Annotated in this window: 50 protein-coding genes and 1 tRNA gene (2 of these 51 cut by a window edge); 22 read left to right on the top strand and 29 right to left on the bottom strand. The window is 42.1% G+C overall.

Annotated elements, in window-relative coordinates:
• From J6578_RS00800 to J6578_RS00785, 4 genes are all read left to right on the top strand, one after another.
• Positions 1–24: the final stretch of a PhnD/SsuA/transferrin family substrate-binding protein gene (locus J6578_RS00800; protein ID WP_093090565.1), read on the top strand. Its footprint begins 726 nt before the window's first position; 24 of the gene's 750 nt are visible here — the last part of the coding sequence; the start codon falls outside the window, past its left edge; the stop codon is at positions 22–24.
• Between the two features lie 124 nt (positions 25–148).
• Complete coding sequence (locus J6578_RS00795) at positions 149–1,117, top strand: tRNA dihydrouridine synthase (protein WP_287952190.1); 969 nt, start codon at positions 149–151, stop codon at positions 1,115–1,117.
• Positions 1,118–1,818: 701 nt separating this feature from the next.
• A complete protein-coding gene (locus tag J6578_RS00790) occupies positions 1,819–2,625 on the top strand; it encodes a TrmH family RNA methyltransferase (RefSeq protein ID WP_287953654.1) in 807 nt (268 codons plus the stop codon).
• Positions 2,626–2,763: 138 nt separating this feature from the next.
• Positions 2,764–4,350, top strand: a complete 1,587-nt coding sequence (locus J6578_RS00785) for a YdgA family protein (RefSeq protein WP_239364904.1) — start codon at positions 2,764–2,766, stop codon at positions 4,348–4,350.
• 467 nt (positions 4,351–4,817) lie between these two features.
• Here the strand turns inward: J6578_RS00785 and J6578_RS00780 are convergent, their stop codons facing one another.
• The 6 genes from J6578_RS00780 to yjgA form a co-directional block, all read right to left on the bottom strand.
• Positions 4,818–6,416 carry a peptide chain release factor 3 gene (locus J6578_RS00780; RefSeq protein ID WP_093090557.1) on the bottom strand — a complete coding sequence of 533 codons (1,599 nt, stop codon included), beginning with the start codon at positions 6,414–6,416 and terminating at the stop codon, positions 4,818–4,820.
• Positions 6,417–6,727: 311 nt separating this feature from the next.
• Positions 6,728–7,606, bottom strand: a complete 879-nt coding sequence (gene ygfZ, locus J6578_RS00775; RefSeq protein ID WP_287953652.1) for a CAF17-like 4Fe-4S cluster assembly/insertion protein YgfZ — start codon at positions 7,604–7,606, stop codon at positions 6,728–6,730.
• A gap of 116 nt (positions 7,607–7,722) precedes the next feature.
• A complete protein-coding gene (locus tag J6578_RS00770) occupies positions 7,723–8,007 on the bottom strand; it encodes a helix-turn-helix domain-containing protein (RefSeq protein ID WP_037405617.1) in 285 nt (94 codons plus the stop codon).
• Positions 8,008–8,324: 317 nt separating this feature from the next.
• Positions 8,325–9,104 carry a type I methionyl aminopeptidase gene (map, locus tag J6578_RS00765; RefSeq protein WP_093090553.1) on the bottom strand — a complete coding sequence of 260 codons (780 nt, stop codon included), beginning with the start codon at positions 9,102–9,104 and terminating at the stop codon, positions 8,325–8,327.
• A gap of 49 nt (positions 9,105–9,153) precedes the next feature.
• Entirely contained in the window at positions 9,154–9,942 is a 789-nt protein-coding gene (gene trpC, locus J6578_RS00760; RefSeq protein WP_093090551.1) for an indole-3-glycerol phosphate synthase TrpC, read from the bottom strand.
• A gap of 87 nt (positions 9,943–10,029) precedes the next feature.
• Positions 10,030–10,554, bottom strand: coding sequence for a ribosome biogenesis factor YjgA (gene yjgA / locus J6578_RS00755; protein ID WP_093090549.1), 525 nt, complete (start codon positions 10,552–10,554; stop codon positions 10,030–10,032).
• 141 nt (positions 10,555–10,695) lie between these two features.
• Here yjgA and pmbA point away from each other — a divergent pair, with 141 nt between their 5' ends.
• From pmbA to J6578_RS00740, 3 genes are all read left to right on the top strand, one after another.
• The gene (gene pmbA, locus J6578_RS00750; RefSeq protein ID WP_287953854.1) at positions 10,696–12,027 is read left to right on the top strand and encodes a metalloprotease PmbA; all 1,332 of its coding nucleotides are present in this window, start codon (positions 10,696–10,698) and stop codon (positions 12,025–12,027) included.
• Positions 12,028–12,117: 90 nt separating this feature from the next.
• Positions 12,118–12,612, top strand: a complete 495-nt coding sequence (locus J6578_RS00745; protein ID WP_093090545.1) for a disulfide bond formation protein B — start codon at positions 12,118–12,120, stop codon at positions 12,610–12,612.
• 52 nt (positions 12,613–12,664) lie between these two features.
• A complete protein-coding gene (locus tag J6578_RS00740) occupies positions 12,665–13,909 on the top strand; it encodes a DUF1615 domain-containing protein (RefSeq protein WP_218060180.1) in 1,245 nt (414 codons plus the stop codon).
• A 60-nt stretch (positions 13,910–13,969) separates the two neighbouring features.
• Here the strand turns inward: J6578_RS00740 and J6578_RS00735 are convergent, their stop codons facing one another.
• From J6578_RS00735 to J6578_RS00725, 3 genes are all read right to left on the bottom strand, one after another.
• Positions 13,970–15,874: an ATP-binding cassette domain-containing protein gene (locus J6578_RS00735; protein ID WP_093090541.1), complete on the bottom strand. Its 1,905-nt coding sequence runs from the start codon at positions 15,872–15,874 to the stop codon at positions 13,970–13,972.
• 92 nt (positions 15,875–15,966) lie between these two features.
• Positions 15,967–16,356: a type IV pilin protein gene (locus J6578_RS00730; RefSeq protein WP_239364894.1), complete on the bottom strand. Its 390-nt coding sequence runs from the start codon at positions 16,354–16,356 to the stop codon at positions 15,967–15,969.
• A gap of 641 nt (positions 16,357–16,997) precedes the next feature.
• On the bottom strand, positions 16,998–18,311 hold the full coding sequence (locus tag J6578_RS00725) for a homoserine dehydrogenase (RefSeq protein WP_093090537.1): 1,314 nt from the start codon (positions 18,309–18,311) through the stop codon (positions 16,998–17,000).
• Positions 18,312–18,460: 149 nt separating this feature from the next.
• Here J6578_RS00725 and J6578_RS00720 point away from each other — a divergent pair, with 149 nt between their 5' ends.
• Positions 18,461–18,841 (top strand): Mth938-like domain-containing protein, encoded by a 381-nt coding sequence (locus J6578_RS00720; protein WP_093090535.1) that lies wholly within the window; start codon positions 18,461–18,463, stop codon positions 18,839–18,841.
• Positions 18,842–18,981: 140 nt separating this feature from the next.
• Here J6578_RS00720 and J6578_RS00715 read toward each other — a convergent pair whose 3' ends face one another.
• From J6578_RS00715 to rlmB, 3 genes are read right to left on the bottom strand one after another with little or no spacing between them, the layout of a single operon-like run.
• Entirely contained in the window at positions 18,982–19,935 is a 954-nt protein-coding gene (locus J6578_RS00715; RefSeq protein WP_037405604.1) for an SPFH domain-containing protein, read from the bottom strand.
• A 2-nt stretch (positions 19,936–19,937) separates the two neighbouring features.
• On the bottom strand, positions 19,938–20,372 hold the full coding sequence (locus tag J6578_RS00710) for an NfeD family protein (protein WP_287953649.1): 435 nt from the start codon (positions 20,370–20,372) through the stop codon (positions 19,938–19,940).
• A 53-nt stretch (positions 20,373–20,425) separates the two neighbouring features.
• A complete protein-coding gene (rlmB, locus tag J6578_RS00705) occupies positions 20,426–21,175 on the bottom strand; it encodes a 23S rRNA (guanosine(2251)-2'-O)-methyltransferase RlmB (protein WP_037405602.1) in 750 nt (249 codons plus the stop codon).
• Between the two features lie 411 nt (positions 21,176–21,586).
• Here rlmB and J6578_RS00700 point away from each other — a divergent pair, with 411 nt between their 5' ends.
• The 6 genes from J6578_RS00700 to J6578_RS00675 all read left to right on the top strand — a co-directional run bounded on the left by J6578_RS00700 (position 21,587) and on the right by J6578_RS00675 (position 26,910).
• Positions 21,587–22,252 (top strand): DUF421 domain-containing protein, encoded by a 666-nt coding sequence (locus tag J6578_RS00700; RefSeq protein WP_093090531.1) that lies wholly within the window; start codon positions 21,587–21,589, stop codon positions 22,250–22,252.
• A gap of 129 nt (positions 22,253–22,381) precedes the next feature.
• Positions 22,382–23,185, top strand: coding sequence for a squalene/phytoene synthase family protein (locus J6578_RS00695; RefSeq protein ID WP_287953648.1), 804 nt, complete (start codon positions 22,382–22,384; stop codon positions 23,183–23,185).
• 291 nt (positions 23,186–23,476) lie between these two features.
• On the top strand, positions 23,477–24,475 hold the full coding sequence (locus tag J6578_RS00690; RefSeq protein ID WP_239364888.1) for an ABC transporter substrate-binding protein: 999 nt from the start codon (positions 23,477–23,479) through the stop codon (positions 24,473–24,475).
• Positions 24,476–24,575: 100 nt separating this feature from the next.
• Positions 24,576–25,478: an ABC transporter permease gene (locus J6578_RS00685; protein ID WP_037490821.1), complete on the top strand. Its 903-nt coding sequence runs from the start codon at positions 24,576–24,578 to the stop codon at positions 25,476–25,478.
• Positions 25,475–26,269 carry an ABC transporter ATP-binding protein gene (locus J6578_RS00680; protein ID WP_093090524.1) on the top strand — a complete coding sequence of 265 codons (795 nt, stop codon included), beginning with the start codon at positions 25,475–25,477 and terminating at the stop codon, positions 26,267–26,269. Before J6578_RS00685 ends, J6578_RS00680 begins: the two co-directional genes overlap by 4 nt.
• 71 nt (positions 26,270–26,340) lie before the next feature.
• Positions 26,341–26,910, top strand: coding sequence for a pseudouridine synthase (locus J6578_RS00675; RefSeq protein WP_287953645.1), 570 nt, complete (start codon positions 26,341–26,343; stop codon positions 26,908–26,910).
• A 90-nt stretch (positions 26,911–27,000) separates the two neighbouring features.
• On the opposite strand, the gene J6578_RS00670 is transcribed toward J6578_RS00675, so the two are convergent.
• From J6578_RS00670 to J6578_RS00650, 5 genes are all read right to left on the bottom strand, one after another.
• On the bottom strand, positions 27,001–27,843 hold the full coding sequence (locus J6578_RS00670; protein ID WP_287953643.1) for a MetQ/NlpA family ABC transporter substrate-binding protein: 843 nt from the start codon (positions 27,841–27,843) through the stop codon (positions 27,001–27,003).
• Between the two features lie 161 nt (positions 27,844–28,004).
• A complete protein-coding gene (uvrA, locus tag J6578_RS00665; protein WP_287952176.1) occupies positions 28,005–30,833 on the bottom strand; it encodes an excinuclease ABC subunit UvrA in 2,829 nt (942 codons plus the stop codon).
• Positions 30,834–30,952: 119 nt separating this feature from the next.
• A complete protein-coding gene (locus J6578_RS00660) occupies positions 30,953–32,281 on the bottom strand; it encodes an MFS transporter (protein ID WP_287950984.1) in 1,329 nt (442 codons plus the stop codon).
• A 29-nt stretch (positions 32,282–32,310) separates the two neighbouring features.
• Positions 32,311–32,637 carry an HLGFF motif protein gene (locus J6578_RS00655; RefSeq protein ID WP_093090516.1) on the bottom strand — a complete coding sequence of 109 codons (327 nt, stop codon included), beginning with the start codon at positions 32,635–32,637 and terminating at the stop codon, positions 32,311–32,313.
• 821 nt (positions 32,638–33,458) lie between these two features.
• Positions 33,459–35,399 (bottom strand): lytic transglycosylase, encoded by a 1,941-nt coding sequence (locus tag J6578_RS00650; RefSeq protein WP_287953641.1) that lies wholly within the window; start codon positions 35,397–35,399, stop codon positions 33,459–33,461.
• Between the two features lie 160 nt (positions 35,400–35,559).
• Between J6578_RS00650 and J6578_RS00645 the strand changes: the two genes are divergently transcribed.
• Entirely contained in the window at positions 35,560–36,264 is a 705-nt protein-coding gene (locus J6578_RS00645; RefSeq protein WP_287953639.1) for a class I SAM-dependent methyltransferase, read from the top strand.
• A 72-nt stretch (positions 36,265–36,336) separates the two neighbouring features.
• Here the strand turns inward: J6578_RS00645 and J6578_RS00640 are convergent, their stop codons facing one another.
• The 4 genes from J6578_RS00640 to ppsR form a co-directional block, all read right to left on the bottom strand.
• Entirely contained in the window at positions 36,337–37,725 is a 1,389-nt protein-coding gene (locus J6578_RS00640; RefSeq protein WP_100151073.1) for an aspartate aminotransferase family protein, read from the bottom strand.
• 89 nt (positions 37,726–37,814) lie between these two features.
• Positions 37,815–39,149: a glutamine synthetase family protein gene (locus J6578_RS00635; protein WP_287953637.1), complete on the bottom strand. Its 1,335-nt coding sequence runs from the start codon at positions 39,147–39,149 to the stop codon at positions 37,815–37,817.
• Positions 39,150–39,157: 8 nt separating this feature from the next.
• Positions 39,158–39,928, bottom strand: a complete 771-nt coding sequence (locus J6578_RS00630) for a gamma-glutamyl-gamma-aminobutyrate hydrolase family protein (RefSeq protein ID WP_287953636.1) — start codon at positions 39,926–39,928, stop codon at positions 39,158–39,160.
• A 262-nt stretch (positions 39,929–40,190) separates the two neighbouring features.
• A complete protein-coding gene (gene ppsR, locus J6578_RS00625; protein ID WP_287953634.1) occupies positions 40,191–41,012 on the bottom strand; it encodes a posphoenolpyruvate synthetase regulatory kinase/phosphorylase PpsR in 822 nt (273 codons plus the stop codon).
• Positions 41,013–41,416: 404 nt separating this feature from the next.
• Between ppsR and ppsA the strand changes: the two genes are divergently transcribed.
• Positions 41,417–43,804, top strand: a complete 2,388-nt coding sequence (ppsA, locus tag J6578_RS00620) for a phosphoenolpyruvate synthase (protein ID WP_239427786.1) — start codon at positions 41,417–41,419, stop codon at positions 43,802–43,804.
• A gap of 453 nt (positions 43,805–44,257) precedes the next feature.
• On the opposite strand, the gene J6578_RS00615 is transcribed toward ppsA, so the two are convergent.
• The 3 genes from J6578_RS00615 to gpmI all read right to left on the bottom strand — a co-directional run bounded on the left by J6578_RS00615 (position 44,258) and on the right by gpmI (position 48,745).
• On the bottom strand, positions 44,258–45,784 hold the full coding sequence (locus J6578_RS00615) for a S41 family peptidase (RefSeq protein ID WP_287953633.1): 1,527 nt from the start codon (positions 45,782–45,784) through the stop codon (positions 44,258–44,260).
• 142 nt (positions 45,785–45,926) lie between these two features.
• Positions 45,927–47,222, bottom strand: a complete 1,296-nt coding sequence (locus J6578_RS00610) for a murein hydrolase activator EnvC family protein (protein WP_287953631.1) — start codon at positions 47,220–47,222, stop codon at positions 45,927–45,929.
• Positions 47,222–48,745, bottom strand: coding sequence for a 2,3-bisphosphoglycerate-independent phosphoglycerate mutase (gene gpmI, locus J6578_RS00605; RefSeq protein ID WP_287953629.1), 1,524 nt, complete (start codon positions 48,743–48,745; stop codon positions 47,222–47,224). The genes J6578_RS00610 and gpmI overlap by 1 nt, the downstream gene beginning before the upstream one ends.
• Before the next feature lie 214 nt (positions 48,746–48,959).
• Here gpmI and J6578_RS00600 point away from each other — a divergent pair, with 214 nt between their 5' ends.
• The 4 genes from J6578_RS00600 to J6578_RS00585 all read left to right on the top strand — a co-directional run bounded on the left by J6578_RS00600 (position 48,960) and on the right by J6578_RS00585 (position 51,343).
• Positions 48,960–49,538: a YqgE/AlgH family protein gene (locus J6578_RS00600; protein ID WP_037405581.1), complete on the top strand. Its 579-nt coding sequence runs from the start codon at positions 48,960–48,962 to the stop codon at positions 49,536–49,538.
• A 7-nt stretch (positions 49,539–49,545) separates the two neighbouring features.
• Complete coding sequence (ruvX, locus tag J6578_RS00595; RefSeq protein WP_371807115.1) at positions 49,546–49,992, top strand: Holliday junction resolvase RuvX; 447 nt, start codon at positions 49,546–49,548, stop codon at positions 49,990–49,992.
• 238 nt (positions 49,993–50,230) lie between these two features.
• Positions 50,231–51,145, top strand: a complete 915-nt coding sequence (argB, locus tag J6578_RS00590) for an acetylglutamate kinase (RefSeq protein WP_037405577.1) — start codon at positions 50,231–50,233, stop codon at positions 51,143–51,145.
• A gap of 122 nt (positions 51,146–51,267) precedes the next feature.
• Positions 51,268–51,343 (top strand) — tRNA-Asn (locus J6578_RS00585).
• 58 nt (positions 51,344–51,401) lie between these two features.
• Here J6578_RS00585 and bamJ read toward each other — a convergent pair.
• A complete protein-coding gene (bamJ, locus tag J6578_RS00580) occupies positions 51,402–51,923 on the bottom strand; it encodes a BamJ family beta-barrel-assembly machinery protein (RefSeq protein ID WP_287953627.1) in 522 nt (173 codons plus the stop codon).
• 731 nt (positions 51,924–52,654) lie between these two features.
• On the opposite strand from bamJ, the gene rho reads away from it, so the two are divergent.
• Complete coding sequence (rho, locus tag J6578_RS00575) at positions 52,655–53,917, top strand: transcription termination factor Rho (RefSeq protein ID WP_037405575.1); 1,263 nt, start codon at positions 52,655–52,657, stop codon at positions 53,915–53,917.
• Between the two features lie 424 nt (positions 53,918–54,341).
• Here the strand turns inward: rho and J6578_RS00570 are convergent, their stop codons facing one another.
• Positions 54,342–55,079 carry a UDP-2,3-diacylglucosamine diphosphatase gene (locus tag J6578_RS00570; protein WP_287953626.1) on the bottom strand — a complete coding sequence of 246 codons (738 nt, stop codon included), beginning with the start codon at positions 55,077–55,079 and terminating at the stop codon, positions 54,342–54,344.
• A gap of 20 nt (positions 55,080–55,099) precedes the next feature.
• A complete protein-coding gene (locus J6578_RS00565; RefSeq protein ID WP_037405570.1) occupies positions 55,100–55,453 on the bottom strand; it encodes a Spx/MgsR family RNA polymerase-binding regulatory protein in 354 nt (117 codons plus the stop codon).
• A 196-nt stretch (positions 55,454–55,649) separates the two neighbouring features.
• Here J6578_RS00565 and J6578_RS00560 point away from each other — a divergent pair, with 196 nt between their 5' ends.
• On the top strand, positions 55,650–56,291 hold the full coding sequence (locus J6578_RS00560; RefSeq protein WP_093090486.1) for an SEN1982 family lipoprotein: 642 nt from the start codon (positions 55,650–55,652) through the stop codon (positions 56,289–56,291).
• Positions 56,292–56,466: 175 nt separating this feature from the next.
• Here J6578_RS00560 and secF read toward each other — a convergent pair whose 3' ends face one another.
• Together secF and secD are read right to left on the bottom strand one after the other, a co-directional pair.
• Positions 56,467–57,402 (bottom strand): protein translocase subunit SecF, encoded by a 936-nt coding sequence (gene secF, locus J6578_RS00555; RefSeq protein WP_037405567.1) that lies wholly within the window; start codon positions 57,400–57,402, stop codon positions 56,467–56,469.
• A 6-nt stretch (positions 57,403–57,408) separates the two neighbouring features.
• Positions 57,409–57,671: the 3' portion of a protein translocase subunit SecD gene (gene secD / locus J6578_RS00550; protein ID WP_093090482.1), read on the bottom strand. Its footprint extends 1,591 nt past the window's final position; the window shows 263 of its 1,854 coding nt (coding positions 1,592–1,854); its start codon lies beyond the right edge, outside the window — the gene reads right to left on this strand; it ends in the stop codon at positions 57,409–57,411.

The following is a 57,671-nucleotide window of genomic DNA, read 5'->3' as shown; positions in this document are numbered from 1 at the left end:
CTGATTGAAACATTACGCGATTAAACCCCATCGTTACTTTTTTATCTTATAATTAGCAACGCAACTTGTTGATGAAAACAGGTTGCGTCGTTTTTTTATAGTTCAAGCACCGGTTATTCGTGTGAATCAAGTTAGTTTGCAAACAAAAATGAATTCGCCCAGATTACATCTTGCGCCCATGCAAGGGTTGATTGATGCGCCCATGCGTGATCTGTTAACCCGCATTGGTGGCTTTGATGTCTGTGTCACTGAATTTGTACGTATTACTCATACCGTACATGGACGTTCTATATGGCTAAAATACATGCCAGAACTGGCACATAGCAATCTGACACAAGCTGGTACAGCCGTAGTAGTACAGTTATTGGGCAGCCATGCTGAAAATATGGCTTTGAACGCACAAAAAGTGGTCGAACTGGGGGCTACTCATATTGATTTGAATTTTGGTTGTCCCGCACCCACAGTGAATCAGCATCAGGGTGGGGCTGTCCTTTTGCAATATCCGGACAAAATAGAAGAAATAGTGGCAACTGTGCGCCGGAGTTTACCGGCTAAAATCATGCTCAGCGCCAAAATGCGCCTAGGCTATGAGAATAAGAATCTGGCACTGGCCTGCGCACAGGCAATAGAACAAGGCGGAGCCGGCGAGCTTACCGTACACGCGCGCACAAAAACCGAAGGCTATCGGCCACCAGCACACTGGGAATGGATTGCCCGCATCAGGCAGTCTGTTAGTATTCCGGTTATTGCTAATGGTGACGTATTTACGCTGGCCGATTATCAGCAAATTCGCTCTGTTAGTGGCTGTAAGGATGTCATGTTAGGGCGAGGTGCCGTTCAACGGCCGGATCTGGCAAGACAAATTGCAGCTTATAATCAAGGTGAAATAATTCCTTCTTTATCATGGCTAGAAATTTTGCCATGGATTAACGATTTTTTTAATTGTTGCTGTAATAAAGATGCAGCCAATCACAATTATCCAGTAGCAAGATTAAAACAGTGGTTGGCGCAGCTAAAACTGGTCTATCCACAAGCCGAACAATTATTTGCACAGCTGCGTACCCTTACCAAAATTGCCGATATTCGCCATATTCTTCTTACACAATTAAAATATTAGTTGTGAGAATTGTATAAAATGGCTTTTATGGCATATTACTAACTAGTAGGCTATTTTTAACTTATTTTTGTTGGTTATGCTTGCTGAGAAATATATCTTGGATGATAATACCCAAAATAATAATGTTTTTTAAATGAAAATTAAATCATTTAATGAAAAAATTTTAATAATTTGTTGTCAGCGAATTTTTAAATAGATGTTGATAATAAATTTTTTTTATTAAAATAGGCAACAGTACTGAAATAGCTGGGAACAGTCAGACAGCTATTAGAACTAGGAACTCATGTTAATGTGGCATTTAAAGATAGTTATATTAATATAATGCACAATATACTCTTTATCAGAAATCACTTGATAATAAGACTAATAGAAAACAGCTAATTTATTGCTTAATATTTACATGTATGCAAAATACTGCTGCAATTGCTGAATATTGCGTTTTACGCTATCGTTTCTAATGGTGTAGGTATTTGCAGCGGAATATATACGATTATTGACTAACAGGCGTTGCCAGAAATAATAACAAAGATAATATAAAATTATTTACTGGTATATTAAGAGCCATTCATAAGTAAAAATGAAAGTCATGAGGCAGTATTAGATTATGCTATAAATAAGCAAAATGAGAAATAATAGAATTCTTATCGCATATATTATCAATTATAATATAATCAGCTATTAACAGAAAGCCCGATAACTGGATGAGCCATAAAATTATTCAATCTGCTAGCAATAGTGAACTTAAGCATCTGTCTCGTTTGATTGCGCAATCGCATTATCGTTTTCAACATAAGCAGGCGGTGCTGGAGGGAATACATCTTATTCAGACATTTATGCAGGCGGGGCATTCAATTCAAACATTGTATGTGCCACAACTGCGCGTGTTTGATAATGAAATCGCTGCCCTAATAGCCCAATTACCAGAACAGAAGGTGGTATTTGTTGCTGATTATTTATTAGATAAAATCAGTGATTTAGTCAATTCAAAAGAACCAGTTGCAATTGTACAGTTATTAGCAGATCCCGATACAGCAAACATTGGTGATGTGGTACTGTTAGAACGCGTTCAGGATCCGGGTAATGTGGGTACTATTTTACGCAGTGCACTGGCTGCCGGTATTGATAATATTGTGCTGAGTAAAGACAGTGTTGACGTTTGGTCACCTAAAGTATTGCGTGCAGCAATGGGCGCGCACGCTTATCTGAAGATTCAGACTGTGACAGATTTAGCTGCATGGTGCGCAGATTACACCTGTCCATTATATGCTACTGCACTAAGCACATCAGCTAAAAGTATTTATTCATTAAATTTGGCTCAACCAGCGGGCTGGCTTTTCGGTAATGAAGGTAGTGGTTTGAGTGCAAAAATACTACAAACAGTGTCCAGACATGTGATTATCCCAATGAGCGGACAAACAGAATCGCTCAATGTAGCCATGGCTGCAACTATCTGTTTATTTGAGCAACAACGACAGCGGCTACAAACTAGGGGGATACTGGATAATTGATATCTTTATTAATTTGGTAGGGATAATTATCTTAAATCTTAAAATAAGATGTTATCAGGGGCAAACACGGCGGACAAACGGCTAGTTTGATGTTATCCTGAAATCTTCCAGAATGTGGATATTTAAGACATTTCGAGCATGAATAAACGAATTCTAACGACTATTGTCGCAATTGTGGCAGTTATATTGCTTATTGCGCTGGCATTACCTTATTATTTAGGGGTCAAAGCCCAGCAAAGTCTGGACGACCAACGCGCCTTACTGGCTAAAAGCCCTTTTCTTGTTATTGATAAACAGAGCTATCGGCGCGGCTGGTTTACTTCTACAGAAACCATACAAATACATTTTAAGCCGAGTTTTTTTGCTGGTGTGCAGCAGCAATTGCCTGATAATGTTCGCACGGTGCTGCAACAACCAGTTACTTTGGTTAATCATGTTCAGCATGGTTTATTTGCTGGCAGTATTCGTCCTGTTCGCGCGCATGTAACAACTGAATTGCGCTTCACTCCACAGGCGCAGCAGATTTTAGCGCGCTTTTTTGGGCAGGAAGCTCCTGTTAAGTTAGAAAATACAATTAATTTAAGTGGCAGTGGCCAGATGCATGTGGTAATACCAAAATTCAATTATGAAGAATTGTCTGGTATCAAAATCAGCTGGCAAGGGCTGGAATCAACGATAGATTACGCTAAAGATTTTAATAGTTATGATAGTCATACTGTCAGCCCCGGGCTGGATATGATTCTTGCTACCAAAGGGCGTGCTTCTTATCAGGATTTGCAGCTTAACAGTCATACTGAATATGGTAAAACTTCACTGGCTTTAGGTAATAGTAATCTGGGTATCAAGACTATTACCTTTAATTGGAACGATACTACAGACAATACTATCCGTTTGGATCAGTTGGTTAATCTGGTTACTAACTTGCAGATTGGTGCCTTTATCAGCCCGGCTGGCAATAGTATGCCTACCAAAATTATGATTCAGGATTTGAAACTGGCCACTTCTACTGAGGAAAAGGATCAGTGGATTAATAGTAATGGTAAGTTTGGTTTTGCCAAGTTGCAGTATGGGAATGATATCTATGGCCCGCTGAATATTGATGCTTCGGCTGAGCATCTGGATGCAGCCAGTCTGGTAGCAATCAATAATAAAATTACCCAATTATCAACTCAGAATTTGAATAATGAGCAGTTACGTGCTGCAATTGTAGAGGCAGTACGCAATGAGGGATTGGGCTTGTTTACTCATGACCCACTTCTTAAACTCAATACTTTTAAACTGCAAATGCCGCAGGGGCTGATTGATATACATGGTAATCTGGGATTCAAAAGTTTGCTTGCTTCGGATATGCAACAACTGGGTCTGATGCTGAATAAGATGGATGCGGAAATGGATTTTGCTATTCCTCAGGCCATTATGGAAAATTTTGCCATCAGTCAGGCACGGGCGTTGTTTACTGTAGATGCGAGTGCCGGCGGTGCTGAAGCTCTGGAAGATATTGATCAGACTATACGTCTGATGATCGATAGTGCAATTAAATCTATGCAGGCACGTGGTTATATACAGGTGACTAATGGTATTGTGAAAACACACTTGAAACTAATCAATGGTAAAGTTTATCTGAATGGCAAAATATGGAATATTGAGCCTGAACCAGAGAATGAACCAGATTATGCTGAATTGCCGGCAGCCTCTGCACCAGAAGTTGCTAATACTGATAAGTAATAATGAAATGATCAAACCCTCTTAATTAATTGATTAAGAGGGTTTTAAAATAAGTGTCTGTTTGGTGAATATCACTGGTTAGGTAATTTAACTTCGAAATAGTGGGTACTTAAGTAAAACTAGAGTTTTGTCTCCATTAATCTACTAGGGCTTTAATGAAAAATAAATAACAGTGTATGAGTTGGCAATTTTTTTGATTAAGCTCGGCAAATATTTGCTTAAGGTTTAGATTTTCTGTCTCCAGTTTATTTAAATATTTGATATTTTATTATTTTGTATTTTCTGTCATATATCAAACTGGATTATCGATGTGATATTTATGGCAAAGTATATTTTATATAATATGGTTATTGCATTTTAAATTTGTAATTTATATATGATCAGGTTAATTTGATTTTGAGGGGGTAAAAATAAAAGCAGCCTATTCTTTGTTAGATAAGCTGCTTTGTTGAGATGAATAAGTGCGTTTAGTTGTTAATCTGGGCTGTTAATTCCCGTGTTTCGTGGAAACTGATATCTGGCCAACGTTCTTCGGTAAGTGAAAGGTTAACGCGGTTGGGGGCAAGGTAGGTGAGGTTGCCGCCAGCATCAGTAGCTAGGTTGAGTATATTGGCTTTTTCAAATTCGGCCAGTTTTTTCCGGTCGGGACAGGATACCCAGCGTGCTGACCAGATGCTGACTGATTCAAATACGGCATCAACGCCATATTCATTGGCCAGACGGGCAGTAACTACTTCAAACTGTAATACGCCTACAGCGCCAAGTATTAGGTCGCCACCATTGTGTGGTCTGAATACTTGTACGGCACCTTCTTCACCCAGTTGCTGTAATCCTTTTTGTAGCTGTTTCATTTTTAGCGGGTTTTTAATTCGCACGGCACGGAACAATTCGGGTGCAAAAAAAGGAATACCGGTAAAGGTAAGGCGTTCTCCTTCGGTGAAGCTGTCGCCAATCTGGATATTGCCGTGGTTGGGAATGCCAATAATGTCTCCGGCGAAAGCTTCTTCAACCAGTTCACGCGTGTGAGACATGAAAGTTACGACGCTGGAGGCTGCTATATCGCGGTTTAAACGCAGGTGTTTGATTTTCATGCCTCGGGTGAATTCGCCGGAGCATACGCGCAAAAATGCAATGCGATCGCGGTGTTTGGCATCCATGTTCGCCTGAATTTTGAATACAAAACCGGAGAATTTGTTTTCAGTAGGCTCAACCACTCGCTCGAGGGTTTCGCGTGGTTGTGGCGCCGGCGCCCAGTCGATCAGGGCATTAAGAATTTCTTGAATGCCAAAGTTATTGATGGCCGAACCGAAGAAGACGGGGGTAAGTTCGCCGCGCAGAAAGGCATCTAAATCGAATTCATTTGAAGCTGCCTGTACCAGCTCAATTTCTTCACGCAGTTGCTGTATTTCTATGGGAAAAAGTTCGTCCAGACGGGCGTTGTTAATGCCTTTGATTACGTCAAATTGGTGTGGTAATTTTTCGCCACCGGCTTCAAATAGGTAAATCTCATCATTGAGGATATGGTATACACCTTTGAAGTTTTTGCCCATGCCAATTGGCCAGGTAATAGGGGCGCAGCGTATATGCAGGATATTTTCAACTTCATCAAGCAATTCGAGTGAGTCTCGCACTTCTCGATCGTATTTATTCATGAAGGTGACAATGGGGGTGTCACGTAATCGGCAGACGTTTAAAAGTTTGATGGTTTGTGCTTCTACGCCTTTGGCTGCATCTATTACCATCAGGGCACTGTCTACGGCGGTGAGTACGCGATAGGTGTCTTCGGAAAAGTCTTCATGGCCGGGTGTATCGAGCAGGTTGACGACATGCTGACGATAGTCGAACTGCATGACAGAAGAGGCAACGGAAATGCCGCGTTGTTTTTCGATTTCCATCCAGTCTGAGGTGGCAAATTTTCCAGACTTTTTACCTTTTACGGTACCGGCAGACAGAATGGCTCCGGAAAACAATAATAGTTTCTCGGTAAGGGTAGTTTTACCGGCGTCTGGGTGGGAAATAATCGCAAATGTGCGGCGGCGTGCCGCTTCTTGGGCAATCTGACTCATGTTTTTGTATTCTGCTGACAATAAAAACAAGACGGCTATGGCCGTCTTGTAGAAGTATGTATTGTAGCACAGGTTGATATGAAATCTGCTAGTTGTGTGATTTATCGGTGCTAATAGCGGATTTTAATGGTTGGAATTGAGTTTCTGGTGAGTCTGTTGGGGTACAACCAGCGTTTGGAAAAAACCGGAATCAGCTAATGTTTATTTTATATAGGCACTTTCTTTTTTTTATTTGAATATCAAAAATCTATTAAATATACTTGGCGGCAGTTTGTATGAAAAATATCTGCTACGGATGATTATTTGCTGTTTCAGGTATTTCCGGTAATAACTGTGGTAAAAAAGCATTTTTTTATGGTTAGGGGATGATTATTACATTGTAGTTGTGTTTCGGCTGCGCTATGTTTGATTACGGCCAGAGCTAAGGTGGCTGTTTCTTGTTGTACTTGATTGATTATGAGTCCGACTTCTTCGTTGTTGCTGTCTGTGATGGTATCGCCGGCAGTGAGTATAGCGGTTGTTTCAAGCAGAGCCAGCCCGCGTTTAACCTGACCACGATATTGAGCACGGGCAATGATTTCCTGACCGGGATAACAGCCTTTTTTGAAGTGGACAGCGCCAATCAGTTGCTGGTTGAGCATTTGTGCCACACAAGTTTCTGTGGTGGCTGCGCTGATCCATGAAATGCCACTATTGATTTGCTGTACCTGCCATGCTTTAGCTGTTTCTGTATTTAATGGTGGCAGCTGGTTGATTTTACCAATCTGTATAGTGGTGTTGTCTGGCAGGGTTATTTGCCAGATTTGGTTTATCTGGGTAGCTGATAATACATATTGGGGCACGGGTTCTGCCTGTACGGTTGTAATGGCCGGTATGCTGACAGCGACACTCCATTCATCCATACTTTGCAGTTTTACTTTGCTGCGCATGATGTAAATCTGTAGCTTTTTCTGTAATGTCTCACACAGGTCGGCTGCGGCAATGAGAATGATATCTTCGTCTCTTTTTAATACTACTATGTTGGCTATTACGCGGCCTTTGGCTGTGTTATAGGTAGCTAAACAGGCCTGACCTGCCGATAGATGGTTAATGTCGTTGGAGAGCTGATTATGCAGAAATGAGGCGCGGTCTTCGCCGCTTACCCGAATCAGTCCGAAAAAAGGCATCAAGGTAGATGCTGAGTGTGTCATGGCTACTTCCTGGTTCATTTGTTGAGTCTTATTATAAGGTTGAAATTTTAATAAACAAGATAAAAGCTCCGTCCAAATTCTGGTACGGAGCTTTGATGAGAAAGCTGGTAAGAGTGTTATTTACCTTCTGCTTTTGCTTTCAGTTGTTGATACATTTCAGGATGCTCGTTTTTAAGCAGTTCAGCTACTTCCATATTTGTGCGATTGAGTTTGCTTAATTCCAGCTGTTCTACGTGTACGAGACGTACCAGTTCACGAACAGGTTTCGGAATGTTACGACCAGCTTCATAACGGGAGCCACCAGATTGAGTAACGCCAACCTGACTCCAGAACTCAATTTGGTTTAGTCCGAGTTTTTTACGGATTTCGCGCACATTGCTGATAGGTTTAAAAGCTTTCATATTGTTATACCTTAAAAACAAGTTGTCTATGTGTTAGTAGAATTAATTAATATGATCATTCATAAACATTTAATTATTTTGGTAAGTTTAGTCATTAAAGTAATGACTAATGTTATACCAATATGCATAATTATCTATGGACTTCAATATTATCACAATAGTTTTTACATTCAACATAATATTGCAGTTGGTTTATAAAAAATATGGTGCTTTAGAATAATATTGAGTAATTCTAATCTAACCAGAATTAAAACTTTTTACCTTGAATAAGATGTTAATGCTCTTTTTTGTGTTAAGTTTTGCAATTTTTGGTCGCTTTAAGGTTTGCCTGTCAGTGGGCTGATGGTGAGAATTTCGTAACCATTTTCGGTCACCAATACTTCATGTTCCCATTGTGCAGAAAGTTTGTGGTCTTTAGTAACGACTGTCCAGCCGTCGTTAAGGATGCGCAGTTGACGTTTACCTTGGTTAACCATTGGTTCGATGGTGAATATCATGCCGGGTTGCAATTTTAAGCCGGTATGGCGACGACCATAATGCAACACTTGTGGTTCTTCGTGAAAACCTCGGCCGACACCATGTCCGCAGAATTCCTGCACCATGGAATATCCGGCATTTTCGACAACTTGCTGGCATGCATAGCCAATGTCTCCTAATGTAGCTCCCGGTTTGACTACTGAAATACCTGCCATCATGCTTTCATGGGTGATGTTGATCAGGCGGCGTGCCTGCGGACTAATTTCACCGACTGCATACATGCGGCTGGAATCGCCATGAAAACCGTCTTTGATAATGGTGACGTCGATGTTGAGGATGTCGCCATTTTTTAATGGTTTGTCATCGGGAATGCCGTGACAGATGACATGGTTAACTGAGGTACAGCAGGATTTGGGAAATGGTGGGTTACCATAACCCAGTGGTGCGGGATAGCCACCTTGAACGTTAATGTGGTAATCATGAATCAGTTTGTCGATTTCGTTGGTGGTTATACCTGGCTTGATGAACTGGCCTATGTAGTCAAGTGCTTCTGCTGCAAGCCGGCCAGCGACGCGCATCGCTGCAATTTCTTCTGCATTTTTAATAATCACGGCCATGATTTTTTCCTTTTATGATGATTAAAGTAGTTAGTTGATGTGTATGAATGCTTTAGGCATTGACGAGTATGCTCAATTCATCAGCAATGTTCTGCTTGCGCATCAGGCTTTCACCAATGAGAAAAGTGTTTACTTGATGTTGCTGCATTAGGTGAATGTCGTCTGTGGTAAAGATGCCACTTTCAGTAACCACGGTTTTGCCCGTCAGTAACGGTAGAAGTTTAATGGTTTGTTGTAAATCCACTTCGAAGTTACGCAGGTTACGGTTGTTTACGCCCCATAATTGGGTGCGCATGTTAATGCATTTTTCCAACTCTTCTTCATTGTGAATCTCAAGCAGTACTGTCATGCCCAGTTCGTGGGCAATAGCTTCATACTCATTTAGCTGGGTTTGGCTGAGTGCTGCTGCAATAAGTAAGATTGCATCCGCATTGTGCGCCCGGGATTGATAAACCTGATAGATGTCGATGATGAAATCTTTGCGTAATACAGGTAGGTTACAGGCGTTGCGGGCTGTATTCAGGTAGGCAAGGCTGCCCTGAAAATAGCTGACATCGGTGAGAACAGACATACATGCGGCACCACCTTTCTGATAGGAGCGGGCGATGTCTGCCGGTGAGAAATCGGGGCGAATCAGCCCTTTAGATGGGCTGGCCTTTTTGATTTCGGCAATGATGGCTGCTTTTCCTTGCTGATGTTTGGTATGAATGGCATCAAGAAAAGGGCGTACCGGTACTTGGTTGTAAGCCCGTGCACGTACTTCAGCTATGGATTCAGTGTTTTTGGCTGCCGCTACTTCTTTTTTTTTGGTAGCAATGATTTTATTTAAAATATCGCTCATGATGTTTCTCCAGACTCGGGCGTTGAAATTGGCTTAATCAAACAGGAGGAATGGCCGTTGTTAATTTCGGCGATAGATTCTGTTGTTTCAGGAGGGGGTATCTTCGTTGATTTCGGTTTTCAGTAATTGAAAAATTGCTCTGAATGCTTTGGGTGGTTTACCAGCTTCCTGTTCCTTACGAGCATTACGAATTAAAGTGCGCAGGGCACTAATGTCGATATGCGGATACTGGCTGATGACTTCAGTAAGGCTGCTATCATCGGCAATCAGGCGCTGGCGCAGGTTTTCTAGCCTTTGCAGGTAGGCGTTATGTGCGCTGTTCTCGCCTTTGAGGCGTGCCAGATAATCGCTGATTGGTGCGGTGTCGGTTTCACGCATCAGGCGACCGATATATTGTGCCTGTCGTTTAAGGGCACTGTTGGAGCTGATTTTTTGATAGTTTACTACTGCCTGTAATAAATCTTCGGGCAGATTCATTTTTTTTAGGGTATCAGTAGAAAGTTTGGTCAGTTCCATGCCTAGTTGTTGCAAATCGTTCATTTGCTTTTTCATCTGGGTTTTGCTTACCCATTCTTGTTCTGCAATGGTTTGGCTATCAGGCTTGCTATTCATATAGTATGTGTCACATGTGTGTCTGTATTTCAAGTGTCTATTTTAACAAAAAATCCGTATTATTTCAGTTGGCATGTATGTATCGCTGCTGCCAGTGCTTAAATCAGCATGCTAGAATGCAAGCTTCTTTGTATGAGGTTAATTATGTTTCATCACAGTGCCGAACAGTTACAACAGTTAAGTCAGCAGGCATTGCACAAAGCCATAGGACAAGGGGCAAATGCAGCTGAAATTGATATCAGTGAATCTGTTGGACAGAATGTGCAGGTGCGCCAGCAAGATGTTGAGCATATTGAATATCAGCAGGATAAATCTTTAGATGTTACTGTTTATTTGGGGCAGGCTAAAGGGCGAGCCAGTACGGCCGACTTTAATGAAAAAGCAATTGAGGAGGTAGTAACGGCGGCATTGAGTATTGCTCGCTATACTGCTCAGGACGATTGTGCTGGTTTGGCTGATGCTGCATTACTGGCAACGGAGCTGGGTGATACAGAGGTATTTTTCCCTTGGTCTTTATCTGCAGATGAAGCCATTGCTATTGCTAAGCGTACAGAACGGGCTGCACTGGATACGGATGAACGTATCAGTAATTCGGAGGGGGCAGAGGTGCAGACTGACCATTATCAATATGTATATGCCAACAGTAATGATTTTTGCGCCTATCAGCGTGGCAGCCGGCACAGTATTTCCTGTAGTGTGGTAGCGGCTGATGATGCAGGTATGCAGCGTGATTACTGGTATGATCTGGCACGTGATGCTCGTGATCTGGATACAGCCGAAACTATTGGCCAGACAGCTGCTGCACGCACGGTACGGCGTCTGAATAGTCAGTCTGTAGCTACAGGGAAATATCCGGTGATTTTCGATACTACGGTAGCTGGCAGTCTGATTGGTCATCTGGTAGGCGCGCTTAGTGGCGGTGCTTTGTACCGGCAAACCAGTTTTCTGGTAGACAGTCTAGGCAAGCAAATTTTGGCACCATGGGTGTGCCTGACTGAAAAACCGCATGTGAAAAAGGCACTGGCCAGTACTTATTTTGATGCTGAAGGTGTCGCTACTCATGAGCGTACGGTTATTGATGGCGGCCATGTAGCTGGCTATTTTTTAAGTAGCTACAGTGCGCGCAAGTTAGGTATGACTACAACTGGTAATGCTGGCGGGGTTCATAATTTATATCTGAATCATACGCATACTACTCAGGCTGAGCTATTGCAGACGATGGGTACGGGTTTGCTGGTTACAGAGTTGATGGGGCAGGGTGTGAATGGCATTACTGGTGATTATTCCCGTGGTGCGGCCGGTTTCTGGGTGGAAAACGGGGTAATTGTCTATCCGGTGGAGGGTATTACGATTGCTTCGCGTTTACAGGATATGTTTATGGCCATGGCTGGTGCAGCAGATGATGCATTAAGGCGCAGTACACATAAAGTGGGTTCTATTCTGATAGATAATATGACGGTTGCTGGTGCATAAGGCTATGACTGGCTATCGTCTGTTTTATTGTAGCCAGCTAGTAAGTGATCAGGACAGCTTTTAGTGGCAGCCAGCTTGAGAGGATTGAAAATGAGCTTTCGTAAGGCATTGTGGTGTGTGTTTTTTCTGGGTGTGCTTTGTACAGCCGGTTCATTTATCGGTCAATACATTCTGGGTATGAATCCGTGTGTATTGTGTATTGCACAAAGGCTTGCGGTAATGGCTACTACTTTACTGGCTTTTTTGTGTGCCTGTTGTCCTAATCGCAGTTGTATAGAGCGCGTGATTAATGTTGTTGTGGTGAGTGTGGCGTCAGTGGTTGGATTAGGCGTGGCGATTTATCAAATATATATTCAACATTTGCCTTTAATAGATCAGCCTTCCTGTGGCGCACCGTGGACATTCCGGCTGCGGGATGCACCATTGCTTCATTTGTACGAACCAATTATTCGTGGGACTGGCAATTGTGGAGAGGTACAGCGTATTCTGTGGGTGCCTCTGCCGATATGGAGTGCATTATTTTTTACTGTTGTATTGCTGTGGGTTTGGGTATGGTTTTGGCGCAACAGGGATGCTAGAAAATAATGCTGTACTGGATAGGTCGATGAACTGATTTGCTTCGATGAATGTGTATGGTATGAATACTGGATTTTTACTGAAAGCAGCTGGTCGGATAACGTTAGCAGGAATGTTGTTGTGGGGCTTGTCTGCCTGTAAGGAATATACAAACTGGTCTGGTGCAGATGAAAATTCGCCGGATAACAGTCAGATATTTATCCAGCCCGCTCAAATAAGCCGGCTGATACCGGCTCGGGTAGCGCAGCGGGATGCATGGGCAGCAGATATCAGTCAGATTATGGATGAGCTGAAAATCAGCAAGACACGGGAAAATGTATGTAGTGTGATTGCTGTGGTGGATCAGGAATCAAACTTTGTTGCCAATCCAACTGTTCCTGATTTGGGTAACAAGGCAATTAAAGCATTTCAGACTGAGGTACCACAAAAGTTTGTCAGACAGTTTGGTCCGGCATTAGGACCAGCAGTTTCGCGTTATTTTACTTATGTGCTGCTTAATAAACCGAGTAAGGAAAATAGTTTTCTGGTACAGATGCGCTCGGTTAAAACAGAACAGCAACTGGATTTAATTTATCGGCAGATTTTTACTTATGTTGCTAAGCAGTTTTATGCTGATTCGATTGCCAGTGCGGCAGCCAAATTTATAGGTAAGGATCTGGGAGAAGAAAATAATCCGATTACTACTATTGGCTCAATGCAGGTATCGGTGAAATATGCGCGTCAGTATCAGCGCGACCATACTTCAGTGAATGAGTTACGTGATTATATGTATACTCGTGAGGGTGGTTTATATTATGGTATTCACCGGCTGATGAAATATCCGGCTAACTATGATAATGCACAATACCGTTTTGCTGATTATAATTCAGGCATGTATTCAAGTCGCAATGCAGCTTTTCAGCAGGACATTAATAAACTGCTTAATTTGAATATGTCGCTTGATGGAGACTTGCTGCTATATGATAAGGATGATAATGCTCAATCTATGCCCAGTCAGACTGAAACAGCATTAAATCAGTTATTTGCGGATCATGGTATGGCAATGCAGCCAGAACAGATTCGGGCAGATTTGCTCCAGGAAAAACAGGCGGAATTTGAGAATACGGCTACGTATCAAAATGTGATTTCTCTGTATAAGCGCCAGTTTGGTAAAAATCCACCCTATGCAATTATGCCGCAGGTGGTAATTAGTGGGCCGAAGTTAAGTAAGGATTACAATACTAACTGGTATGCGACTAATGTTACACGCCGTTATGATACTTGTATGCGGCGGAGTGATGGTGGTAAGCACCATCGTAAAAGATAAATCCTATTTTTGAATAACAGCTAGTGGAATTAATTCACTAGCTGTTTATTTCTATGAACATCAGTTCTGGAGCTTTTGTTTTGCTTCAAGGCTTTCCCAGCGTTCAAGCTTTTCTAACAAAAGCTCTTCAATTTCGGCAATGCGTGTCTGCCATTGGGCTGCCAATTTGTAGTCTTTTTTGAAAATTTCTGGATCGGAAAGTTTTTCATTCAACTCAGTTTGTTCGGCTTCCAGTGTGGCAAGCTCATCTGGTAAATTGGCAAGTTCGCGCTGTTCATTATATGAAAGTTTATCACTGCGCCGGTTTTTGATGCGAATTTTATCGTTGCTGCTGGTATTTTTGTTTACTGTTTGTGCTGGTGCCTGCAAGCTTTGTTCACGTTTACTGGCATCAATGTAATCCTGATAGCCACCGATGTATTCTTTTAACTGACCGTTGCCATTGAATACAATAGACTGGGTAATAACATTATCCAGAAAAGTACGGTCGTGGCTGACCAGAAATACTGTGCCATTGTAATTGCGCAATAATTCTTCCAGTAATTCCTGAGTATCGATATCCAGATCGTTGGTGGGTTCATCAAGAACCAGTATGTTAGCAGGACGGGTAAATAGTTTGGCCAGTAACAGCCGGTTGCGCTCACCGCCAGAAAGTGATTTGACTTCACTGCGAACTCTGGCCGGTGAGAACAGAAATTCTTCAAGGTAGCCGATTATATGTTTGCGTTGCCCGCCAATTTCTATATAGTCGTTCCCCTCACCAATAGTATCAAAAACTGTATCGTTTTCATTCAGTGCGCTGCGAAACTGATCAAAATAGGCGACTTCCTGACGTGAGCCTAGACGGATTTTACCTGAGGTGGGTTGCAGCTCTCCTAAAATCAGCTTTAGAAATGTGGTTTTACCAACCCCGTTTGGCCCGATAAGACCAATTTTGTCTCCCCGCTGTATAACACAGGAGAAGTCATGCATGATGATGTGTTCATCATAGGCAAAGCCTGCATGTTCGATTTCGGCTATGATTTTGCCACTGGATTCACCATGATTTAAGTTAAAGCTAACTTGCCCTTGAACTTCGCGCCGAGCTGCGCGTTCGCGCCGCAATTGCTCTAGCCGTTTTACCCGTCCCTGATTGCGCGTGCGGCGGGCTTCAATACCTTTGCGAATCCAAGCTTCTTCCTGAGCATGAAATTTGTCAAACAGGCGGTTATGCTCGGCTTCTACAGCCAGTTCCTGTGCCTTTTTCTCACTATAGGCAGTAAAACTGCCCGGATAGCTGCGCAGATGTCCGCGGTCTAGTTCAACAATACGCGTGGCTACGTGATCCAGAAAACGGCGGTCGTGTGTGACCACAATCAGGCTGCCAGCGAAATTGCTCAGCAGGTTTTCCATCCATTCAATTGCTTCTATATCTAAGTGATTAGTAGGTTCATCTAATAACAGGATATCAGGTTTCTGTATCCATGCCTGTGCCAGAGCAACCCGTTTTTTCTGTCCACCGCTGAGGTTACTGATAAGTTCATTTTCTGGCAGTTTTAATTCGCTCAAGGTTTGTGCAATCAGTGCATCAAACTGCCAGCCATTACGGCTTTCCAGTTCATTCTGTAGCTCTGTTAAACGATTCAGGCTGGCTTCGTCACTAACATTCTGGCTAAGCTGATGATACTCACGCAGCAGATTTTGTAGCTCACCCAATCCTTCGGCAATGGTGTCAAAAATTGTTGCCTGCGGGTCAAAGAAGGATTCTTGTGGCACATATACTATGTTCTGATTACTCTGAATGGTTAACAGTCCATCATCTAGTTTCTGTACACCAGCCAAAATTTTCAGTAATGTGGATTTTCCCGCGCCGTTTCGACCGATAAAGCCAATTTTCTCTCCTGCTTCCATTTGCAGAGAAGCATGATCTAATAAAGGATGATGACCAACTGCAAAGCAGGCGTTATCCAGTGACAGAATACTCATGATTCAACCAGACTAAGTTTAGATGTATGTTATAAAAAGAGCACGTATTGTAACAGTTTCATTATTAAAATGTTGCTGTGGCCTTGAAATGGCTAGTCATTAAAGATTCGGCAGTTCAGGTCGGTTTGGCTGTGGCCACTGAAAAAATGCGCTTCTTCGTCACAGCGGCTGGTACTGCTTTGGCAAAGAAAGACTTTGCCGTCCTGATTAAGCTTAAGTACACGTGGTTCGGCTTCGGTATCCAGTGCTACAGCTTTGAGTGTGTAATGTTCTTCACGGGTATAGCGGGGATTACCTTGAATGCGGAAACAGAAATGCTGGTTCTGGCTGATGGGTAATGTTGGCCAGCTGTTTGCGCTTTTTTTGTAACTGATGTGCTTCTGGTAGTGTTTGGCCAGATGTTGGCTGTTTGTAAGTAAAGCAGCCTGTGCCTGCTGGAGTCTTGCCTGTAACACGTGCTGGCGGTAATAGGGGTAGGCCATAATGGCAAGTATTATGATGATCGCTAATGATATTAATAGTTGGGTCAGACTATATCCAAGAATGCTATACCGAGCTGAATGTAATTGAAACTTATTTGGTTGATGATGAAATAAGCGTGCCATTTTGGGTTGAAGATTTTATACTCATGATATTGTATTATATCAATGTAATATATTTTTGTGGGAATAGATTAAAATTTGTTTGAGGTTTAATTATTCTGGGATTGATGCAGTGATCAATGTATCAGATAGAAACAATATTTTTATTGAATTTCCAGTTATACCAAGTGCTTTGAATATCTGTTTTGTAGAATGCAAATTTTCCTGATTTGCTGTGTTTTTTATGCTTGGTTTATGAAAAATGAGTTTGTATAACTGATTTAATAAATTGATATTGCGAAATAGGTGCAAGGCTCTCAACAGGAGATTTTGAATATTATCAGCCAATAAATAAAATATTGATATTTATGTTAATTTTATATTATATATCGTTGATATTTTCTACCATCTATAAAATAGACAACCAGATAAAAATATCAGTTTAAAGTATTTGAGGTTGGATTTACTTGTGTGAATGATAAAAATAATTATGTACGGGCAATATTGCCCGTACATAACAATTATAGTTTCTGCAAAATAAATTAACGTGGATGCAAACTTTCCATTCGAATCATGGTTACTGGTGACAGTACTCGTGGTAATGCCTGAATGCGAGCTATAGATTGTTTAATTAGGCGTTCTTTGGTCGAGTGTGTCAGGATAACAATTTCGGCGGATTCTTTGTTGATAATACCTTTTTGAATCAATGCTTCTATGGATATGTTTTCTGCAGCCAAAATATTGGCAATTTCCCCCAATACTCCTGGCTCATCACAGGCGGATACGCGCAGATAGTAGCTGCTGGTAATCTCGTCCATTGGTAAAATAGAGATGTTCTGTAATGAATTTGACTGAAAAGCCAGATAAGGAACACGGTAGCTGGCTTCTGCATTCTGCAAACGGGTAACATCTATAATATCAGCCATCACGGCACTGGCAGTAGGACCGGCACCGGCACCGGCACCGTAATAAAGTGTCTGACCAATCATATCGGCCTGAACTGATACTGCATTCATTACGCCTTCTACTTTGGCCAGTAAGCGGCTTTCGGGTATAAGGGTGGGATGTACACGTAGCTCAATGCCTTCTGGAGTTTTTCGCGTGATGCCGAGTAATTTGATGCGGTAACCTAATTCTTCTGCATAGCAGATATCCAGACTTTCCAAATGGCTGATGCCTTCCAGATAACATTGGCTGAAATTAATCGGTGTACCAAACGCCAGTGCTGAGATAATGCTGAGTTTGTGGCCAGCATCATGCCCTTCAATGTCAAAGGTGGGATCAGCTTCGGCATAGCCCAATATTTGTGCCTGCTTTAATGCATCTGTAAACGTACTGCCATTGGCACGCATTTCACTCAGAATAAAATTGCTGGTGCCATTGATAATACCGGCGATAGATTCGATATGGTTGGCAGCCAATCCTTCGCGCAGTGCTTTGATAATGGGAATACCGCCTGCAACGGCCGCCTCATACATTACCATAACATTATGTTCTGCTGCTTGCTGGAAGATTTCGTTGCCGTATTCAGCCAGTAGCTTTTTGTTAGCAGTAACAATATGTTTGCCGTTTTTAATAGACTGAACTACAGCATCTTTGGCAACCGTTGTGCCACCAATCAGTTCTACTACAACGTCAACATCAGGAGCGTTGACTACATCGAATATATCATCACTGATGAGTGTGTTATGTCCACATATTTCGCGGGTGCGCTCAATATTACGGCTGGCTGCCCGGGTAATAATCAGCTCACGCCCAAGTCTGCGGGTGATTTCATCTGCATTATTCTGTAACAGCTTGACGGTGCCACCACCAACTGTGCCAACGCCTAGCAAACCAATGCGTAGAGGCTGCATTTGTACTCCTTCAATTAGACCTATTTAATTGTATGATTTCCTAATACTTGCAATTTTACGCTAATCTACTATGCTAGCTGAAATTAGCTTTTTTGACTACTACTGTTACTGTTATATTAGATTGTGTAGAGACGTATAAGGAATATTTGATGCAGATTGATGAAATCCACGATAAACAGGGTTTATGGATTGAGGAGTTTGATACTGGCAAAATTACAATAAATGGCCAGCAATATGTCGGGCCAGTGTGTATTACAGCAACAGAAGTAATACCTTTGGATAAAAATACTGCTGAAGAGTTAACTATTGAAGATTTTTCTCAGGCTATAGAGGAGAAACCGGAAGTTATTCTGATTGGAACGGGCAGTAAACATGTGTTTATTCACCCACGTTTAACCGTACAACTGGTTGAGAAAAATATAGGTGTAGAAAGTATGAATACGGCAGCTGCATGTCGTACTTTTATGGTATTGCGCAGTGAAGGCCGCAATGTCTGGGCCTGGTTATGGCCATTAACTGCGGAATCATAGTATTTACTAGAATGATCTAGTAAATCAGTGCTGGATTGCTTATCGGACAGGATAAGCTATATTAAATTAATTTTTCTAAAAAAATTCAGGCTACAGGTTAATTTAGACCAGCAGCCTGAATGTATGTATGACCCGGAAAATTATTTAGCTATATTATTGTTCTGGCCTTTAATAATGCTCATGCCGGCACTAACTAAGCTGCCGATATCGGCTACGTTGGCGGGCATAATCAAGGTATTATTGGTTTTTGCTAATTTGGCAAAAGCATCGACATATTGTTCAGCCACTTTCAGATTAACTGCTTCTGTACCACCTGGTTCTTTAACGGCGGCGGCAACTTGGCGGATTGCATCCGCGGTGGCCTGAGCTACTAGACGAAGGGCTTCAGCCTCCCCTTCAGCGCGATTGATTTGTGCAATTTTGGCACCCTGAGATTCATTAATAGATGCCTGTGCTTCCCCTTGAGATTTTTGAATTTCGGCCTCACGCTGACCAGCTGCCAGATTAATCTGCTCTTGTTTAATCCCTTCAGACTGAGCAATACGCGCACGTTTTTCCCGTTCGGCGGTGATTTGTGCCTGCATTGAACGTAAGATTTCCTGTGGTGGTACTAAATCCTTAATTTCGTAACGCAGAACTTTCACGCCCCATGAAACGGCTGCTTCATCCAGAGAGGCAACCACTGTTTGGTTGATGTCATCACGTTCTTCAAAGGTTTTATCCAGCTCCATGCGACCGATTACGGAGCGCAGGGTAGTTTGTGCCAACTGCGTGATGGCCACGACAAAGTTGCTGGAGCCATAGGAAGCAAGTTTAGGATCAGTTACCTGAAAATAGATGATACCATCCACTGTGAGTTGCGTATTGTCACGGGTGATACATACTTGGCTGGGTACATCCAGCGGAATTTCTTTTAAAGTATGTTTATAGGCTACGCGGTCGATAATTGGGATGATGAAATTCAAACCAGCTACCATGGTTGCATGATAGCGGCCTAAGCGTTCGACAATGTAGACTTCCTGCTGAGGTACAACTTTAAATGCCATGCTGATAAAGACAACGATAGCAGCGAGCAAAAGAAAGGATAAAATCATGGTTATTCCTGACAAGTCGTGGATATTTGAGAAGTAAGGTTTAAGATATTGCCGTTGTGACTGATGATTTGAGCGTTGTCACCAGTTTTGGCTGTGGTAGGCTGGATAAAACGTGCCTGCCATGTGGTGCCACGATAGTGTACCTGCCATAAGCCGTTGGCTAGTGGTTTAGTTAGCACTACAGTTTGGCCGTAATCTGGGTTATCACTTGCCTTGGCTTTGTTTTCACGCGGATGATTCTGTTGCCACAGACGTACAATGATGATGCCTGCAATGGAAAAAACCGTAGCAATTACCGCATTAATATTATTACTGGTTTGCAGCAGCCACTCAGCTAAGCCAGCGCTGAGTAATGAGGCGCTGATTACCAGAAGATAAAAGGTACCGCTGAACATTTCCAATACAAATAGTATCAGGGCAACAATGAACCAAATCATTTGCATCTCCTTAATCTGGTAATGGTTATCAGGGATAAATATTTATTACAATTTCAGCCATTGCTGTCTAGTATCCGCTGCCTACGCGTTTCACTCAGGACAATTCCTGTACTTACGGAAACATTCAGGCTTTCAACGGTTCCGAACATGGGAATGGAGACTAGTGTGTCACAGAGGTCACGAGTTAAACGGCGCATTCCGCTTCCTTCCGCACCCATTACCCAAGCTACTGCTTTGGGCGCTGTAAAGTGGTATAAATCATCACTGCCTTGCATGTCAGTGCCAATAATCCAGATACCATGCTGTTTCAGCTCCCGGATGGTGCGAGCCAGATTGGTAACGGTAATATAGGGTACAGTTTCGGCTGCGCCACAGGCTACTTTACTTACTGTGGCATTCAGGCCGGCACTTTTGTCTTTTGGGGCAATAACCGCATGCACGCCCATAACATCTGCTACACGCAGGCAGGCACCGAGATTATGCGGGTCGGTAATGCCATCGAGAATGAGCAATAATGGTGGCTCATTCAGGTTTTCGAGTACATCTTCAATATCTACATGCTGTTTTGATGCATCAATAAATCCAACTACACCCTGATGGCGTGCGTGTTTGCTTAGGATATCAAGGCGTGCCTGATCTGCAACGATGACACGCACATTTTCTGTTTCAGCCTTGCTTAATACATCCCGCATGCGAGCATCATGTTTACCCTCAAGTACATAAAGCTCAATAATGCTAGCGGGGTTTTGCCATAAACGGGCATTAACTGCATGAAAACCAATGATGAGGCGCTGATTTGACATGGATGTTTAATTTAATATGTAAAGAAGTCAATTATAGCTGAAATCAGTGTATCAATCTGGTTACACTTTATTTGTCATTTTATTTGTATGGCAAGGTGATGTCTATCATTTTTATTTACTGCTGAAACAGGCAGGAGGATAAGAAGTTTGAAATGATATGTCTGCCACTAGATAGGTTATGAAACAAAACTCTATATATACTTATGATAAGTGTAGAAATATTGAGTAAAAAAATATATTTTTATCAAAAAATTAAAATAATATTAGATTAAATTTATATAAAAGTTTTACATGTTATTTTGTATTCATACTGTATCAGTATAGTTGGGAATTAAGCTTGTATGGGGGAAGGAGCCTTGGTCAGCATTTGTTGGCTGGGTGTTTAACTTTGAAATACAGTTAGGATTTCTTATGGAATACTATTTATGGGTACTGGCCAAGTTTCTTATTGGCTTTCTGATTGTGATTCTGCATTTGAATTTTACGGGTAAAACTCAATTGAATCAGATGACACCGGTAGACTTTATCGGTAACTTTGTACTCGGCGGAATTATCGGTGGGGTTATTTATAATGAGGATATTCCGATTCATCAATATATTTTTGTGTTGTTAATTGGTGTTGGTCTGATTTCTCTCTTAAACTGGATCTGTAAACATGTGAGTTTTTTCAGGATGTTTGCCATTGGCGAACCGATTCCCATTATGAAAGACGGGCGCTTTTTAATGGACAATATTCTGCGCAAAAAAAATAAAATTGATATTTTGAATGTAGCTTCGCTTTTACATGCACAGGGAATTACCTCTTTTCAGGAAGTCAGTTATGCGCAGATTGAGCCAAGTGGTTCATTAACTGTGCTCACTGACAAGGGCAAATATCCTTCATTGATTTTATTTAAAGATGGCGAAGCTCGTAAAACGGAACTGGAGCGAATAAATAAAGATGAAAAGTGGCTGGAGCAAAAAATACAGCAGCACCATTTATCTGAAAATGATTTATTCCTGATTGAGTTCTGGGAAGGTCGGCTAAATTTCATTCTGCGTTCAGGTGAGGTGAAAAAAGATACGCTGAAAAGTTAAATTTCTGTGTATAGATATTGCTGGGGAACAGCCACGACAGGTTACAATAGCTGTTTAAATTAAAAATAGTTTATTGCTGTGCAGCCACTTGAATATTGTTATCAGAAAATATGCCATAGCAAAAGTGCTATGGCATTTCGTTTTCCTTTTCTTTGTCGTTCACGGCGTCAGGCACTGATGGTGCTATATGCTTTGCAACAGGAGTTGCAGGAAGTGGTGCATGATTGTACAGACGCCACTGTGGCGCTAACTACACTTAACTGGTGGCAACAGCAGATACACGAGCTTTATTCTGCTAAAGCCATGCCGTCACATCCACTGATGCAGGCTCTGCAACCGCTTATTGCAGAATATGCTTTGCCACAGTCTGAGTTGCTGGCCTTGATTAAAGCGCATTTTACGGAACTGACTGAGGCTAGATTTCAGGATAGGAGTCAGTTACATCAGTATGCGTTTCAGGCCGGTATGGTTACAGGATGTTTGGGTAGCAGGATATTGGGGTTTACTGAACAACAAACTTTGGAATTTGCCGGAAAAGTTGGTGCATTATGCCAACTTGTAAAACTGTTTTCGCAAATTGGTGCAGATGCACGGCAGGGACGGCTTTATATTCCAGTAGCGATGTTACAGGAATTTAATGTGCCGGCTCATGTGGTATTAAATGGACGCGGTAGTGCAGAATTTACGGCTTTATTAAATACATGGTTAGATGAGTTAAAAAAACAGTTTAAAACAGTGATGACGTTGTTACCAGCAGTAGATAAAGGTCGTCAGGGTGCCAGTCTGGCCATGCTGAAGATTGCTTCTGCATTGCTCAGGGAGATTGAGCAGGATGGGGTGGCTAATGTTTTGCGCTATCAGTTAATTGTGCCGCGCCCGCGACAGCAGCGGTTGTGCTGGCAAATCTGGCTATGTAATTTCCTGCCGCTGTAGTAAGCAGGCTGAAATTCAGCTTGCTTGTTCTGGGAAGAAAAGTGATATGTGGCAAGGATTGTTGGTTATGAGCATTATTTTAACAATTTTGTCTGGTATTTGGCATTTTATTGCTTCAAAATATACAATTTGGCATTTTGTTTCGGGGTAAAACCGTTTATTTAAATAATTTTAATTACGTATTCAGGCTGTTTTTTGTATAATTTAAGCCATCATTTGCTTATTTAAGTAGGTGTAAGCAAATTTATTGCTAAAATTGCTTCAAAATAATCTTGTGCTGAGGAATCCAATATGCTTGGAGCGAAAAAAAAATTACTGATTCTGGGTTTATCTGCTGTCTGTTTGCTTACAGCTTGTTCGCCATCGGAACAGGGCAGCAAATCCAGTGATAATGGTATGAAAAAAGTGGCGATTACGGCAATAGTAGAGCACCCGGCACTGGATGCAGTGCGTCAGGGAGTGATAGATGAGCTACGTGCTGAAGGCTATGAGCAGGGAAAAAACCTGCAACTGGATTTCCAAAGTGCACAGGGCAATACAGCTACAGCTGGACAGATTGCCAAAAAATTTGCCGGCAGTAATCCGGATGCGATTGTCACTATTGGTACACCTAGTGCGCAATCTATGGTTGCGGCAACCCGTAAAATACCGGTGGTATTTGCTGCGGTAACCGATCCGGTGGCAGCGAAGCTGGTTGCCAACTGGGAGCCGAGTAAAACTAATGTAACCGGTGTGTCTGATGAACTACCGTTGCAACCACAGATTGATTTGATGAAACAGGTGGTACCCAATCTGAAAACTGTTGGCTATGTGTATAGTCCGGGTGAAGTTAATTCGACGGTAGTTTTAGGACAATTGCAGACTTTATTGGCTAAAGACGGTATTAATGTGGCAGCGGTTCCGGCGCAGCGCACGACTGATGTGCCGATTGCTACAAAAAGCCTACAGGGTAAGGCAAACTTGATTTATACTTCACTGGACAATAATGTGGTTTCTGCCTATGAATCCATGTTCAAGGTTGCCAAGAACATGAAAATGCCGCTGGTAGCGTCAGATACTGGTTCAGTAAAACGCGGGGCGGCTGTGGCTATGGGCGTAAATTATCATGAGCTTGGTGTGGCTACCGGGAAGATTGTAGGGCGGATTCTGAAAGGTGAACAGGCAGGCAATATTGCACCGCAACGTATGTCTGTCGAGCAACTGGATTTAATGGTGAGTAAATCAAATGCCGCAGAACAGGGTATTACTTTATCACCAGAGCTACTCAAGCAAGCTACCGTGATCGATTAGGATAACCGGTTTTCAAACTGAATACCGTGACATCGGCAGGCTGATTCAGGCTTTGCCGATGTTGTTTTTATTTTCAACTACAATTTATTAATTGGATGATATGTCTTCTATAGCTTTATTTGGTGCTTTAGAAAGCGGGCTGATATATGCCCTTGTTGCTCTGGGGGTGCTGATTTCATTTCGTATTCTGGATTTTCCCGATTTAACTGCTGATGGCAGTTTTCCACTGGGTGGAGCGGTATTTGCAGTCTGCGTGACTCATGGAATTAATCCGTGGCTGGCTACAGCACTTGGTGGCGCCGCCGGTGCCTGTGCTGGTCTGATGACTGCATGGTTGCATGTTTCTTTGAAAATCATGCAGCTTTTAGCCAGCATTCTGGTGATGGTGGCCTTATATTCTGTGAACCTGCGTATTATGGGCGCACCTAATCTGCCCTTATTGGATCAGCCCAGTGTCTTCACGCCGTTTTTCAATGCTGATTTCAGCAATCAGTATTGGGTACAGCCACTGGTGATATTCGGTTTTGTGTTGATAGCTAAGTTGTTTCTGGACTGGTTTTTTGCCACTGAAATAGGTTTATCAATGCGTGCTACCGGCGTAAATGCTCGCATGGCACGTGCACAAGGGGTAAATACTGCGCGGATTCTGCTGTTAGGCATGGCAATGTCTAATGCATTCATTGCTATGGCCGGCGCTTTATTTGTGCAGACGCAGGGTGGTGCTGACATTTCTATTGGTATCGGTACGATTGTTGTTGGTCTGGCGGCAGTGATTATTGGTGAAACATTAATTCCTGGTAAGCGTTTTTTTGTAATTACGCTAGCTGTGATTGTCGGAGCTGTACTGTATCGTGCGTTTATTGCACTGGCTTTGGGGAGCGATACGCTGCAACATATTGGTTTTGGACCACAGGATTTGAATCTGGTAACGGCCATTCTGGTGGTGTTGGCATTGCGTTTGCCTGCAATCAAAAGTTATTTTAAAAGGAAATTAAAAGCATGATGCGCGCAGATGATTTACGCCTGACATTCAATGCAGGAACGCCTATTGAAAATCCAGCTTTGCGTGGCATGAGTTTGAATATTGCTGAGGGTGAATTTGTTACTGTTATCGGTAGCAATGGTGCCGGCAAATCAACCTTTCTCAATGCTATCAGTGGTGATATTCTGATAGATTCTGGCAGTATTACCATTAATAATAAAGATGTGACCAATGAACCGGCTTATAAACGCGCACCGTTGGTGGCTCGGGTATTTCAGGATCCGCTTGCCGGTACCTGTGAAGCACTGACCATAGAAGAAAATATGGCTTTAGCACTCAGGCGCGGGAGCAGACGCGGTTTACGCGCGGCGATTAAACGCCAGTACCGTGAACTGTTTCGGGAAAAGCTGGCTATGCTCAATCTGGGGCTGGAAAATCGCCTGAGTGACAGGATTGGTCTGCTTTCTGGTGGGCAGCGGCAAGCTGTTAGTCTGCTAATGGCTTCATTACAGGGTTCCAAAATTCTGTTACTGGACGAACATACTGCTGCACTTGACCCGAAAACAGCCGCTTTTGTACTTGAGCTGACAGATCGGATTGTAAGTGAAAACAAGCTAACGGCAATGATGGTAACTCATTCAATGCAGCAGGCTTTGGATCATGGTTCGCGTACTGTTATGCTGCATCAGGGGCGGGTAGTTCTGGATGTGGCCGGTGATAAGCGTACCGGTATGAATGTCTCAGATCTGTTAAAAATGTTTGAACATACTCAGGGTGAAAAAGTAACTGATGATGCTTTATTGCTGAGTTAATTCTGTGTATTGTTGTTTAATTAGGCTGTCAAAAGTATTTTTGGCAGCCTGATTTGTTGAATGGATAAATAATGTTTGTGCCTGAATTGATTGTTCTGAATAAACCGTATGGGGTGATTTGTCAGTTCAGTCCCCATGAAAAATATCCTACTCTGAAGCAATATGTGCCTTTACCGGATGTTTATCCTGCCGGCCGGTTGGATACAGATAGTGAGGGTTTATTATTGTTAACAGCAAACGGAAGTTTGCAGGCAAAGATTGCTCATCCGAAATACAAGTTGGTGAAAACTTATTGGGCACAGGTAGAGGGGAAGCCTGATGCGGAACGCTTGCAGCAACTGGCGCGGGGCGTAGATTTGGGCGATTTTGTTACAGCTCCGGCACAGGTGAGTGTGGTGAGTTCTGCGGATAGTGAGCGCCTGTGGCCACGTGTACCGCCAATCCGCACTCGCAAGACAGTAACAGATTTCTGGCTGCAAATTCGCATCAGTGAAGGTAAAAACAGGCAGGTGCGGCGCATGTGTGCCAGAGTTGGTTGGCCATGCCTACGTCTGGTACGGGTTGGTATTGGACGGTTAAATGTTTTTTCTCTGGATTTACCTTTAGGACACTGGCAAGCGCTTAATCCGCGCGATTTGTAATGAGTTATCGATGTTTTTCCAGATGTAAAATATAACCCTTACGCCAGTAGGCATAAGGGTTATATTTATTGATCAGTAATATACAATTAATCAGAAAGCCGGAATAATTGCGCCCTGATATTTTTCTTCAATAAATTTTTTCACTTCAGGCGAAGTCATAGCCTGTTTCAATTTTTGAATTGCTTCACGATGTTCATCACCAGTGCGTACAACCAGAATGTTTGCATATGGTGAATCTTTTTCCTCAATAAACAAAGCATCTTTCGTCGGTACCAGTTTGGCTTCCAGTGCAAAATTGGTATTAATGACAGCTAAAGTGGCATCATTTAAAGTACGTGGCAACTGTGGCGCATCTATCGGGGTAATTTTCAGGTGTTTCGGATTGTCTACAATATCGCGTACTGTAGCACTGATTCCTGTATCAGCTTTTAATTTGATTAAGCCAGCTTTTTGCAGCAGTAATAAGGCACGGCCACCATTGGATACATCATTGGGGATGGTGACCAAACCGCCATCGGGAACTTCACCGAGAGATTTAACCTTATTAGAGTAAACGCCCATTGGTTCTACATGAATATTGACAACTGGTGTTAATTGCATTTTATGCTTTTGCACAAAATTATCCAAATAAGGTTTATGCTGGGTAAAGTTGGCGTCTACATCTTTTTCAGCCAGAGCAATATTCGGGCGCACATAATCTGTCATTTGCACAATCTGTAAATCGATGCCTTCTTTTTGCAACAGTGATTTGGCTACTTGAAGAATTTCAGCATGAGGTACGGGGGACGCTGCTACTTTAAGTACCGTTTCTGTAGTTGAAGCAGGAGTGCTGGTGGTGCTTGCCGTTGGCGCAGATTCATCTTTCTGGCTGCATGCAGTGAGTACGGTGCTAATTGCGGCCACAGATAGTAATGCAAATAACAATTTTTTCATATTTAACCTTAATTAAGATAAACAATAAAATATACTGTTTAACATAACACAAAATACATGTTGCTTGTATTTTTTACATATGGGTATGCTGCGGTTAATCAGCGAAGTAGCCACTTGTAACCAAAAATTGTCTGGCTGTACCAGCCAGACAAGATGAAAGATTATTTGCCCAGCATTGGTTTCAGATATTTACCAGTATAGCTTTTGCGGTTAGCGGCCACTTCTTCAGGTGTACCCTCTGCAATAATGGTACCACCACCATCACCACCTTCCGGTCCAAGGTCAACAATATAGTCGGCTGTTTTGATTACGTCCAGATTATGTTCGATAATAACGATACTGTTGCCTTTACCTTTCAGGCGCTGGATAACTTCCAGTAACAGGGCAATGTCGGCAAAGTGCAAACCGGTAGTGGGTTCATCCAGTATGTATAGAGTACGACCTGTATCGCGTTTGGATAATTCCAGTGCCAGCTTAACACGCTGAGCTTCACCGCCGGACAAGGTAGTAGCTGACTGACCCAGACGTACATAGCCCAGCCCTACATCCAGTAAGGTTTGTAGTTTGCGTTTTACCGTTGGTACTGCATCAAAGAAGCTACAGGCTTCTTCAACAGTCATTTCCAGAATTTCACTGATGTTTTTACCTTTGTATTGGATTTCCAGTGTTTCGCGATTATAACGTTTACCATGACAAACTTCGCAGGGAACATAGATATCAGGCAAAAAATGCATTTCGACCTTGATTACGCCATCGCCCTGACAGGCTTCACAGCGTCCACCCTTCACGTTAAATGAAAACCGCCCAACACTGTAACCGCGCTCTCGTGACAGCGGTACGCCAGCAAACAGTTCGCGGATTGGGGTGAACAAACCGGTATAGGTAGCAGGGTTGGAACGCGGCGTACGACCAATAGGCGACTGATCGACATTAATTACTTTGTCCAGTTCTTCTAATCCCTGAATATTTTCATACGGTGCCGGATCTTCACTGGCACGATTCAGTTCACGTGCTGCAATTTTTGCCAAAGTATCGTTTATCAGAGTGGATTTACCACTGCCGGAGACGCCGGTGATACAGGTAATCAACCCAAGCGGTAATGTCAAAGTAACGTTTTTGAGATTATTGCCGCTGGCTCCACTTAATACCAATAAGCGTTTTTTGTCTACAGGAGTGCGTTGTGCTGGTATGCTAATGGATTTTTTGCCACTGAGATACTGGCCGGTTATTGATTCTTTGCAGCTGGCAACCTGTTTGGGTGGAGCTGCTACAATCACGTGGCCACCGTGTTCACCGGCTCCCGGGCCCATATCGACAACAAAATCTGCAGCACGAATGGCATCTTCATCATGTTCCACCACGATCACGCTGTTGCCTAGATCGCGCAGGTGTTTCAATGTATCCAGTAAGCGGTCATTATCGCGCTGATGCAGGCCTATAGAGGGTTCGTCCAGTACGTACATCACGCCGGTCAGACCGGAACCAATTTGACTAGCCAGACGGATACGCTGTGCTTCTCCCCCAGACAAAGTTTCTGCACTACGCGCCAGACACAGATAGTTAAGACCAACATTAATCAGGAAACCAAGCCTTTCATTGATTTCCTTGAGAATTTTTTCGGCAATTTGTTTTTTGTTACCATCCAGATTCAGATTCTGGAAAAAATCCAGTGTAATTGTGAGCGGCCATGCGTTTACTTCTTGTAATGGCTTACCGCCCACATAAACGTAACGCGCTTCAGTCCGTAGACGTGCGCCACCACAGGTCGGGCAGGCACGATGGCTCTGGTATTGGGCTAATTCTTCACGCACCGTGGCAGAATCAGTTTCCCGATAGCGCCGTTCCAGATTGGGCAAAATACCTTCAAAAGGATGGCTGCGGGTAAATTTAGTACCTCGTTCCGATAGATAAGTAAATTCAATCTGTTCTTTGCCGGAACCATGCAGCACAATATTCCGAATTTTTTCTTTTAGCTGGTTAAAGGGAGTGTCAACGTCAAAGTCAAAATGATTAGCCAATGACTGAATCATCTGGAAGTAAAAGGTATTGCGTTTATCCCAGCCCTTAATGGCACCGGCGGCCAGAGATAAATCCGGATGCATAACCACGCGCTCAGGGTCGAAATAATTCATGCTGCCCAGTCCGTCACAACTGGGGCAGGCACCGACTGGATTATTGAAGCTGAACAGTCGCGGTTCCAGTTCCTGTAGGCTGTATGAGCATACAGGGCAGGCAAAGCGGGCAGAAAACCAATGTTCTTCTTTACTGTCCATTTCTATGGCCAGTGCACGTTCATTGCCAAGGCGCAGCGCGGTTTCAAAACTTTCAGCCAGACGCTGTTTAATATCAGCGCGTACTTTTACTCTGTCGATGACTACATCAATATCATGCTTGATGTTTTTCTGTAACTTGGGTATTTCTTCAATCGCATATACTTCTCCATCAACCCGTACTCGGGCAAAACCCTGTACCTGCAAATCAGCGAAGTAGTCTATGAATTCACCTTTGCGTCCTCGCACGGCCGGTGCCAGAATCATTACCCTCGTATCTTCCGGCAAAGCCAGAATATGATCTACCATCTGTGAAACAGTTTGACTGGAAAGTGGCAGATTGTGTTCCGGACAATATGGCGTACCTACCCGAGCATACAGTAAGCGGAGATAGTCGTGAATTTCAGTTACTGTGCCTACAGTAGAGCGGGGGTTGTGACTAGTTGCTTTCTGTTCAATGGAAATAGCCGGAGACAGACCTTCAATTAAATCGACATCAGGTTTTTCCATCATTTGCAGAAACTGACGGGCATAGGCCGACAGGCTTTCAACGTAACGTCGTTGTCCTTCTGCGTATAAAGTATCAAAAGCCAGAGAAGATTTACCACTGCCTGATAAACCGGTAATAACTACCAGTTGATGGCGGGGAATGTCCAGATCTATATTTTTAAGATTATGTGTACGTGCACCGCGAATATGAATCGTGTCGTTATCTGACATAATGCCTTGCCCGAGCTAATGAAATGAGATAATTGGCTTTAATCAAATTGCAGTTTATTAAAACCATCCGGTATTATACCCATTTCAAAACGCCAATTTAAAGCTGTCAAGTAAAGGTTTTAATGTTTGCGTAAAATAAATCTCTTAAAATCAAGGCGCAATTCCGGGCTACGCCATAAGTAGAATAAAATTGGAACATTTCCCAAAGCGACAATAAAATATAGAATATTAATACTGTTAAACAGCCAGATAAGTATTGCACTCAATATTGCTGCACAGACCATAAACAGGCCATTAATAATGTTATTGGCGGCAACTGCATGTGCACGAAATTTGTCGCTGCTGCTTGTTTGAAGCCATGTATACAGGGGGAGGGAGAAGAAACCACCGCAAAAGCCGATACCAATAATGCATAGCATGACTGCCAGACTGTGAGGCCGGCTTAAAAATGTACCGATTCCCCCGATGGGCAGATTATGTTGTGCCTGAGTGACCCAAATCAGCAATAGACCAAAGATAGTGATGCCAAAGGCGCCTAGCATAACCAGACTAAGATGTAACTGATGGCGGCTCAGACGTGCACAGGCAATTGAACCACTACCTATGCCTAATGAAAACAAGGTAAGTATCAAGTTAAATACAGCTTCATTACCACCAAGATTCAGACGGGTAAAAGTAGGTAGCTGGGTGATGTAAACAGAACCCACTAGCCAGAACCATGAAATACCGATTATGGCTATCCAGACGCTTTTCTGCTGATAGGTTTGTTTAAGTAATTGTCTGGTACTGCGCAAAATGTTTGTATCAATGTATTGCTGGGGAATCTGCGCCGGTACACGTGGCATAAACATGCTGGCCAGTTGTCCCAACATGGCTACAAACAGCAGGGTGCCAAACAGCCAGACGGTGTCTGTACCTGCCAAAATAGTACCGAAAATCTGCCCGAGCAGTATTGATAAAAAAGTACCACTTTCGATCAGACTATTGCCATTTAGCAGTTCGTATGATGATAAATACTCGGGCAAAATAGCGTATTTTAAAGGGCCAAACAGGGTGGAATGTGTACCCATCAGAAACAGACACAACATTAATATTGCTACAGAATGCAGCCAGAAACCAAAGCCGGCTACCAGCATAATGCAGATTTCTGTGGCTTTTATCCAGCGTGCCAGTATTGCTTTGTCCAGTTTATTTGATAATTCGCCGGACAGGGCAGAAAACAGAAAATAAGGCAGAATATACAGCAGGGCTCCGGCATTAAGCATCTGGCTGGCCGGTAACCATGAATTGGAGCCTAAACCATAAAAGCTAATCAGCACAAATAATGCGGTTTTAAACAGATTATCGTTGAATGCACCAAAAAACTGAGTACCAAATAGGGGCAGAAATCTTTTGGTACGGGCAAAAGCAAACTGGCTGCCAGACGGCAATATATCAGGAGTAGACATAAATGATCTTGCAAAAAGGTACTGAATGGTTACAGGGTGCCGGTAAGGTCGTTAAGCAGAAAATGCTGACCACACAGACTAAGATATTGTTGTTGTAGACGGCCGATAATATTGTTTTCAGCATCACATAATTGCACATAATCAGATTGTCTGTACCAACTTAGGCTGTCATGCTGGGATAATTGCTGCAATATCTGCCATTGTACAGAGCAGGCTTGAATATCTGCTTCATCCGCCTGAGCTTTAACTGCATAATAACCACTGGCTCCATTGGTATAAGTAGAGTCATCATTGTCCATCAAAACCAGAAAACCAAGATGATGGTTATCTGGGCTATTAATACTAAAATAAAGCATAATAAAAAGTTCTCTGGATATTGAAAAGGACTTAATCAATTTCTGTATCTTACTGTCAGGATTCTAGCAGCTTATAAAAAATTATGTTTGCTAATATTCATCATTCTGCGCGCAGAATATTTATTAGTATTCATTGCAAACTATCATGTGTTAGATAAAGTATCACCAGCAGTATCTTGATAACTATATGAGTTGGCAGCTTAGTCGTATCATTTTAATCGTTATGTTGCTGGGGTAGAGAAACCGGAAAAAGAGCAAAATACTGCGTATACTGTTTGGTTTGCCAGTGTTACAGGTACTGGCTGTATATGATGTGTGCACTATTTATATAAGGCATAGGCGCAATAATTTATTTAGGTGATAGGTAAAGATAATAGTAATTATATTGCTTAAATAATCGCTCAGTGTGGGGTAGTGCTTTCTTTTTAACCTTTCTGTAACACATACATAAAAGACTGAAATATACGAAGTACGGGTGTTCTGGGTGAGGGAAAAGGTGAAAATTTGGAATTCAGCTTTTGTACTTTTTTGCGCGAAAATTGCGTAAGTTTTGAAACCATTTGAGCAGATTATAAATACGATCTGGACAATATCTAAGCTGTTGTTAAAAATCCATTTTGTAGTAAAAATTGCTGGCGTGGTATAAAAGAATTGGCAAGAAGGTGCAAAAGTTGTCGCCATTCTAAATCAGTATGTGTGTATTGGTATGGTTAATGGATCAGAAACTATCTGTGTATTTATTCAGAAAAGAGTTCAACAATAAAACAGGGTTAGTGCGTCATGTACCAACCCCGTTTTTAATAATACTGTTTTGACCAATATTACATATTAGTCAGTTTGATTTTCTGTCCCGGGCGCAATACCTGTTTGCCGTGAACTTTCTGCAATTTGCTCACTGGGATATTCAGCCGCTGGGCAATACTGCTAAGTGTATCTCCTTTTTTAACTGTATACGATACCGGAACAATGTTGCCCTTACCACTGGTATTACTCTTACGAACAGATGCCATTAAGCGTTTGTTGTCACCATTGGTATTGATTTTCAGTACCTGTCCCACCTGTAGATTGTGGCCACGCAGATTATTCGTTGTTACCAGATCGGCAACATTGATATTATAGCGCTGGGCAATGGAGAATAGAGTATCACCTTTATTCACTTTATGAGCGATATTACGGCGGCTGTCGGCAACATTAACTATATTGCGCGCAGTACGTTCAGAACGATTTTCAGCTACACGGGAAACCTGTGCTTCTTCGTGCTCAGCCTGTGCCAGAGCTTTTTGTACCGCAGCGGCAGCAGCAGCTTGTAATTGAGCATCCTGTGCTATTTGCATCAGTGCATCATTATTTTCTGCTGCTGGTGCAGGCAGATCAGTTGGCGTTGGTGTAGTTGCAGCCATTGTTACTGTCTGAGCTGTTGAGTTCTCCGGTACTGATTGTTCGGTTTTAAGCACGGCGGTAGCCACTTTGGCCGTACGGGTAAGGTCTGGCGTCTCCAGATTATCATTAACGACATCGTTTGACTGAGCTACTGCTACATTCTGATGAGTGACGAATGTACTGGGAGGCAGCACTGGCTGTGCCGTAGCAATATTCAGTAATGAGTCGGTATCACTATTGCTGAAAGAATCCAGACTCTGGCTATTTAAAGTGTTTTTGCTGAGTAGCAGGCTACGGCCGGTTGGTACGGTATTACTACTCAGATTATTCAGACGTTTGATTTCTGCACTGCTCATACCAGTCTGAGCGGCTAAATCTGCCACACTGGTAGGTGCAAAAGCTTTAAAGATATTCCAAGACAGCAGGCTGTTTTTATCTGCATTACGGTAATTACGCTCAAATGTGTTTACCGCAGTAATTGGCAGCAGCATTTTGCGGTTTTCTTTCGGAATAAATACCGGACTCTTGAAACTCGGATTAAGCGTTAAAAATTCGGAAGTGGAAATGTTGGCTAAACGGGCAGCAGCATCAATGTCAATCGGCTGGTCGATGGTGATGGCTTCAAAATAGGGTCGGTTTGGCACAGACACCAGATTGATGCCAAATGCCTGTGGGTTTTCGATTATATTACGCACGGCCAGCAATTTAGGCACATAATTACGCGTTTCGTTTGGCATGCGCAGATTTTCATAAGTAGGCTCAATGCCTGCCAGTTGGGCACGCTTTATGGCCTTGCCCACATTGCCTTCACCCCAGTTATAGGCAGCCAATGCCAGCGACCAATCACCAAATAAACTATACAGATATTGCAGATAGGTTAAAGCGGCATCGGTAGCAGCATATACATCATGGCGGCCATCATAAAGGTTGGTTTGTTCCAGTCCATACTGGCGGCCACTACTAGGCATGAATTGCCATAATCCTGATGCACCCACGCGAGACTGAGCCTTGCTGACAAAAGCACTCTCAATAAACGGTAATAAAGCTACTTCAGCCGGCATCTGGCGTTTTTCTGCCTCATTCACTATATGATATAAATATGGCTGACTGCGCAAAATGGTGCGGTTGAAGTAATTGCCGTGGCTTGAATAGTATTGTTCGTGTCTGCGAATGATTTCAGGATTGACTTCAGTCATACGGAAATCCTGACGTATCCGTTCCCAGATATCATGATTGGAATAGGTCTCCCCCTTAAGGGTGGCCGCATTCAGATTCATGATAGATAATCCAATGTCGTTACTGGTGTAAGATTGGGCAAATGAGATAGAGGGAGCTAGTACCAGACTGGTGAGTGCCAGTACCATATGCTTCAATTGAGCCATTCGTATAACCGTAAAATTTGTGCAAAATCATATTAATACTAAAGAGGAAGTTCTTTACGGTCAAGGATAAATCCCTATTTTTACAGTAATGATGTAAATGCAATAAATTTAATCAAACGGCTATGGCGTTGATTTAACAATATACATGATGGTGTAGTGAATGAGTTATCCGCAATTGGAAGGCTGGCTGGCCGAGCATGCTTTTGGTTTGTATCTGAGCAAGCTTGAACAGCAGTTCATACGGCATAAATTATCAGCGTTGCGTTTTGGTACCATTTTGCAATGTAGTTTGTCACAATGGCAGTTTCACGATGTATTTGCCGCAGATTCGCAATACCTTGTACAAAGTGTACAGGCAGACGGAAATGTGGCCGTTATTGCAGACAATACAGCTTTACCTTGGACGAACCAGAGTATAGATACAATAATCTGGCCGCATGGTTTGGATACGATATGCTGCTATGATGCAGCATTGGCGGAAATGATAAGGGTATTGGTACCGGGCGGCCATATCATACTAACTGGGTTGAATGCTCAGGGTTATTGGCGCCTGTTTTATCAGCGCAGCATACATTGCCAGCCAGCTTTAAATCTTTTATCTGCAAGTACAGTGGTTAACAGAATGAAGCGTTATGGTCTGTATCTGGAAGAAGGGCAGTTTATGGGCTACGGTATCCCAGCCTGCTTCGGAACAAACCATAACACTATTGAGTACATGGGTAATCGCTGGTGGCCACATCTGGCCGCAGTATATGGTTTGGTATTGGTTAAGCGGACTGTTTCTCTTACTTTAACTCAACAGCTAGTGAATCCCATGCTGAATCCAGTAACCAATGTGGCTTTAAAAGGCATGGAATGTGATTAGAACTATTAAAATATCATTTTGAACTGACTAAAAGACCTGAATTCACTCAGGTCTTTTAGTTATCTATAGATGTCAGATTGTGTTATCCGTGTTATGGCTCAGCTTTTGATCCATAAGCTCTTCAAATTCACGCATACAGGTAGCGGCAATGGACAACATGGTATCAATTTCCTTTTTGGAAATAATCAGTGGTGGTGCTGCTACTATATGGTCGCCACAGGCGCGGAAAATCAGATTGTTTTTGAAAAAAATATCGCGGCAAAGTAAACCTGTAGTACCAAAATCCTCAAAAAATTCCCGCGTTTCACGGTTTTTTACCAGCGTAAAACCACACATCAGCCCTTCAGTTCGAATATCTGCAACGTATTTAAACTGACTGAATGTTTCCTGCCAGCGTTTACGTAGGTACGGGCCGGTTTTTGTATATACTTTTTCGATAATATTTTTATCAGCCAGTATATTCAGGTTTTCGTACGCCACTGCCGCTGCAACCGGATGTCCGCTATAAGTAAAACCATGATTGAATTCACCACCCGCCAGCAGGCCTTCGGTGACTTTATCATTTACCAGCACGGCACCAATAGGTAAATATCCAGAAGATAGTCCTTTGGCGGTAGTACAGATATCAGGCGTAAAGCCTAGTGTTTGGAAGCCAAACCATTTTCCGGTACGGCCATAGCCGCAGATTACTTCATCAGATACCAGTAAAATATTATATTTTCTGCATATTTCTTCAATTCGAGGCCAGTAACTTGCTGGAGGAATAATCACTCCTCCTGCGCCCTGAATGGGTTCGCCAACAAAAGCAGCGATTTTATCTGCGCCAAGGGATAAGATTTTTTCTTCCAGCCAGTTAGCCGCACGGATACCGAATTCCTCTTCACTCTCATTGTCGTTGGCTAAACCGTAATACCACGGCTGTTCGATATGTACGATATTGGCTATGGGCAAATCACCCTGTTGATGCATACTTTTCATTCCGCCTAAGCTGGCACCACCAATGGTTGAGCCGTGATAGCCATTCCAGCGACCGATAATGATTTTTTTTGATGGTTGTCCTACTGATGCCCAGTAATGACGCACCATACGCATCATGGTATCAATTGATTCAGAACCAGAATTGGTATAAAACACATGATTAAATTCATCCGGAGTAATCTCTATCAGTTTCTCAGATAATTTAATTACGGCCGGATGGCTGGTTTTGAAAAAAGTGTTATAAAACGGTAACACTTCCATTTGTTTCTTGGCAATTTTAGCCAGTTTCTTGCGCCCGTAACCAATGTTCACGCACCATAATCCGGCCATGCCATCAATGATTTCAGTACCGTCACTATCATAGACATAAATACCTTTAGCTTTAACCATCATGCGCACACCATTTTTTTTCAGCTGGCCATTATCCGAAAATGGGTGCAGGTGATGTTTTACCGCATGTTTGGTATCGTTTTTTTTAGTCATATAAAGTACTCCTTTGTTAAATGGTATAAATTGTATGCTGATTTTGTTGCAAATAGTGCAACCGGCAGAAAATCGGCCATGTTTATGATTCAAACATGTAACAGCAGGAATTTACGTTCCCATGGACTGATTACACGAAAGTATTCAGATACTTCCTGTTCTTTGACTGCAATGTACATCTCAACAAAACGCTGTCCCAATAGCTCGTGAATGGGTTCACACTGGCGCATACGTTCTATGGATTCTTCCAGCGTGGTAGGAAATTGATAGGGCAGAGAATATGCATTAGTGCTTAAAGGTGCGCGTGGTTGTAGCTGCTCTTTAATCCCCAGATAACCACAACCCAGCGAACAGGCTATCGCCAGATAAGGATTAACGTCCACTCCGGCCAGCCGGTTTTCAATGCGCCGTCCTTTGGCACTGGCACGAGGAACACGTAAGCCAACCGTACGATTGTCATAACCCCACTCTACATTGGTCGGCGCTGCAGTAAAACGAGTCAGACGTCGAAAAGAATTCACATACGGTGCAAAAAATGGCATGGTCAGAGGCAGATATTTTTGTAAACCGGCAATAAAATGGAAAAATAACTCAGAAGGTGTGCCATCAGCATTGCTGAAAGCATTATTACCGTTTTTAACTTCATTCAAGCTTTGGTGTATATGCATGGCACTGCCCGGTTCGCACTCCATAGGCTTGGCCATAAAAGTGGCATACATTTTGTGATGAAATGCAGACTCCCGTACAGTACGTTTAAACAGAAATACCTGATCAGCTAAATCTAGCGCATTGCCGTGCAGAAAATTAATTTCCATCTGTGCCGCACCAATTTCATGAATCAAGGTGTCTACTTCAAGATTCTGTTCGTGGCAATAATCGTATATTTCTTCAAATAACGGATCAAATTCATTCACGGCATCAACTGCATAGGAGCGGCGGCCGAATTCACTGCGTCCGGTGCGTCCTATTGGTGGCTGTAATGGTACATCTGGGTCAGGGTTGGGTGAAATCAAATAAAATTCCATCTCAGGCGCAACAATCGGCTCCAATCCCATATATTCATACAGTTTCAGTATGCGTTTGAGTACATTGCGTGGTGCGGTTTCTACCGGTAAATTGTCTGGGGAAAAACAGTCAAATATAAGTGATGCTGTGGGTTCCTGTGCCCAGGGAACAAACCGCAAAGTGCTAGGATCTGGTTTTAATTCCATATCTGCATCAGTTTCATCCAGCAGACTGGATTGCGGATATTCGCCTGTAACCGTTTGCAGTAACACTGCTTCAGGTAAACGCATATCCGGTTCAGATATGAATTTGTCTTTGGGAATAATTTTGCCGCGAGCTACACCTGTAATATCTGGCAAGATACATTCCACTTCGGTAATACCATGTTCTTTGAGCCAGTTAAAAATGCCATCATACATAAGTCACCTTAAAATGATTCCTTTTGCTTATACAATTTATATTGCATACATGCTTCACGAAATGCCTTAAAAATAGCGCTAGAAAGCGGTTTTTGCCCATACAACCATTCAGGGTGCCATTGCACCGCATAGCCAAATAAGGGTGCGGCATCAATCCTGAATGCTTCAATTAGGCCATCTGGTGCGGTTGCTTCTATGCTAAGCCCAGGTGCTAAAGTTTTGACTCCTTGCTGGTGTAAAGAATTAACTGCATATTGTTGCTGGCCTGTAGCCAGCCACCTCATTAATAAGCTGTCTGCATGCAAATTGACAACATGAGCATCATCATATTGCACTTCAATTGGTTGGTTAGCTGGTTCGCGATGATCCAGAAAACCGGGGATTTCCTGTAGATGTTGATGAAGTGTGCCGCCAAGAGCGATGTTAATTTCCTGTAAGCCACGGCAAACACCAAGAAGTGGTATACCTATGTCAATAAGTTGGCGGATAAGCGGTAAAATAGTATGGTCGCGAGCAGGATCCTGTAGCGTTCCCTCGCGTATAATAGCTTCGCCATACCATTGTGGATCAATGTTGGAATATGAACCGGGTAGAAAAATACCATCTACCAGTGTCAGTAATCGCTGTAGTACAGTTTGGTCAGCTAAAGCTGGCAGCAAAATTACATCACCAACACAATCCTGCATTGCCCGAATGTATTTTTCGCCCACAGCGTGGAAATTCAACTTACCTATCTGCTTCACGTCACATGGTATTCCAATTACTGGGCGCAATTGCATAAATCAGTCTCAAAGTTTTAATAGTTAAGAGAATTTCTGAACACTGTATTGCATAATCCCATGCCGTTAAAAAAATGGCAAGAATTCTTAAGTTAAAGTACTCAAGCGAAAAAATTTTTGAGTATCAAATATGAAAGCAAATGCCTGCTACACATGAGGCAGAACGGTTTTTGTTTGTCTGAACTGAATACTACACAAAATATGACTGATAATAAAAAAGCCCCAAAATACTCGGGGCAAGAATGCATGGGTTTAAACAACTTCAGAATCGGCGCCGTAACTTCGCTGCCAGAATAATGCTTGCAGCCAGCTCTTCAATAGACATATGCGTCGTATTGGTATAAGGAATGTTGAAACGACGGAACATCTCTTCTGCTATTAAAATTTCACGCCGGCAATTATCACGGCTGGCATAGCGTGAATCAGGGCGCCGCTCAGAACGAATATGATGCAAGCGATCAGCTTCAATAGTCAATCCATATAGTTTTTGCCGGAATGGTTGTAACATTCTGGGTAATTGATTGCTTTCCAGATCTTCAGGAATAAGTGGATAGTTAGCAGCACGGATGCCATATTGTAGAGCCAGATACAGGCAAGTGGGGGTTTTACCGCTACGGGACACGCCCATCAGAATCACATCGGCTTTTTGCAGTTCACGATCGGTAATGCCATCATCGTGATTTAGAGTGAAGTTAATGGCCTCCATACGTTTATCATAACGTTCGGTATCATGCATACCATGAGTACGACCAATCGAGTGGTTTGCCACAGTGGCCAGTTCATCTTCGAGTTCGCCAATAAAAGCATCATAAAAACTCATATGAAAACCGGCACTGGTTTTTATCAGCGTGCGGATATTTTCATCAACAATACTTGAAAAAACCAACGGGCGGGCATCACAAAGTTTTGCAGCTTCATTGATTAAAGCAACAATTTCTTGTGCTTTTGTTTCTGTATCAATAAAAGGGTAGGTAGCACATTTGAATTCAATATTGTCAAACTGATTCAGCAAAGCCAGTCCCATGCTTTCAGCTGTAATTCCTGTGCGGTCGGAAACAAAAAAAACTTGGCGTACTGATTTCATAATATTTACACGATTAAAGTTAAAAAATGCCATAACTAAATGGATGTCCTATTGTAAATGAAATTTACCCCCTGCTCATGTTCTGGTGTTGGTTTTTTTCAATAACAGCTTTGGAGATAAGTAACATTTGATTTGCACTACTCTGGCATATATATGCAGTTGTAATCTAATTTTCAGATAAATTTAAATTGCCAGCAAAGCAATTAAATTAGTATTTTTAACTAAAAATCGAGTTAATAATTAAAATACTTAAACTATCAATAATTTGTAGGTAAAATGTGTTTGACTAAGGCTAAACTATGCTTACAAAGTGCAGGTAAATAGCCAAAAATACATGACATTTTAAACCTGACTAGTTAGAATAGATCGTCTTCAACTTCCCCACTCCACACTGGATAACCATCATGGCCGGTAATAACGTAATCTGGTTTGAAAATTTGCGCATGACTGACGTTGAAAGCGTTGGCGGCAAAAATGCTTCTCTTGGCGAGATGATTTCACAGCTCACCGAAAAAGGTGTGCGTGTTCCCGGTGGCTTTGCTACCACTGCCGAAGCCTATCGCAAATTTCTTGCCTACGAAGGTTTGAGTGAACGAATTAATAACGAACTCAAGGCGCTAGATGTCGATAATGTTGCCGAATTGGCAAGAGTAGGTAAACAAATCCGTCAATGGATTATGGATACCCCATTTCCACCTGAACTGGAATCAGATTTACAGGCTGCATGGGAAAAAATGGTGGCTGATGCCGGTACAGACCAGATTTGTGTCGCTGTGCGCTCTTCTGCTACGGCTGAAGATTTACCAGATGCATCATTTGCAGGCCAGCAAGAAACATTTCTGAATATCAGTGGCTATGATAATGTCAAGGAAGCTATGCATCATGTATTTGCTTCATTGTATAATGACCGAGCCATTTCCTATCGTGTCCACAAGAATTTTGCTCATGATGTAGTAGCTCTTTCGGCTGGTGTACAGCGGATGGTACGTTCTGATAAAGGCGCATCCGGTGTAATGTTCACCATGGATACCGAATCTGGATTTGATCAGGTAGTATTCATTACTTCATCCTATGGATTAGGTGAAACGGTAGTACAGGGCGCAGTCAATCCTGACGAATTTTACGTCCATAAGCCAACTCTTCGTGCAGGCCGTCCGGCCATTCTTCGTAAAACCATGGGCTCAAAACTGATAAAAATGGTTTTCACCGATGCTGCACAGGCTGGTAAATCAGTTCAGACCGTAGATGTTGATCCTGCTGAGCGGAAGAAATTCTCTATCAGCGCTGAAGAAATCACTGAGCTGGCTCAGTATGCGCTGATTATTGAAGAACATTATGGCCGTCCGATGGATATCGAATGGGGACGTGATGGTATCGATGGTAAACTTTATATTCTGCAAGCACGTCCTGAAACAGTAAAATCTCAGGAAAATAGTAGTCGCATACTGCGCCGTTACCAGATTAATGATAAATCTGCCGTTCTGGTTGAAGGGCGTGCCATTGGCCAGAAAGTGGGTCAGGGCAAAGTAAGACTGGTTAAAAGCGTTGATGAAATGGACAAGGTTTTACCAGGTGATGTGCTGGTTACCGATATGACTGATCCGGACTGGGAACCAGTAATGAAACGCGCTTCTGCTATCATTACCAATCGTGGTGGCCGAACCTGTCATGCTGCCATTATTGCTCGTGAACTGGGTATTCCCGCTGTAGTGGGTTGTGGTAATGCCACTTCCGCTTTGCTAGATGGTCAGGAAGTAACAGTATCCTGTGCCGAAGGTGATACAGGCTATGTTTATGAAGGCTTATTGAAAGTTGATGTTAATGAAATACTGCTAGACAATATGCCGGAATCTCCTGCCAAAATCATGATGAACGTAGGTAATCCGGAGCTGGCTTTCAGCTTCGCTGGTTTGCCCGGCTATGGTATTGGTCTGGCTCGCATGGAATTTATTATTAATCGCCAGATTGGTATACATCCTCGCGCTTTACTGGATTTTGACCAGCAGGATGAGCAGATGCAGGCTACCATCACCGATCGTATGGCTGGCTATACCTCTCCAGTAGATTTTTATGTTGATAAAATTGCTGAAGGTGTTGCCACTCTAGCTGCTTCAGTTTATCCGAAAAAAGTGATTGTGCGCATGTCTGACTTCAAGTCAAACGAATACGCCAATCTGATTGGTGGTAATAAATACGAGCCACATGAAGAAAACCCAATGTTGGGTTTCCGTGGTGCAGCACGTTATGTTTCAGATGATTTCAAAGACTGCTTTGCGCTTGAATGTAAAGCGCTAAAATATGTTCGTGATGAAATGGGACTGACTAACGTCGAAATCATGATTCCATTCGTACGCACTCTGAAAGAAGCAGAACATGTGGTGCGAGCTTTGAAAGACAATGGTCTGGAGCGCGGAAAAAATGGTCTGCGGCTAATCATGATGTGCGAATTGCCAAGTAATGCTGTACTGGCTGAACAGTTTCTGAAATACTTCGATGGCTTCTCTATCGGTTCCAACGATATGACTCAGTTAACTCTGGGTGTGGATCGTGATAGTGGCGGTGCGATTGCAGGTACTTTCGATGAACGCGATCCGGCTGTTAAGGTAATGTTTAGTCTGGCAATTCAAGCTTGTCGCAAGTTAAATAAATACATTGGAATTTGTGGACAAGGGCCATCTGACCATGCTGATTTTGCCAAATGGTTGATTGAAGAAGGAATTGAAACTATTTCTCTCAATCCTGATACTGTGATTGAAACTTGGTTGTATCTGGCAAAAGAATTGAAAAAATAATTTTTTCAATTAATTATAATAAAGGTCGCTATTTTAATGGCGGCCTTTATTTTATAAATATATGAATGCATTGATTTTACTCATTTAGCTTTTCAAACAGCTGAAATATAGTCTGGAATTAATTAGCCAATTTGATATTAGTCCTTTCTGATACATACAATCTAAATCTTATAATGCTAATTAGATGCTTTGCAGTATATGATATAGGGTAATAGAATTTTAGAAATGTAATGATTTAGCCAATGAAAATGAAGGCTGCAATATTACTTGTATGGTGGAGCAGAGGATCTTATTGTGTATTCAGAATAAATCTTATTTAATTTGTTGAAATTTTTTCTGTATAAGTTATATGGCTGATAACTGTTTGTAACGAATTTTGGTTATGAAATATTGGAAGCGTATACTGTAATAAAAAAACAGATAGCAAAGCTATCTGTTTTTTTAGATGGTGGCTTATTTCTTATCTTTTTTATCGGTGGCTTTGGCTGGTTTTTTGGCCGCAAGTCCTAACGATTGATTCCATTTAACTGGGTCTTTTACCAAATCAAGAGCCGTTTTTAATTGCTCATCTTTAGCTGGGTTGGGCTCGCGTCGAGCAAGCCAATCATCCTCATCTTTTTTCTTGTTATTTTTTGGCGTACTAGCTTTAGTGTCCTTGGTACTGGCTTTATCAGCATTATCATCCATATTATGAATGGCAGGTTCGCTGGCGGTAGTCGGCTGAGTAGTTTTTTTCTGACCACTTAACAGTTCACCATTAACTTCCTTGCCACCCAATGGATTGCTTAGATGCCCACCCAAATCAGCCTCACGGCTTTCAAATTTGCGGTTCTTATCTTTCACTTCAACATCAGGTACGATGCCTTGTGCCTGTATAGAACGGTCATTAGGAGTGTAATATAAAGCTGTAGTTAGTTTAACAGCACCACCATTGGATAATGGAATAACTGTTTGCACAGAACCTTTACCAAAACTCTGTGTACCTACAATCACAGCACGCTTGTAATCCTGTAATGCACCAGAAACGATTTCTGAAGCAGAAGCAGTACCCGAATTTACTAAAACTGTGATTGGGATAGTCTTCATTTCATCAGATATATTAATTAGTGGATCACTGCCTTTTACGACATAATCCTTTGGAATTGCTTTTAAGACCATTCCTTCTTTTTTATCTCGGTTTTTGGTGCTGACTACCTTTACTCCGGGTTTCAAGAAAACTGCGGATACACCAACAGCACTATTTAATAAACCGCCTGGATCATCTCGTAAATCCAGTACTAAACCTTTAAGTGGCTGTTTGTTTTGCTGTTCCAGATTTTTAATGGCATCCGCCAGTAAGCTTACTGTATGTTCTTGGAATTGAGTAATGCGCACATAGCCATAATCCGGTTCCAGTAGTTTATAGCGCACACTTTTAACTTTGATGATTGCCCTTGTTAGGTGTACCACTATAGGCTGGGTCTCATCTTTGCGTGCTAGTGTAAGCGTAATGCTGGTTCCTGGTTTACCACGCATTTTTTTCACGGCTTCAGTTGCTGTCATGTTGCGGGTAGACTCATTGTTGATTTTAACAATGTAATCTCCGCTTTTAATACCAGCGCGATCAGCCGGTGTGTCCTCAATTGGCGCCACAATTTTAATCAGCCCGTCTTCTGAACTGATTTCCATACCTAAACCACCAAATTCACCAGTGGTGCTTTCCTGTAAGTCAGTATAATCTTTACCTGTTAGGTATTCTGAGTGTGGGTCAAGGTTATTGACCATACCTTTCATTGCACCTTCCAGAATCGCATCATCGGTTTTATTCTCGACATAATTGGCTTTAATCTGTCCATATACTTCAGCCATTGTATGCAGCGATCTTACTGGTAAAGCCTCAGACTTTTCATTGGCATAACCCTGTATACTCAGCGTAAGAATCATGCCACTGAAAGCACCTAAGGTATATAAAGCAGCTTTTTTTAATCTAGATTTAGCCATTATTTCTGTAGTTCTTTCTGATAACGACGATAATTCAGGGGATAAATGTCCTGCCTGTAACAGGAATTCACAAAAATTCTAAACCGGGCAAAGTGTACACTATAAAGTTACCTGAGGTAATAGAATAATGCCATAATGAGTTTTAGCGTAACCATGATAATGGGTTCATTGCCTGATTATGGTAACGAATTTCAAAATATAATCCATTTTGACCATCTGGTAAATGACCACTGATACCAATGTTTTGACTAGCTCCAACCTTGTTGCCGGTTGAGACGCTGATTGAAGACAAGCCTGTATAAATGCTGATATAGCCTTCGCCATGATCAATAATAACAGTATTGCCATAGCCCTGTAAAAAGGCCGCATAGGCGACAGTACCGCTGGCAATACTATGCACTAAGACATGGTTGCAGGCAAAAAACTGACCTTTCCAGATACCGCCACCGGGTCTGCTTTCTCCAAATTTTCCGGCGATAGTGCCGTTAACAGGCCGTGGCAGACGCCCTTGTTTTTGAGCTAGCCCTTTAACTATCGGTGTCTGGATACCTTCTGTAGCCTGTAATGCCATGTCTTCTGCGGTTAAAGTAGAGAGTAGTTTGGCGTTGTCTGGATTAATATTGTTATTGGTGGTTGTATGTGCCTGAGCTGAAGTTTTAGATTTATCAGGATTGTCTTTGCTGGATTTGGCAGGAGTGTGTGCCAGTCGGCGCATGGTTGCCTGCGCAGACAGGCGGCTTAACAGTTTATTCAATCGTTTTTCATCAGCCTTTAATGATTGCAGCTGTTTATGTTGTGCTGATAACTGCTGGTTGATAACGCTGTATTTATTTAACTGGTTTGCATGTTGAGCATGCAGTTTGTTAATAATCTGCTGTTGCTGTTGCCGTAATGCGGCTAGCTGTTTTTGTTGGGTATTTACTGCCTGTTGCTGGGCATTCATACGCAACTGCTGTTTGCGTAGACGTTGAATAACCTTTTCATTCGCTTCATTCAGATAACGAATGTATTGCAAAGATCGACCTTTCTGATCAGAAGAGTCTTTTTTAAGCATTAAATACACACTGTTGGGTTGACGGTTGCGATAATGTGCATTAAGCAGACGTGCTATCTGGGTCTGTGTTTCTGTAATCTGAGTACGGGTTTTATCCAGATTAGTTTGCAGTATCTGCAATTGCCGCATGCTGGCTCGTTGCTGCTGCTGGATACGGCTAAGTTCATTCTTAGCACGCTCCAGCTGTTGACCTGTTGCAGCCATCGAAGCATCAATTTTTTTCTGCTCAACGGTGGTTTTTGTAATCTGATTCTGGGTTACTGATATGGCCTGATGTACCTGTCTCAGCTTACCAGTTGGCTGTATCTTTTGATTATTGGCAGCCATGACCACAGAAGTAACAATGCTGTAACAGATCAGGTAAAGGCTGAGTAGAGATTTCATTATTTATCTACAAATTCAATCAGGTTTTGCCCAGTCATTTCTGCTGGGGGTGTCAGTCCCAGAGCAGTTAATAATGACGGAGCCACATCTTTCAGTGCACCACCGGTGTGAATGATTGCTTTACGGCCAATATAGATAAACGGTACTGGCTCAATTGTATGCTGAGTATGTGGCTGCTGATTATGCTCATCATACATATGTTCACAGTTACCATGATCAGCGGTGATGATAACTTCTCCGCCGACGGCCAGTGCTGTATCAACCACACGAGCTACACAGCTATCCAGCGTTTCGACGGCTCTAATGGCTGCATCAAGTGAACCTGTATGACCAACCATGTCACCATTGGCAAAATTACAGATAATAACGTCATGGCGATGATGTTGCAGGCTGTCAATAATCTGCTCGGTAATGCCAATGGCGCTCATTTCTGGTTGCAAATCATATGTGGTGACTTTGGGCGAAGGTATCATAATCCGTTCTTCACCAATATATGGTTCTTCTCTTCCACCACTGAAAAAATAGGTTACATGCGGGTATTTTTCAGTTTCTGCTATGCGTAACTGTCTAAGTCCCTGTGTTGCCAGAAATTCGCCCAGACCGTTAGTTACCGTCTGGCGCTCGAACATCGCAGGATGGGTAAATTGTGTGCCATAAGCAGTAATGCTGGCAAAATATCCGGGCTGTATATGATACTTACGCTCAAAACCGGAAAAATTGCTAAAGGTGAGTGCCTGAGTTAATTCACGCGCACGATCAGCACGGAAATTAAGAAATAAAATGGCATCACCATCGGTTAGGCCAACTTTTGGGCTGATAACTGTGGGTTTGATAAATTCATCTTGTTCGCCACGCGCATAGGCTGCTTCCAGCGCCGCTGTGGGTGATGCAGCCTGATAGGGGGCATCACCAAACAATGCGTTGTATGCAGCCTCTATTCTATCCCAGCGGTTATCCCTATCCATGGCAAAAAAGCGTCCAACTACTGCTCCACATAAAACTTGCGGATGCTGCTGCATATAATGTTCCAGACGCTGTAGATAAGGATGTGCACTTTGAGGCGGAGTGTCACGGCCATCCAGAAATGGATGAATAACAATTTTTTGCATGCCTGCGGCTATTGCCGCGTCCATTACTGCAAAAAAATGCTCTATATGACTATGTACACCACCATCAGAAAACAGTCCTAACAAATGGACTGTGCGATTGGGATTCTTCCATGCCTGTTGCAATACAGAATTGTGTTCAAGGGTATGGTCTTCAATTGCCATATCGATACGGGTAATATCCTGTGGCACAATCCGTCCGGCTCCGATATTTAGATGGCCTACTTCGGAATTGCCAAACTGGCCGATAGGTAATCCAACCATACGTTCGGAAGCATCAATAGTGCCATAAGCATAATGCTGACGATAATTATCTATATGTGGTGTATGTGCTAGTAAAATAGCGTTGTCATCACCATCGGCGCGATGGCCGAAACCATCCAGAATTAAAAGAACAATAGGTTTGATTAATGACACAGTTGGCCTTTCTGTGATGGAGTGTGGCTGCTTTGAATATAGCCTACCAGCAATATCAGTAGATATACGGTTTTAGTACCGGATAAAATAATCTTGTTTAGAGTAAGATAGGATTATAGCGAAAAGCACTGGCTTGAGAAACAACCAGACAGACCCAATTTAACAATAAATTAATTCTGTATAGTCTGATATCATTTTCATGGAATAGCACAATATGGCTGCACAACAAGGCACTCCTTCAAGTTTTTCTCTGGCCAATCACTTTCTCATAGCCATGCCGGCGATGGAAGACCCGTTTTTTAAAGAAAGCGTGATTTATCTGTGTGAACATAGTGCAGACGGTGCAATGGGCATTATTGTAAACAAACCATCTCCAATTATGATGGATTTGCTGTTTGATTCAGCCAAGACACCAACTCCTGAGCGTTTTCATGGACAAAACGTATTGATGGGCGGACCGGTTCAGGTAGACCGTGGCTTTTTGGTACATACTCCTGCCGGATCATGGGAAAGTAGTTTAATGGTTACTGATGATATTGCTATCACTACATCACGCGATATTATTATGGGTCTTACGCAGGAAAATGAAGTAAATAAAGCTGTCGCCACTATTGGCTATTCTAGCTGGTCTGCTGGCCAGCTAGAGCAGGAACTGGCGAATAATAGCTGGATTTCAACGCCTGCTGATATGCAGATTCTGTTTGATATGCCTTATAAACAACGTTATAAAGCAGCCTTGCAGCTATTAAATATTGATATTACTAATCTGAGTGGATTGGTAGGACATGCCTGAGACAATTATTCCTCCTATTCAGTATGGTACTGTTCTTGGCTTTGATTTTGGTACCACACGAATTGGTGTGGCAGTCGGTGAAGCGGAGCTGGCCACAGCACATCCACTGGAGACTATTACAGTTGTCAGCAATGAACAATGTTTCAGCCGTATTGCAGCACTAATTAAAGAATGGCAGCCTCAAGTACTGGTTGTTGGTTTACCTACTCATGCCGATGGCGCAGCTGATGAGGCAACTTCTTTATGCCGTCGATTCGGTAACCGGCTACATGGGCGCTTTCATTTACCCGTATATTGGGTTGATGAGCGCTGGACTTCAGCCGTGGCCGACAGCTTGTTAAGTGAGGCAGGCGTATTTGGCAGAAAGCGCAAACAGGTATTGGATCAGGTAGCAGCGCAGGCTATTCTGACTACTTTTTTTAGTGCCGGAGCCAGCCAAGCACGACTGGATTAATTAATTTTAGTTGAGCTGTTTTCCAGATAGTTCACTTATTTTCAATGTACGTTTGTCTGTAGTCTGTTCTACTTTTATTCTATGATAGGTAAAACCAGCCTATCATTTTGCCTTCTTGGGATATTACGATTATCCGAAATCATTTTCTTATGACAAAATAGGGTTTTATTTTATCTGAACCGGCGATAAACTTAATTTCATTAAGCAGAGAAATGATTCACCTATACTAGGAGAAATGATGAATACAGACTGTACTATCAACCTTAATACTATTGAAGCCAAAACTAAAGCCAATATTCTCGCTGAGGCATTGCCGTATATTCGTCGCTTTTCCGGCGTTACTATGGTAATTAAATATGGCGGCAATGCAATGACTGATCCGCAATTGAAGGAAAGTTTTGCTAAGGATGTGGTGCTGCTTAAGCTAGTAGGGATTCATCCGGTTATTGTACATGGCGGTGGCCCACAGATTAATGAATTGTTACAGAGAGTAGGTAAGAAAAATCACTTTATTCAAGGTATGCGGGTAACAGATAGTGAAACCATGGATATTGTGGAAATGGTACTGGGGGGCTGTGTTAATAAGGAAATTACTTCTCTACTGAATCAACATGGTGGCCATGCAGTGGGAATTACTGGTCGTGACAATCATTTTATTAAAGCAAAGAAAATGTTTGTGGCAACACCTGAAAATGCACAGCAGGATATCGGACAGGTTGGCGAGGTTGAGGCGATTGATACAGCCCTGATTAAAAAAATGGTAGAGCATGGCTATATTCCTGTTGTTGCGCCTATTGGTGTAGGCGAGCAGGGTGAAGCTTTTAATATTAATGCTGATGTAGTAGCCGGTAAGCTGGCAGAAAGTTTGGAAGCAGAGAAGCTGATTATGCTTACCAATACTGTTGGTGTGCTTGATAAAAACAATCAGTTACTTACCCGCTTAACTCCTGCTGATATCCATGCTTTAATCGCCGATGGCACTTTGCAAAATGGTATGTTGCCTAAAATCAATGCTACATTGCAAGCCGCTATGCATGGCGTGCACAATATTCATATTATTGATGGGCGCGTCCCCCATGCTTTGTTGCTGGAAATATTTACTGATAAAGGGGTTGGTACGATGATTCTTGGCCGGGATGAACAGGCGGAATAATCTGATTTGATCTGCTTGGTGGTATTTAATTATCGTGAAATTAAAGATTTAATAAAATTTTAGTATCAAATGCGTTTAAAAAGCTTGACAGTAAAATTACAAACGCTATAATTTCGCCTCATTCCCTGATAGCTCAGTCGGTAGAGCGACGGACTGTTAATCCGCAGGTCCCAGGTTCGAGCCCTGGTCGGGGAGCCAGATTAAAAAAGCACTCAAATGTTTGAGTGCTTTTCTCATTGCTGATTCCACTAATTGATTACATACCAACTTTAATTAGTTTTACATCAAAGATTAATACGCTGTTAGCCGGAATGGCACTAGTCGGACTTTGATCACCATAGGCCAGATTTGCCGGAATGTAGAAGGTAAAGTCACTGCCTTCAGACATTAATTGCAGACCTTCAGTCCAGCCCGGTATTACGCCATTAAGTGGGAATGTGGCTGGTTTATTATTCCGTTGTGCGGTGCTATCAAATACGGTGCCATCAATTAAGCGACCTTCGTACTGGACGGTAACCATATCTGTAGCCTGAGGTTTCTTACCTGAACCTGCATGATTAATTTTGTATTGCAAACCTGTAGCAGTGGTTTTTACGCCTGTTGCCGTTTTATTTTTGGCCAGAAACTCATCTCCTGCCACCTGTGGGTTTGTGGCAGCCGATTTGGTAACAGCTACCGGCTCACTGCCGGTATTTTTATAATTGTTATCAGTGGAATTACAGGCCGATATAGCCAGCAAAGTAGTGATTCCTATAATAGTGAAAGACCAGCGTTTCATAATTTCTCTCTTAATATTGGAAGAAGAGTAATTATAGCAGCCTCAGGAAAAATAAATTTCTGTTCTGTACAAAAGAGTATCTGTTTTAAGCATTCAGCTCTACATGGAATGGGTACATCTGGTTAATAAGAGATATTACTTAGAGTAAGGTTGAATGAAATGCCATAAAACGAATTTTGCAAAAACTGATAATGGTAATTTGTTTGGACAGTTCGAATCGGCTATAGCTGTTGTCTTTCTGATACCTTTAGTTTTAATTTACACTTAAACACTAAATTTAAAAATAAGGTAAGTTAAAGCACTGAATAACAGTATAAGCTTAAAAATAAACGGCTAATATAACAATATACAATTTATATTAACCAGAATTATAGATTTGCTGGGCTGTTTATGTGGTCTGATAAGAAAATTAGTTATGCCAATTTTATTGAACAGTAATTTTGGATGTCAGATTTGTATTTTACAGGTATGCTTGTTGCCAGTGTTATTTGAATGTTGATAATAACTTGACACTATCAGACACGCAGAATAGAATTAGATCTTATAAGAAGAGGTCAATTCTAAATCTTTTTAATGTCAATTGTGGCAGGTTTAAATCAAATCGACATTCAATAAAAACCTTACTATTCTTTTACATTTCTTATGTATATAAGAATCGGTGACCTAAATTATTTTGAGTCTGTCGACTCATTTTATCTTAAATTCTAATAAATAAGTTCATTTATATCTTTATGCACGTTTCTGAATTACAAAACCAACATGTGTCTGAACTATTGGGCATAGCTGAGGAGTTTGGCATTGAAAACGCCAATCGTTTACGTAAACAAGATCTTGTTTTTGCGATTGTACGAATCAAAATGAAGCAGGGAGAGGCGTTTACCTGTTCTGGTACGCTGGAAATTCTTCCTGATGGCTTTGGTTTTCTGCGTAGTATGGATACATCGTATCTGGCCGGTCCAGATGATATCTATGTCAGCCCAAGCCAGATTCGTCGCTTCAATCTGCATACTGGTGATACGATTGAAGGCAGTGTACGTGTGCCTAAGGATAACGAACGTTATTTTGCACTAGTACGCCTTGATAAAATCAACGGTGATAACCCGGATGTGTGCAAACATAAAATTCTGTTTGAAAACCTGACACCGTTATTTCCAGATCGCCAGTTTGTGCTAGAGCGGGATATTCGATCTGGCGAAAATCTTACTGGCCGCGCCATTGATTTGATTGCTCCGATTGGTTTTGGTCAGCGTGCATTACTAGTGGCTCCGCCAAAATCCGGTAAAACAGTAATGTTGCAAAACATCGCCCATGCAATTACCGCTAATTATCCTAATGCAGAATTGCTTGTACTGTTGATTGATGAACGTCCGGAAGAAGTAACCGAAATGACTCGCTCAGTGCGTGGTGAAGTAGTTTCTTCTACCTTTGATGAACCAGCTACCCGCCATGTACAAGTAGCAGAAATGGTGATGGAAAAGGCCAAGCGTTTGGTTGAACATAAAAAGGATGTCATCATTCTGCTGGATTCAATTACTCGTCTGGCGCGTGCTTATAATACCGTTATTCCTGCTTCTGGCAAGATTCTTACCGGTGGTATTGATGCCAATGCTCTGCATCGACCCAAACGGTTTTTTGGTGCTGCCCGTAATGTGGAAGAAGGTGGTTCATTAACCATCATCGCTACAGCTCTGGTTGAAACTGGTAGCCGTATGGATGACGTGATTTATGAAGAATTCAAGGGCACGGGTAATATGGAATTGCATCTGGATCGACGTATGGCTGAAAAACGTCTGTTTCCGGCAATCAATATTAATCGTTCTGGTACACGTCGTGAAGAATTGCTGGTTTCCAATGACCATCTGCAAAAAATGTGGCTGCTGCGTAAATTCCTGCATCCGATGGATGATATTGAAGCAATGGAATTTATTATTGATAAATTGAAGCAGTCTAAAAATAATGCAGATTTTTTTGATTTGATGCGTGGCAGCAAGTAGACAGTTTCCAGTTCATATAAACCGTGTTTAGTTCTATAAACACGGTTTTTTTAAACCATTGCTACTAAAATCTGATTATGTTCTAGCTTTACAGTTTTGGTAAGTTTGCAAAATTTACTACTGAATAGCGGTGTATACAAATACTAAATATTCCAGCCATAATTTGAGCGCAATTAATACTGTATGTATTGATCAATAGTACAAATAAAAATGGTTGAGAAGTAATAATAGTGCCATACGGATTTTGTATAACGGTAATGTTGCAAAACATTGTCCGTGCAACGACTGCTATTATCCAGATGCAGAATGGCTTGTCCTGCTGATCGATGAGTGTCGGGACGAAGTAACTGATATGTAAAGATTTTCCGAAATAATATATTGGTTATAGTACTGACTACATTATTACCACAACCAATATATTTGTTTAGCGTTTCAGATCGTGTACGTGTACGCCTTCTGCGTCAATAGCCAGGTAGCCACCGTAGTTTTCAGCCCAGTCCTGTATGACATAACGCTTGAAAGGCTGATTGTTTAACTGTGACTCATGCACTGCCGGACGGTGTGTATGGCCGTGAATCAGTGTAGGTAGCGAGGACTGAGCATAGTTAGCCATTAATGATTGAATGGCATTTTCAGTCACGTCGGAAATTTCACTCTTGCCTTCATTATTTTTGCGTGTTTCACTCATTTGTCGGATTTGTCCAGCCAGCAGACGCCGTTCTGCGATGGGTTTACTCAGTACTGCCATTTGCCATAGCGGATTGCGGGACTGGGTACGAAATTGCTGATAGGCCACATCATCAGTACATAATTCATCACCATGCATGATTATATAATCATGACCATAGAGATTTATCAGCTTCGGTGCTGTCAATAGCTTAATACCACTTTCAGCTGCAAATTGTTCGCCCAGCAAAAAATCGCGATTACCATGAATAAAATATACTGGGGTGTTAGCTGTGAAGTTTTTTAGCTGAGTTTTGATGAGCTGAATAAATTCGCTGTTGTCATCATCACCAATCCAGACATCAAAAAAATCGCCCAGTATATATAAAGCATCAATATTATTTTGCCATTGTTGCAGGCAGTGCTGAAATAATTCTGTTAATGGCTGCGTCTGTTCAGACAGATGTAAATCAGAGATAAAGATAGTGGTGTTCATTGTTTGTATTTCTGGAAATGTCAGGCTAAAAATTCAGTATACTGTTGTGCATCAAAACCAACCAGTACGCGTTGATTGTTTACTAGTACGGGTCGCTTAATTACAGAAGGCTGATTCATCATTAGGTTAATTGCTGCTTCATTACTGCTTAGGGCATTCTGCTGTTCATCGGCACTTAATTTGCGCCATGTGGTACCTTTACGATTAATCAGTGTTTCTTTAGGAATTTGCGTAAGCCAGTGTTGAAGGTCTGTGATTGTAGGTGGTATTTTTTTGAAGTCGATAAATTCAGCGCTGATATGCTGCTCTATTAGCCACTGGCGCGCTTTTTTTACTGTATTACATTGGCTGATACCATAAATTCGGATACTCATGTATGAAAACCTGTATGTTCAGTTAGGTTAGTATTATACCGGTTTGTTCATGCTAGCTTAAGTGTTGGTTTTATGCTTGATTGGCTGTTCAATATTGTGTTAGCAAGCTTCTGTTATGCCGGCTGCGTTGCTAATCTGACATATTGGCAGTATGCTTTAATCAGTCCAGTTTTTATTTTTGATGAGGAAGGCCGGAATGAAGAAGATTAGTATACTTGCTGTGAGCCTGTTGCTGGCAGCCTGTGGTGGTAAGCAGGAGGCGAGTAAAAATAATTTTACAGAAGCGATTAATGAATTTGCCAAGAACGACAAGGTTTGTATGGCCGTTAATCTGGTGCTGGATAATGCTCAGGGAAGCATGAGTAATATGGTTACTCTTGGCAGTAAAGAAATTCGCATTGCCAAAAAAAATAGTGATGGTGACAAAATTAATAAAACTGCTTTGAAACAGATGGAAATTCTTACAGATGCAGATTTATATGAAAAAGGTAAAGATACTACTCTGACAGTGGATGGTAAACCTGATATTGCGCAGGCTGTATACTATCGTACCGCTAAAGGTGAAGCCAATATGCTGAATAATGCACAGGGAAGCCTGTTATGTCTCGGTACACAAAAAGTCGATAAAATTGTGCTCTTTACTGAACCGACACCGGCAAATGGTGTAACCATTACCAAGGTAGTCTATGATGCGAAATTTGTACCAGAAAAATGGGCGGAACATCTACTCAAAACGACAGATGAAAACTGGTGGAAAACTTTACAGGAGCCTCAACGTCGTACTGCTATTTTAGTTTTAACAGATAAAGGTTGGAAAGACGAGCGCGTACTGCATTAAATTAAAGCCTGCTATATTTGTTTACAGCCTATTGATAAATTCAGCTGCTGATTCGGTAATGTTAGGTAGTACAATCAGATTTGCTAATTTAGGCTGACAGTCAAAAAAATATCTCCAGAAAAGTATTCAGTCTGGAGATATTTTTTATTAATAGACGGCACGGTAATAATACAATTTATACTACGGCTTCTTCCTTACGTTTTGGTGGTTTAACCAGATTCTGCCGATTTAAGCCAAACATGAGTAGTAACGGGCTAGCTACCAGCACAGAAGAGTAAATACCAAATACGATACCAATAGTTAAGGCCATAGCAAAACCGTGCAAAGCGGCGCCACCAAAAATCAGCATGGAAATAACCATTGCTTCAGTGGAGCCATGGGTAATAATGGTTCGGCTCATTGTTGCGGTAATAGCGTTGTCAATGATGGCTGGAACACTTTTACCACGCATTTGCGGCTTGCGGAAGTTTTCGCGGATACGGTCAAATACTACTACCGATTCATTCACTGAATAACCAAGTACGGCCAGTATTCCGGCTAGTACTGTAAGAGAAAATTCCCAGTGAAATAGAGCAAAGCAGCCTAGAATAATCACCACGTCGTGCATATTGGCAATAATGGCAGAAACAGCAAAACGCCATTCAAAACGCATAGACAGATAAATGATGATGCCAAGAACTACCATACCCAGAGCTAACAAGCCATGAGTAACCAGCTCTTCGCCAACCTGCGGCCCAATAAATTCAACCTGTCGTAAACTGACACCTTGTTGATGCTGTTTGAGCAAATCCATTACTTGATTGGACAGTTGCGCAGAAGTCATATTGGCTTTATTGGGTAAGCGAATCATAATTTGCTTATTGGTACCCAGTGCCTGCACCTGTACTTCGCCTAGTTTCAGTCCATCTAGCTCACTGCGAATTTTGTTTAAATCGGCACTCTGTTTGAACTCTACCTCCATCACGGTGCCACCGGTGAATTCAACAGAAAAATTTAGACCGCGTGTGACGAGAAAAAATACAGCCAGAATAAAAGTAATTAATGAAATCGCCGTTGTTAGCTTGCCATAGCTCATAAACGGGATATCGCGTTTGATTTTAAAGAATTCCATAATTAATTAAGCCCTACTTTTACTGCTGGAAGTGTTATCAGCAACCCAGACATGGCCAATAGACAGCCTTTTCAATTTACGTTTGCGGCCGTACCACAAGTTAACAATGGCACGTGACACCACTACGGATGAGTACATGGAAGTAAGAATCCCTAGACAGTGCACTACAGCAAAACCACGGATAGGGCCTGAACCAAAAATCAGTAAGGCCAGACCGGCAATCAGTGAAGTGATGTTTGAATCCACAATGGTATGCCAAGCATGATCGT

The organism is Snodgrassella sp., assembly GCF_024103505.1.
GTDB classification, from domain to species: Bacteria; Pseudomonadota; Gammaproteobacteria; order Burkholderiales; family Neisseriaceae; genus Snodgrassella; species Snodgrassella communis.
Note: the sequence above shows the minus strand (reverse complement) of the source record. Positions and strands in the feature narration are given on the sequence as shown.

Coding starts and splice junctions, on each gene's coding strand:
- uvrA (WP_287952176.1), bottom strand. CDS start 30,833: ATGTCAGATAACGACACGATTCATATTCGCGGTGCACGTACACATAAT.
- J6578_RS00670 (WP_287953643.1), bottom strand. CDS start 27,843: ATGAAAAAATTGTTATTTGCATTACTATCTGTGGCCGCAATTAGCACC.
- yjgA (WP_093090549.1), bottom strand. CDS start 10,554: ATGAATAGCAAGCCTGATAGCCAAACCATTGCAGAACAAGAATGGGTA.
- J6578_RS00740 (WP_218060180.1), top strand. CDS start 12,665: ATGAATACTGGATTTTTACTGAAAGCAGCTGGTCGGATAACGTTAGCA.
- ppsA (WP_239427786.1), top strand. CDS start 41,417: ATGGCCGGTAATAACGTAATCTGGTTTGAAAATTTGCGCATGACTGAC.
- J6578_RS00735 (WP_093090541.1), bottom strand. CDS start 15,874: ATGAGTATTCTGTCACTGGATAACGCCTGCTTTGCAGTTGGTCATCAT.
- bamJ (WP_287953627.1), bottom strand. CDS start 51,923: ATGAAACGCTGGTCTTTCACTATTATAGGAATCACTACTTTGCTGGCT.
- J6578_RS00570 (WP_287953626.1), bottom strand. CDS start 55,079: ATGAACACCACTATCTTTATCTCTGATTTACATCTGTCTGAACAGACG.
- J6578_RS00720 (WP_093090535.1), top strand. CDS start 18,461: ATGCAGATTGATGAAATCCACGATAAACAGGGTTTATGGATTGAGGAG.
- J6578_RS00635 (WP_287953637.1), bottom strand. CDS start 39,149: ATGTATGATGGCATTTTTAACTGGCTCAAAGAACATGGTATTACCGAA.
- J6578_RS00610 (WP_287953631.1), bottom strand. CDS start 47,222: ATGAAATCTCTACTCAGCCTTTACCTGATCTGTTACAGCATTGTTACT.
- rho (WP_037405575.1), top strand. CDS start 52,655: ATGCACGTTTCTGAATTACAAAACCAACATGTGTCTGAACTATTGGGC.
- J6578_RS00790 (WP_287953654.1), top strand. CDS start 1,819: ATGAGCCATAAAATTATTCAATCTGCTAGCAATAGTGAACTTAAGCAT.
- J6578_RS00715 (WP_037405604.1), bottom strand. CDS start 19,935: ATGATTTTATCCTTTCTTTTGCTCGCTGCTATCGTTGTCTTTATCAGC.
- J6578_RS00650 (WP_287953641.1), bottom strand. CDS start 35,399: ATGGCTCAATTGAAGCATATGGTACTGGCACTCACCAGTCTGGTACTA.
- trpC (WP_093090551.1), bottom strand. CDS start 9,942: ATGAGCGATATTTTAAATAAAATCATTGCTACCAAAAAAAAAGAAGTA.
- J6578_RS00615 (WP_287953633.1), bottom strand. CDS start 45,784: ATGGCTAAATCTAGATTAAAAAAAGCTGCTTTATATACCTTAGGTGCT.
- J6578_RS00565 (WP_037405570.1), bottom strand. CDS start 55,453: ATGAGTATCCGAATTTATGGTATCAGCCAATGTAATACAGTAAAAAAA.
- secF (WP_037405567.1), bottom strand. CDS start 57,402: ATGGAATTCTTTAAAATCAAACGCGATATCCCGTTTATGAGCTATGGC.
- J6578_RS00675 (WP_287953645.1), top strand. CDS start 26,341: ATGTTTGTGCCTGAATTGATTGTTCTGAATAAACCGTATGGGGTGATT.
- J6578_RS00645 (WP_287953639.1), top strand. CDS start 35,560: ATGAGTTATCCGCAATTGGAAGGCTGGCTGGCCGAGCATGCTTTTGGT.
- J6578_RS00770 (WP_037405617.1), bottom strand. CDS start 8,007: ATGAAAGCTTTTAAACCTATCAGCAATGTGCGCGAAATCCGTAAAAAA.
- rlmB (WP_037405602.1), bottom strand. CDS start 21,175: ATGTCAAATCAGCGCCTCATCATTGGTTTTCATGCAGTTAATGCCCGT.
- J6578_RS00745 (WP_093090545.1), top strand. CDS start 12,118: ATGAGCTTTCGTAAGGCATTGTGGTGTGTGTTTTTTCTGGGTGTGCTT.
- J6578_RS00725 (WP_093090537.1), bottom strand. CDS start 18,311: ATGCAGCCTCTACGCATTGGTTTGCTAGGCGTTGGCACAGTTGGTGGT.
- ygfZ (WP_287953652.1), bottom strand. CDS start 7,606: ATGACACACTCAGCATCTACCTTGATGCCTTTTTTCGGACTGATTCGG.
- J6578_RS00695 (WP_287953648.1), top strand. CDS start 22,382: ATGGCATTTCGTTTTCCTTTTCTTTGTCGTTCACGGCGTCAGGCACTG.
- J6578_RS00795 (WP_287952190.1), top strand. CDS start 149: ATGAATTCGCCCAGATTACATCTTGCGCCCATGCAAGGGTTGATTGAT.
- J6578_RS00700 (WP_093090531.1), top strand. CDS start 21,587: ATGGAATACTATTTATGGGTACTGGCCAAGTTTCTTATTGGCTTTCTG.
- J6578_RS00600 (WP_037405581.1), top strand. CDS start 48,960: ATGGCTGCACAACAAGGCACTCCTTCAAGTTTTTCTCTGGCCAATCAC.
- J6578_RS00660 (WP_287950984.1), bottom strand. CDS start 32,281: ATGTCTACTCCTGATATATTGCCGTCTGGCAGCCAGTTTGCTTTTGCC.
- J6578_RS00630 (WP_287953636.1), bottom strand. CDS start 39,928: ATGCAATTGCGCCCAGTAATTGGAATACCATGTGACGTGAAGCAGATA.
- J6578_RS00785 (WP_239364904.1), top strand. CDS start 2,764: ATGAATAAACGAATTCTAACGACTATTGTCGCAATTGTGGCAGTTATA.
- J6578_RS00685 (WP_037490821.1), top strand. CDS start 24,576: ATGTCTTCTATAGCTTTATTTGGTGCTTTAGAAAGCGGGCTGATATAT.
- J6578_RS00655 (WP_093090516.1), bottom strand. CDS start 32,637: ATGCTTTATTTTAGTATTAATAGCCCAGATAACCATCATCTTGGTTTT.
- ppsR (WP_287953634.1), bottom strand. CDS start 41,012: ATGAAATCAGTACGCCAAGTTTTTTTTGTTTCCGACCGCACAGGAATT.
- J6578_RS00690 (WP_239364888.1), top strand. CDS start 23,477: ATGCTTGGAGCGAAAAAAAAATTACTGATTCTGGGTTTATCTGCTGTC.
- argB (WP_037405577.1), top strand. CDS start 50,231: ATGAATACAGACTGTACTATCAACCTTAATACTATTGAAGCCAAAACT.
- J6578_RS00640 (WP_100151073.1), bottom strand. CDS start 37,725: ATGACTAAAAAAAACGATACCAAACATGCGGTAAAACATCACCTGCAC.
- J6578_RS00560 (WP_093090486.1), top strand. CDS start 55,650: ATGAAGAAGATTAGTATACTTGCTGTGAGCCTGTTGCTGGCAGCCTGT.
- J6578_RS00780 (WP_093090557.1), bottom strand. CDS start 6,416: ATGAGTCAGATTGCCCAAGAAGCGGCACGCCGCCGCACATTTGCGATT.
- J6578_RS00680 (WP_093090524.1), top strand. CDS start 25,475: ATGATGCGCGCAGATGATTTACGCCTGACATTCAATGCAGGAACGCCT.
- J6578_RS00730 (WP_239364894.1), bottom strand. CDS start 16,356: ATGGCCTACCCCTATTACCGCCAGCACGTGTTACAGGCAAGACTCCAG.
- J6578_RS00710 (WP_287953649.1), bottom strand. CDS start 20,372: ATGATTTGGTTCATTGTTGCCCTGATACTATTTGTATTGGAAATGTTC.